The organism is Atlanticothrix silvestris CENA357, from assembly GCF_016056295.1.
GTDB lineage: Bacteria > Cyanobacteriota > Cyanobacteriia > Cyanobacteriales > Nostocaceae > Atlanticothrix > Atlanticothrix silvestris.
Map to the genome: position 1 here is coordinate 115,343 of NZ_JAECZB010000005.1, position 40,997 is coordinate 156,339.

Annotated in this window: 36 protein-coding genes and 1 pseudogene (1 of these 37 cut by a window edge); 14 read left to right on the top strand and 23 right to left on the bottom strand. The window is 39.9% G+C overall.

The window, feature by feature from the left end; translation table 11 throughout:
- Both I8751_RS04375 and I8751_RS04380 read right to left on the bottom strand, forming a co-directional pair.
- Window positions 1-251: the beginning of a TRAP transporter large permease gene (locus tag I8751_RS04375; protein ID WP_214437950.1), read on the bottom strand. Its footprint begins 1,087 nt before the window's first position; only the first 251 of its 1,338 coding nucleotides appear in the window; its start codon is at window positions 249-251; the stop codon falls past the left edge of the window.
- Window positions 235-810, bottom strand: a complete 576-nt coding sequence (locus tag I8751_RS04380; protein ID WP_214437951.1) for a TRAP transporter small permease subunit — start codon at window positions 808-810, stop codon at window positions 235-237. The genes I8751_RS04375 and I8751_RS04380 overlap by 17 nt, the downstream gene beginning before the upstream one ends.
- A 463-nt stretch (window positions 811-1,273) precedes the next feature.
- Between I8751_RS04380 and I8751_RS04385 the strand changes: the two genes are divergently transcribed.
- A complete protein-coding gene (locus I8751_RS04385) occupies window positions 1,274-2,089 on the top strand; it encodes a class I SAM-dependent methyltransferase (RefSeq protein WP_214437952.1) in 816 nt (271 codons plus the stop codon).
- A gap of 150 nt (window positions 2,090-2,239) precedes the next feature.
- On the opposite strand, the gene I8751_RS04390 is transcribed toward I8751_RS04385, so the two are convergent.
- Both I8751_RS04390 and I8751_RS04395 read right to left on the bottom strand, forming a co-directional pair.
- Complete coding sequence (locus I8751_RS04390; protein WP_214437953.1) at window positions 2,240-3,457, bottom strand: M20 family metallopeptidase; 1,218 nt, start codon at window positions 3,455-3,457, stop codon at window positions 2,240-2,242.
- 156 nt (window positions 3,458-3,613) lie between these two features.
- On the bottom strand, window positions 3,614-3,991 hold the full coding sequence (locus I8751_RS04395; protein ID WP_214437954.1) for a nuclear transport factor 2 family protein: 378 nt from the start codon (window positions 3,989-3,991) through the stop codon (window positions 3,614-3,616).
- Between the two features lie 229 nt (window positions 3,992-4,220).
- On the opposite strand from I8751_RS04395, the gene I8751_RS04400 reads away from it, so the two are divergent.
- The 3 genes from I8751_RS04400 to I8751_RS04410 all read left to right on the top strand — a co-directional run bounded on the left by I8751_RS04400 (window position 4,221) and on the right by I8751_RS04410 (window position 8,068).
- The gene (locus I8751_RS04400) at window positions 4,221-4,799 is read left to right on the top strand and encodes a PEP-CTERM sorting domain-containing protein (RefSeq protein ID WP_214437955.1); all 579 of its coding nucleotides are present in this window, start codon (window positions 4,221-4,223) and stop codon (window positions 4,797-4,799) included.
- Between the two features lie 615 nt (window positions 4,800-5,414).
- On the top strand, window positions 5,415-6,581 hold the full coding sequence (locus I8751_RS04405) for a hybrid sensor histidine kinase/response regulator (protein WP_214437956.1): 1,167 nt from the start codon (window positions 5,415-5,417) through the stop codon (window positions 6,579-6,581).
- Window positions 6,582-6,685: 104 nt separating this feature from the next.
- Complete coding sequence (locus tag I8751_RS04410) at window positions 6,686-8,068, top strand: aldehyde dehydrogenase (protein WP_214437957.1); 1,383 nt, start codon at window positions 6,686-6,688, stop codon at window positions 8,066-8,068.
- Window positions 8,069-8,073: 5 nt separating this feature from the next.
- On the opposite strand, the gene I8751_RS04415 is transcribed toward I8751_RS04410, so the two are convergent.
- The 3 genes from I8751_RS04415 to I8751_RS04425 all read right to left on the bottom strand — a co-directional run bounded on the left by I8751_RS04415 (window position 8,074) and on the right by I8751_RS04425 (window position 9,677).
- Window positions 8,074-8,676 carry a sulfite oxidase-like oxidoreductase gene (locus I8751_RS04415; protein WP_214437958.1) on the bottom strand — a complete coding sequence of 201 codons (603 nt, stop codon included), beginning with the start codon at window positions 8,674-8,676 and terminating at the stop codon, window positions 8,074-8,076.
- A gap of 92 nt (window positions 8,677-8,768) precedes the next feature.
- Window positions 8,769-8,939, bottom strand: coding sequence for a 50S ribosomal protein L32 (gene rpmF, locus I8751_RS04420; protein WP_214437959.1), 171 nt, complete (start codon window positions 8,937-8,939; stop codon window positions 8,769-8,771).
- A gap of 177 nt (window positions 8,940-9,116) precedes the next feature.
- Window positions 9,117-9,677: a hypothetical protein gene (locus tag I8751_RS04425; RefSeq protein WP_214437960.1), complete on the bottom strand. Its 561-nt coding sequence runs from the start codon at window positions 9,675-9,677 to the stop codon at window positions 9,117-9,119.
- 199 nt (window positions 9,678-9,876) lie between these two features.
- Here I8751_RS04425 and I8751_RS04430 point away from each other — a divergent pair, with 199 nt between their 5' ends.
- Window positions 9,877-11,859: a caspase family protein gene (locus I8751_RS04430; RefSeq protein WP_214437961.1), complete on the top strand. Its 1,983-nt coding sequence runs from the start codon at window positions 9,877-9,879 to the stop codon at window positions 11,857-11,859.
- Between the two features lie 105 nt (window positions 11,860-11,964).
- Here the strand turns inward: I8751_RS04430 and I8751_RS04435 are convergent, their stop codons facing one another.
- The 5 genes from I8751_RS04435 to I8751_RS04455 form a co-directional block, all read right to left on the bottom strand.
- Window positions 11,965-12,342, bottom strand: a complete 378-nt coding sequence (locus tag I8751_RS04435) for a Mo-dependent nitrogenase C-terminal domain-containing protein (RefSeq protein ID WP_214437962.1) — start codon at window positions 12,340-12,342, stop codon at window positions 11,965-11,967.
- 859 nt (window positions 12,343-13,201) lie between these two features.
- Window positions 13,202-13,600, bottom strand: coding sequence for a hypothetical protein (locus I8751_RS04440; protein WP_214437963.1), 399 nt, complete (start codon window positions 13,598-13,600; stop codon window positions 13,202-13,204).
- Between the two features lie 62 nt (window positions 13,601-13,662).
- Entirely contained in the window at window positions 13,663-14,535 is an 873-nt protein-coding gene (locus I8751_RS04445; RefSeq protein ID WP_214437964.1) for a zinc metalloprotease HtpX, read from the bottom strand.
- Window positions 14,536-14,795: 260 nt separating this feature from the next.
- Window positions 14,796-15,920, bottom strand: a complete 1,125-nt coding sequence (locus I8751_RS04450) for a site-2 protease family protein (protein ID WP_214437986.1) — start codon at window positions 15,918-15,920, stop codon at window positions 14,796-14,798.
- A 142-nt stretch (window positions 15,921-16,062) separates the two neighbouring features.
- On the bottom strand, window positions 16,063-16,791 hold the full coding sequence (locus I8751_RS04455) for a DUF3891 family protein (protein WP_214437965.1): 729 nt from the start codon (window positions 16,789-16,791) through the stop codon (window positions 16,063-16,065).
- A 607-nt stretch (window positions 16,792-17,398) separates the two neighbouring features.
- Here I8751_RS04455 and I8751_RS04460 point away from each other — a divergent pair.
- Window positions 17,399-18,323, top strand: a pseudogene (locus I8751_RS04460) (RNA-guided endonuclease InsQ/TnpB family protein); the annotation flags it as partial.
- Between the two features lie 6 nt (window positions 18,324-18,329).
- Here I8751_RS04460 and rbfA read toward each other — a convergent pair.
- On the bottom strand, window positions 18,330-18,743 hold the full coding sequence (rbfA, locus tag I8751_RS04465; RefSeq protein WP_214437966.1) for a 30S ribosome-binding factor RbfA: 414 nt from the start codon (window positions 18,741-18,743) through the stop codon (window positions 18,330-18,332).
- Window positions 18,744-18,871: 128 nt separating this feature from the next.
- A complete protein-coding gene (locus I8751_RS04470; RefSeq protein ID WP_214437967.1) occupies window positions 18,872-19,078 on the bottom strand; it encodes a DUF751 family protein in 207 nt (68 codons plus the stop codon).
- A gap of 165 nt (window positions 19,079-19,243) precedes the next feature.
- Here I8751_RS04470 and I8751_RS04475 point away from each other — a divergent pair, with 165 nt between their 5' ends.
- Window positions 19,244-20,071 carry a DNA adenine methylase gene (locus I8751_RS04475; protein WP_214437968.1) on the top strand — a complete coding sequence of 276 codons (828 nt, stop codon included), beginning with the start codon at window positions 19,244-19,246 and terminating at the stop codon, window positions 20,069-20,071.
- Here the strand turns inward: I8751_RS04475 and I8751_RS04480 are convergent.
- On the bottom strand, window positions 20,068-20,550 hold the full coding sequence (locus I8751_RS04480; RefSeq protein WP_214437969.1) for a PD-(D/E)XK nuclease superfamily protein: 483 nt from the start codon (window positions 20,548-20,550) through the stop codon (window positions 20,068-20,070). The two genes, I8751_RS04475 and I8751_RS04480, sit on opposite strands and share 4 nt — an antisense overlap.
- A 433-nt stretch (window positions 20,551-20,983) precedes the next feature.
- Window positions 20,984-22,198: a HetZ-related protein gene (locus I8751_RS04485; RefSeq protein WP_214437970.1), complete on the bottom strand. Its 1,215-nt coding sequence runs from the start codon at window positions 22,196-22,198 to the stop codon at window positions 20,984-20,986.
- Between the two features lie 195 nt (window positions 22,199-22,393).
- Here I8751_RS04485 and I8751_RS04490 point away from each other — a divergent pair, with 195 nt between their 5' ends.
- On the top strand, window positions 22,394-22,564 hold the full coding sequence (locus tag I8751_RS04490) for a hypothetical protein (protein ID WP_214437971.1): 171 nt from the start codon (window positions 22,394-22,396) through the stop codon (window positions 22,562-22,564).
- Window positions 22,565-22,567: 3 nt separating this feature from the next.
- Here I8751_RS04490 and I8751_RS04495 read toward each other — a convergent pair whose 3' ends face one another.
- Window positions 22,568-23,227, bottom strand: coding sequence for an L-threonylcarbamoyladenylate synthase (locus I8751_RS04495; RefSeq protein WP_214437972.1), 660 nt, complete (start codon window positions 23,225-23,227; stop codon window positions 22,568-22,570).
- A 152-nt stretch (window positions 23,228-23,379) separates the two neighbouring features.
- Between I8751_RS04495 and larC the strand changes: the two genes are divergently transcribed.
- Window positions 23,380-24,660 (top strand): nickel pincer cofactor biosynthesis protein LarC, encoded by a 1,281-nt coding sequence (gene larC, locus I8751_RS04500; RefSeq protein ID WP_214437973.1) that lies wholly within the window; start codon window positions 23,380-23,382, stop codon window positions 24,658-24,660.
- Here larC and I8751_RS04505 read toward each other — a convergent pair.
- The 3 genes from I8751_RS04505 to I8751_RS04515 form a co-directional block, all read right to left on the bottom strand.
- Window positions 24,657-24,899: a hypothetical protein gene (locus I8751_RS04505; RefSeq protein ID WP_214437974.1), complete on the bottom strand. Its 243-nt coding sequence runs from the start codon at window positions 24,897-24,899 to the stop codon at window positions 24,657-24,659. The two genes, larC and I8751_RS04505, sit on opposite strands and share 4 nt — an antisense overlap.
- Before the next feature lie 49 nt (window positions 24,900-24,948).
- Window positions 24,949-27,342 (bottom strand): ATP-dependent helicase, encoded by a 2,394-nt coding sequence (locus I8751_RS04510; protein ID WP_214437975.1) that lies wholly within the window; start codon window positions 27,340-27,342, stop codon window positions 24,949-24,951.
- 338 nt (window positions 27,343-27,680) lie between these two features.
- Window positions 27,681-29,609, bottom strand: a complete 1,929-nt coding sequence (locus tag I8751_RS04515) for a transglycosylase domain-containing protein (RefSeq protein WP_214437976.1) — start codon at window positions 29,607-29,609, stop codon at window positions 27,681-27,683.
- A 1,636-nt stretch (window positions 29,610-31,245) separates the two neighbouring features.
- On the opposite strand from I8751_RS04515, the gene I8751_RS04520 reads away from it, so the two are divergent.
- On the top strand, window positions 31,246-31,482 hold the full coding sequence (locus tag I8751_RS04520) for a DUF4327 family protein (protein ID WP_073645476.1): 237 nt from the start codon (window positions 31,246-31,248) through the stop codon (window positions 31,480-31,482).
- Between the two features lie 770 nt (window positions 31,483-32,252).
- Here the strand turns inward: I8751_RS04520 and ruvC are convergent.
- Window positions 32,253-32,744 (bottom strand): crossover junction endodeoxyribonuclease RuvC, encoded by a 492-nt coding sequence (ruvC, locus tag I8751_RS04525; protein WP_214437977.1) that lies wholly within the window; start codon window positions 32,742-32,744, stop codon window positions 32,253-32,255.
- Window positions 32,745-33,096: 352 nt separating this feature from the next.
- On the opposite strand from ruvC, the gene I8751_RS04530 reads away from it, so the two are divergent.
- Window positions 33,097-34,467: a gluconeogenesis factor YvcK family protein gene (locus I8751_RS04530; RefSeq protein ID WP_214437987.1), complete on the top strand. Its 1,371-nt coding sequence runs from the start codon at window positions 33,097-33,099 to the stop codon at window positions 34,465-34,467.
- A gap of 47 nt (window positions 34,468-34,514) precedes the next feature.
- Window positions 34,515-34,970 (top strand): tRNA (adenosine(37)-N6)-threonylcarbamoyltransferase complex ATPase subunit type 1 TsaE, encoded by a 456-nt coding sequence (gene tsaE / locus I8751_RS04535; RefSeq protein ID WP_214437978.1) that lies wholly within the window; start codon window positions 34,515-34,517, stop codon window positions 34,968-34,970.
- Between the two features lie 244 nt (window positions 34,971-35,214).
- Here tsaE and patS read toward each other — a convergent pair whose 3' ends face one another.
- A complete protein-coding gene (patS, locus tag I8751_RS30335) occupies window positions 35,215-35,268 on the bottom strand; it encodes a heterocyst-inhibiting signaling peptide PatS (protein ID WP_404800369.1) in 54 nt (17 codons plus the stop codon).
- Between the two features lie 1,152 nt (window positions 35,269-36,420).
- Window positions 36,421-37,062, bottom strand: a complete 642-nt coding sequence (gene lepB, locus I8751_RS04540) for a signal peptidase I (protein WP_214437979.1) — start codon at window positions 37,060-37,062, stop codon at window positions 36,421-36,423.
- A gap of 227 nt (window positions 37,063-37,289) precedes the next feature.
- Between lepB and I8751_RS04545 the strand changes: the two genes are divergently transcribed.
- Both I8751_RS04545 and I8751_RS04550 read left to right on the top strand, forming a co-directional pair.
- Complete coding sequence (locus I8751_RS04545; protein WP_214437980.1) at window positions 37,290-38,609, top strand: dihydroorotase; 1,320 nt, start codon at window positions 37,290-37,292, stop codon at window positions 38,607-38,609.
- A 355-nt stretch (window positions 38,610-38,964) separates the two neighbouring features.
- A complete protein-coding gene (locus tag I8751_RS04550) occupies window positions 38,965-40,800 on the top strand; it encodes a two-component system response regulator (RefSeq protein ID WP_214437981.1) in 1,836 nt (611 codons plus the stop codon).
- Window positions 40,801-40,997 lie beyond the last annotated feature (197 nt).

Below are 40,997 nucleotides of genomic sequence, written 5' to 3' on the forward strand. Positions count from 1 at the left end.
GATTTCTCCAGCATTGCTCCCATAAAAATGAAGTAAGGGATAGCTAATAAAGTGTAGTTTGCCATGATGCCAAAAATTCGCTGTGGCATAGCAGTCAAAAATACTGGGTCAAATACACCTAAACTAATTCCCAATATTCCAAATAAAATAGCTACGCCACCCAGCGAAAAAGCCACCGGATATCCTAGCGATAGCAACACTAAAGCACCAGCAAACATCACTGGCCCCAGCCACTCATAAGCTAGTGTCATGGTTGTCCTCCTGGGATTCTAGTTTGCTTTCCCTACGAGACGTTACGCCAAAAAGAATAGCCAAGTTTTTAATCGCCTGTGAAACTCCCTGGAAAATTAATAAGACAAAAGCAACAATAATCATGGCTTTAATCGGGTAACGAGGCAATCCACCAGGATCGGATGATGCTTCTTGAATTTGCCATGAAGCCACAACAGCATCCCAAGAAAAAATAATTACCAAAATGCAAAATGGAATCAAGAAAAATACTGTTCCTAACAAGTCTGCAAGTGCTTTGCGCCGAGGCGACCAATTACTATAAAAAATATCAACGCGGACATGTTCATTATGCTGGAGAGTATAAGCTGCTCCCAAGAAGAAAACTAAATCAAAAATATACCATTGAGCTTCTATGTAAGCGTTGGAAGTAAGGTTGTTACCACTAAAGCGTCCTAGATATCGCCCCACCACATTCCACACGCCCAGGATTACCATTACTAGCACCAACCAACTAGTCAATCGACCAATCCGTTCGGTGCAGGTATCAATAATTCTGGATACTTGTAATAATTTTTCCAATGGTTATTTTACCTCTTCAACTGCCGTAAATGTAGTTTACAGTTTGATAGTGAGGATAAATACAGCAGAATTTAGGAGTCAGAGGCAAAACAGGCTTTATATTTAGCTGACAGAAGTAGCGAAAAACGCGATGTTAGTAACAAAAATCACGACGTTAGTAATGAAAATCACGATTTTAGTAATGAAAAGCGCGACGTTAGTAATGAAAATCACAATTTTAGTAATGAAAAGCGTGACGTTAGTGGCAAAAAGGACAATGTTAGCAACTATGTATTACACCGCGATAAGTATGAAATTAAACAAGAGTTAGGACAAGGACGCTTTGCTATTACTTATCTTACTGAGGATTGGAATGGCAAAAATGTAGTACTTAAAACACTGAATCCCGGTTTGATGAACCAAATTAAGTCACGAAGAACGCGATCGCTTAAAATCAGGTTTTGCAGATAAAAAAAACTAGCTTATGCAAGACGTTAGACAAGAAATAAATGCCAGAGCTTCTATGGATTTGGAACAGCGAAGGACTTGGTATTCTCCTGTTGCTGATATTTATTACAATGCAAGACCGCACTATCCAAAGGAACTAATTGATAGATCTGTGGCTTTAGCCCAACTTGACTCAGATGCATCGATTCTTGAGGTTGGTTGTGGCCCAGGAAATGCAACGGTGGCTTTTGCTCAATTTGGTTTTTCAATGACGTGTATTGAGCCAAACCAGGATTTTTGTCATTTGGCGCAACATAACTGTGATCGATATCCAAAAGTTACAATTTGCAATACTTCATTTGAGGAGTGGGAACTAGAAGCAAAACAGTTTAATGCCGTTCTATCTGCCAATGCCTTTCACTGGATACCGCCAGAGATTAAATATACCAAGGCAGCAGCAGCAATGTGCGATGATGGTTCTCTTATCTTGTTATGGAATCTGACCCCAGAACCGAAATACGAAGTTTATCAAGTTCTAGAGGAAGTGTATCAAGCTTATGCGCCCTCATTTGCTCTATATGAAGGTGCCCAGATTCAAGCGGAGATTTTAAGAGGGTTTGGACAAGAGATTTTAGACTCCAATTGTTTTAAAGAGTTGGTTGTCGAGCAAACTGCGTGTGAAGTCACCTATAGCATTGATGACTACCTCAAGCTTTTAAGTACCCATCGGGGACTAGAGCCACAAGCAGAAGAGTTACTATTTGCAGGATTGCGGGAGAAGCTAGAAAAATTTGGAGATAGCGTACAACTCTCGTTTCTTTCTGCTGTTCATGTTGCCCGCAAAGGCAGCTAAACTGTTGAGTTCGGATAATTATAGAAACCTCGGTCGAGTAAAACCAAAGTTTTAGCAGTTAATAAATTGAGTAATGGGGCTTCAAAATTAGTCTCAGATACGGCAGGGTTAGTGTAGAACTAAACTTCAACGAGTAAATGAGTTACCCACTCAAATAAAAAATTTATCCACGCATCTGACAAATATTTCCACACCCATTGCTAAGGCGGTTTCATCAAAATCAAATCGCGGATGATGATGGGGATAAGCCAAATCTTTCTCAGGGTTAGCAGAACCTAAAAAGAAATAGCAACCGGGAACCTCTTCTAAGAAGAATGACATATCTTCACCGCCCATAGTTTGGCACTCTGGGACAATGCCTACAGGGGTTTCTATAACTTGTTCGGCTTGCGATCGCACCAACTCTGCTACATTAGCATCATTAATTACAGGCGGATAAAGTTCCTGGTATTTAAAGTCATAATTAGCACCGTGACTCTGACAAATCCCTGCAATTACTTGCTCAATGCGCTGTTTAAAAAAGCCTTTGTAAGCAGGGTTAAAATACCGGATAGTGCCTTTCATCTCGGCTGTATCAGCAATTACATTGTGGGCTGTACCTGCATGAAGTGCGCCTACAGTCACCACAGCTGAATCAATGGGGTTAATATTACGCGCCACAATCGTTTGTAAAGCATTAACTATTTGTGCTGCAACCACAACAGAATCTACAGTTTGATGGGGTATTGCGCCATGTCCACCTTTGCCCAAAATTTTGCAGTCAAATAACTCTACAGCTGCCATCAACGCTCCACTACGAACACCTACTGTTCCCAAAGGCAAATTATTCCATAAGTGCAAACCAATAATCGCATCTACATCAGGGTTGTTTAGTACCCCGGCTGCAATCATCGGTTTTGCGCCTCCGGGCCCTTCCTCCGCAGGCTGAAAGATAATTTTGATAGTGCCAGCAAAATTTTCACGATGCTGTTGTAAATAGTAAGCTGTACCTAAAGCGATCGCTGTATGTCCATCATGTCCACAAGCGTGCATCACACCATCATGTTGTGAACAATAGGGTACTTCGTTGAGTTCTTGAATTGGCAAAGCATCCATATCTGCCCGAATTGCCAAGACTTTTTCACTGTTTCCTTTATCACCTTTGATATTAGCAATAATACCAGTTTGGGCAATGCCAGTTTGATGCTCAATTCCCCATTCTTGTAACTTTTGGGAGATAAATTCAGCGGTGAGTTTTTCTTTAAAACCCAACTCTGGTCTTTGATGCAGTCGTCGCCGCCATTCTACCAGCTGCGGTTGCAATGAACGAATTGCCAGCCGAACACGAGATAAATCTACAGCAGAGGGGTTGGGAAAGGTAGAAACCATTGTGAAGACGAGCTAACTTTGGTTATTTTCCCAGTTTAATCGTTATTAATCAAATAGACCTGTCCGAAATATAAATGCGAGCATAAATACATCATCAGGAATGGTAGATCAAACTTTCATTGATCAATTTGCGATCGCAAGAAAACTTCCCAATATTTAAGCCACCATACCTATATGGGCAGCGACGATATGCCAAGTTCCGCTAGGAGAGATAGCCCAAACGCGCGTATAACGAAAGTCACCATTTGCAGGGCTACCATTATAGCTACCAGACAACTGCATTCTGACTGAAACGATCGCCACTTCTCCATGAAGCTGAATATGCTGCTGTGAAGGATTCAACTCATGTATTTTAATCACACCAGATTCATGGGCGGCTAGATCATCTTGTTTTCCTACTAATTCTCCCAGATGACTTGTGATGATACTTTCGGGGGCTATTAGTTCATTCAAAACGCTGACATCAGAAGCAAGCATTGCCTGCCTAAGCCGTTCTTCGACGTTGATAATCTGAGTTTCAACTGTTTTATTCATAGTATTTATTTCCTGAATACCAACTCCACAAAGTACTATGTCGGCGATGCGATCGCACTGGAGGTTGGAGCATTCAAATAATTATGCGACTAATTGGTCGCATGTCAAGCAATTAGTAAAGATGTTGCAATGTTTACCTTTGATTAAATTCTGCTTAAACTTTGGATTTTAAATTTAGCTGGCTGCAAGTATTGAGGAAACTTAACTTTGCAGCTAAGAGCAATGGGCCATGCCCCACAAGAAGCGATCGCAGAAATTTATCTTGAGGAAAATTCACATGAAACTAGTTCAAAAATTAACACTAGTTATTACTAGTTTGTCTTTGAGTTTTACTGTTGTTAGTCAACAAGCAGCTGATGCTGCAATTATTAATTATGGTTTCACTGTCAATAGTTCTTTGCTGAGTGGTAGCGGTTCTTTTAGCTTTGATGATTTAACTTTTAATAATGAAGCTATTCCCACAGCACCAGTTCAGTTACTAAATTTTGCATTCAACAATGAACCTCAAACTGTTTATACAGAAACAGATGATATTGACTATCCAATTTCACTAGGGCCTGTTGTATTTCCAAATGTAGTAGGTAATTCATCCATTGGATTATCGTATTTATTTAACAACAAATCTGATTCTTCAATAAGTTACGAAATTGCCGGGTATGATTTTATTGCTGATGATCAAGTCTTCAGTGGTGTAGTTTCTTATACTTCTGTCCCTGAACCTGCAACCTTAATTGGTACTTTCAGTGTTTGTAGTATTGCCTGGCTAATGTCAAAAAAAGTTAAATCAGCAAAAAATAATCAAGCTTAACCTTTACCAAGAAACGCACAAAATTTTTACTAGATCCCATTAATCAGGATCTTTTTTTTAAACTATTCTCATGCAGTCGCAAACGAGGCTGCAATATCCTAAATAGATCGGTATCTTAGAGAAACGGCAGCTTGTTCAGTTATCGTGAAGCTATTTTTAAGAGTTAGCGATCGCTCTTAGCACTCATATTTATCAGTGCTAGCATAGGCGCATATACCGAAATATTTATATCGAACCTCAATTATCGGATTCTACGCCTTAACCCATTAACGATTTGCTTACCCCCATCTTTTTGTTGGGGGTATTTTTATTACGGCTCAATGTAGCCAATTATTGACATTGCTTCCTGCTCAAAAACTAATGTGTGGGATGCTTACGAGGAGCTATTCTAAGACTACAGGAAAACCCACTCTATTCTTAAAAAGCTCAAAGGTATTTTTGCTATCAAGCGATCGCCTACGTAATTACATCTCCAGTCACCCAGACAATCCGATACAATCATCTGCTATATTCAAATCGCAAATTTAACTAGTCATCACTTAACTTAGGCAAAGTTCTTGTGGTGAACTACTTGTGTGACAAAAATTTCCTGTTACCCTATAACCTCACAGCTACATGAGTTCACAATCTCCTCGCTCTGACAAAATTCTGGTTGTCGATGACTCTCCTGATAATGTGTTTTTAATCAAAACTATTTTGGAGGAAGAAGGCTACACAATTAGCACGGCAGAAAATGGCATTTCAGCATTGGCACAACTTCAAACCTCGCCTTGCGATTTAGTATTGCTGGATCTAATGATGCCGGGAATGGATGGGTACGAAGTTACCAAGCGTATTCGCGGTGATATGAATATGCAGCAGTATATCCCAATACTACTAATTACTGCCCATGATGCTCCTAATGTGGCACATGGATTAGACTTAGGTGCTGATGATTTTATTCGCAAACCTGTGACAGTAGACGAATTGCTAGCACGGGTGCGATCGCTCTTGCGGTTGAAACATAGTATTGATGAACGTGATGAAATTACCCGTCAGCGAGAAGATTTTGTCTCCCGTCTTACCCACGATTTACGCACTCCCCTAGTAGCAGCCGATCGCATGTTGATGCTGCTCCAGCAAGGTGCTTTGGGTAATTTATCACCGCAAATGCAAGAGGTGATTACCATTATGGCTCGCAGCAATATTAACCTGCTGAGTATGGTCAATACCTTATTGGAAGTTTATCGCTTTGAAGCAGGTCGCAAAACGTTGGCTTTTCAAGCGGTGGATCTGAGTAAATTGTTAGAAGAGATAGTTGGAGAACTAACACCTTTAGCCCAAGATAAAACCCTGGCCATCAATCTGGATTTTGCTGAAGCTGTAAATGCAAATACAGTCATGGGCGATCGCTTAGAATTGCATCGTCTGTTCACTAACCTAATAGGAAATGCGATTAAATTTACTGAATCCGGCTCAATAACTATCGGCCTTACTCCTGTAATTTTGAGTAGTAAAATTAACAAGACGTTTTCTTTGCCTTCTACAATTAGTGACTACATTACTATTGAAGTAGCAGATACAGGCCCTGGTATTCCTCCTGAAGAACAAGCCATTTTATTTGAGAGATTTCGTCAAGGAAGTCACAAGAGTTCTGGTAGTGGCTTAGGGTTGTACCTTTCTCGGCGAATTGTCGAAGCGCATCAAGGAACTATTCTAATCAATTCTAAATTAGGTGAAGGTAGTACATTTATTGTTAGTTTGCCGATGAAACAATCCATGAAAGAGAACAGGGAAAACTAGGTGTCTCGTAAGCAACTAGCTGCCGTGGGGATCTCCACAAGACAGTGGCTCTGCTTGAGAAAACTGGCATTAGGGTTTGCAATAAAATTATCAACAGGATAAAAATGATTAATACCGACTTACAAAATGTTGCAGAAATTATTCATAAGCAGCGAGTCTTTTTTCAAACAGATCAAACTAAAGATATTGCTTTTCGTATTGAAAGACTAAAAACTCTCAAGCAATTAATAGTCGAGAATAAACAAGCAATAATTCAAGCATTGCAAGCTGATTTACATAAACCTGAATTTGAAGCCTATGCTACGGAAATCAGTATCGTTCAAGAAATTGATTACGCTATCAAACATATCAAAACTTGGACTAAACCTAAAAAAGCAGCAGTTCCTAGGGAATTTTTCTCATACTCAGCCCGAATTTATCCAGAACCGCTGGGTGTTGTATTAATTATTGGCGCTTGGAATTATCCCTTTAATTTAGTTATCTCTCCGTTAGTAGGTGCGATCGCAGCTGGAAATTGTGCAATTCTTAAACCTTCAGAACTTGCCCCTCACACTTCTAATTTATTAGCTAAAATTATCGGCAAATATTTTGAACCAGAGTATATTGCAGTTTTAGAAGGAGGTGTAGAAACAAGTCAAAAAATACTAGCAGAGAAATTTGATCATATCTTCTTTACTGGTAGTACAGCCGTGGGCAAAATTATCATGGCAGCGGCAGCAGAACATCTCACACCAGTTACTTTAGAACTGGGTGGTAAAAGTCCTTGTATTGTAGATACTGATATTAATCTTGAACATACTGTCAGACGCATTACTTGGGGCAAATTTATTAATGCCGGACAAACTTGTATTGCGCCTGACTATATATTAGTTGATCAAAAAATTAAACAAAATTTGGTAGATGGGTTGAAGAAATGCCTCAAAGAATTTTACGGAGATCATCCCGAAAAAAATCCTGATTACGCCAGAATTGTGAGCCAAAAACATTTTGAAAGGTTGGCTAACTTGCTCAAAAGTGGTGAAATTATTATTGGTGGAGAAACTGACCCATCAGAACGTTATATCGCCCCTACATTGCTTGATAACGTTTCTTTGGTAGATCCTGTGATGCAAGAGGAAATTTTTGGCCCGATTCTGCCTGTAATTGAATATGCCGATATTACAGAAGCGATCGCCTTGATTAACTCTAAACCAAAACCTTTAGCTTTATATTTATTTTCACAAAGTAAACAACTGCAAAAGCGAGTTTTACAAGAAACTTCATCTGGTGGAGTTTGTTTAAACGACACAATTATGCAGTTTGGTGTTTCATCTTTACCATTTGGCGGCGTTGGTGATAGCGGTATTGGTACTTATCACGGTAAAGCTAGTTTTGACACCTTTTCACACTACAAAAGTGTATTACGAAACTCATTCTGGCTAGATTTAAATTGGCGATACGCTCCTTACAAAGGCAAGTTATCTATATTAAAGCGACTTATTGGGTGAACTAACTAACCAATAGCACTGCTGTAACGCTCCTCCGCCCAAGGTTCACCACGGCGGTGGTAGCCATTACGTTCCCAAAAACCAAGTTCCTCTTGATTGAGAAACTCCAAACCATTAATCCATTTAGCACTTTTCCAGGCGTAGAGGTGGGGTACAACTAGCCGCATTGGGCCGCCGTGTTCAGCTGGTAATGGTTCATTAAATAATTCAAAAGCAAAGAAATTTTCTTCTCGTACAAAGTCTTCCATTGAGATATTAGTAGTGTAGCCACCGTAGCAGTGTTCCATAACATGAACTGCTTGGGGTTCTACCTCAATCAGACTCATAAAGTCCGTTACTTTAATACCAGTCCACTTGACATCTAGTTTTGACCAACGTGTAACGCAATGAAAGTCATCTGTAAATTCATGGCGAGGCATTTCCATAAAATCTGACCAATTTAGCACGACAGATTTTGCTGAACCCCAAACCCGAAATTCCCATTCTTCTATTTTGACTTGGGGTGTTGCACCGTAGGTTAATACGGGGAATCCTTTAGCTAGATGTTGTCCAGGGGGGACACGTTCGCTTTCTTGTTGATTTGGTTTTTGAAAAAATTTACCTAGCATATTTTCACAAAAATCAGTCTTATCAAGCTACTTAAGTAAATAGAATTATTGACGGTGCGTTAGCCTTCGGCATAACACACCCTACGAAACATTTATTCTTCTTCTTCTTCCTCAGCAGTTGGATAAACAAATTTAGAACGTCCAGTCAAAATCGATTTGCCTAGGGATAGAGCTTTTTCAGCTTCCACAACAGCTTTGTGTCTCCAGGTAGCTCGACGTTTATCTCGTTTGGATTTAGATGTTTTCTTCTTAGGAACAGCCATACTAGCGGATATCGCAATTCTTGACAACCTTTCCATTCTAAGCGATCAAATCGATCAACCCAAAATTAAATGGGGCATTGGGCATGGGTAAGAAGGGCAAAGGGGAATGGGTAAAGGGGAAAGGGTTTATTTCTTCATCCTTTAACCTTTTCCCCTGCCCCCTGCCCCTACTACCTCTTACTTCTGTGGCTCCTTGGCAGGCTGTTCTGGTGCTTTTGCATCGGGTGTTGCGGTTGGTGGGGGAGCAGTGGGAATAGTCAGAGCTGCTTGACCTGGGCTGGAAGTTTGCTGATTTGTGTCAAAAAACAATAGCGATCGCGCCGTTTTGAAGTAAGTCGCCCAACGTTGAGCATCTGGACGTGTACGCCATTGCTGGCGACTGACATCTAACACCAAAATTGGTGCGATCGCTCCATAACTTTGTACGGATACAATGATTGAAGCATCTGTAGCTAAAATATCTTGGTCAAAACTACGTTGAGCAGCAGCCCTAGCAGTTGTTTCTGCTCTTCGTAGTATGGTTTCGTAGTTTTCATCTGGTAAGCGGTCGATAATCAAATCAACTCTAGCAGTATAAGCTCGCACCACCTGGGGTGCGAGTATTTCTGACACAACCCATACTGGGACTGTAGAAAAAAGCAAAACTATTAATGGAAGTATCCGGATCTTCTTGGCAATTTGGCTAATAACTGGAAAGGGGATGAACGATGATAGTTGGTGAACAACTTTTTTGCTCATGACTTCATAACTCCTAGATGATGACCTGTATTTTGAATGTGGTACAAGTATTTTTCGGTAATTAAGATGTAATTTAAAATACTTAAAATCTAAAAGCTCGATGAGAAACTCCTAGACTATAAGACATAGGTTAGCTTTGTTTTTTCAGCAAAGCCAACCGCAATTTTAGGCAAACAAACAACAATTTACCAAGAGCGGGATGGCAAATTACTGGGCGATCGCTATTGGCATCAATCAATATCAGTTATTTCAACCTTTACGTTGTGCCCAAGCAGATGCCGAGGCGCTAAATAACTTTTTAATTCAAGAAGCAGGTTTTGCACCCCAACGCTGCCTGTTAATGACAGATACTTCACCGCCGATTGGAGATAGATCCACTTATCCCACCAAAGAAAATATTCTTTTATTGCTTGAGGATTTGAACGCGGCGTGTTGGCAACCACAAGACCATCTGTGGTTATTTTTCAGCGGTTATGGGGTGAACTACGACGGCAAAGATTATTTAATGCCAGTCCAAGGAGATCCCGAATTTGTGCAGGATACTGGCATAGAAGTGCGATCGCTAATGCAAAGTCTGCAACTAGCTGACTTAAATGTAGTGTTAGTGCTTGATATAAATCGTGCTTTTGGTACTCAAGCAGATGCTGCTGTTGGGCAAGAAACACAAGAACTAGCCCAGGAACTCCAACTTGCCACGATTCTTTCTTGCCAGCCAGACCAGTTTTCCCATGAAAGTAGCGAACTAGGTCACGGATTTTTTACAGCAGCGTTGTTAGAAGCTTTGCGTTCTGGTAATGGTAGTAGCTTAACGGATCTAGAAAGCTACCTCAGCATTCTCACCCCAGAATTATGTCAAAATTACTGGCGGCCTACACAAGACCCTTTAATAGTCATTCCATCTAAGCAGCAAGCCATCTTGCCACCATTGGAGATCCAAAATAATAGTCAAGTAGTCGCTAGCACATTAGAACCCAATGAAGTAGAACCAATTATTTTTCCAGAAGAATCTTTTGCTGTTGCACTTGCAGCTCCCTCCCTCGAAGAAAAATCCCCAAAAATTTTAACTAAAGTACAAAAATCAAGTACTTGGGAAGAAGTCCAAAGGGGAGAAACTAGTCTTAGTGCTAGCTCACAGCAAATGCAGTTGCCAAACTTCACATCAGGGGTCAAAAGATTTGAAGAACAAAAATTCCCCAATTCAGCTAATAACGTAGTTACTAAAGAGCAGTATTTTAACCAGCCTTCTTTAGCAGTTGCAACATCAAAAGAAGCAGGTGGAGGCAGGTTCATCCCTAATGTTCCCCAGCCTTACGTATCCCGCTTACCTCAACATAAAACCTACACTCCTTTATGGAAACAGTTTGTATTGTGGGGTGGAGGCACTATGGTCGTAGTGGCTTTAATTGCAGTAGTGATTCTTCGCAATCAAGCAAGATTTTTAAGAGAAAAACAGATATCACCAGCATTACCCAATACTACTGCTAGGGATTCCCAAATTCCTCAGACACCTCCAATAACTCCACCGAAAAACCAATCAAACGCCCAAATAACTTCTAATTCTGAGTCAAAAAAGCGGAATCAGGCGGTTTTAGACTTGGCGAAAATGTCTCTTAGACAAACTCAAGCTAGTGATCTTCGTTTAGCGATTGTTACTGCTCGGAAAATTAAACCTGGTGAACCACTTTATGAACAGGCTCAGGAGAATATTAAGATTTGGAGCCGCATGATTTTAGATTTGGCAGAAGGACGTGCCAAACAAAGACAATACGCAACTGCCATTGCCGCAGCGCAATTAATCACTAACAATGAAGCTCTTTATCCCAAAGCCCAAGCAGCAATTAACCAGTGGCGCTTAGAAGCTAAACAGTATCTGGGCAACAAAACTGTTTTAGATGCAGCTAATGCCTTAATTGAGCCAGGACAGGCATCTACCTATAATCGTGCCATTGAAGTTGCTAAAAGAGTCCCACCTAACCAGCCAGGCTTCGATATGGCACAGAAATCGATTAATAAATGGAGTCAAAAAATTCTGGATCTAGCCAAGAGCCGTGCTGATCAAGGAAATTTCACAGCAGCTATTGAAACCGCTACTTTAGTGCCAGAGTTGACAGTTGTTTATGAAGATGCTCAAGAAGCGATCCAAAAATGGCAGGCAAGGAAGGGAAAAGGGGCTAGGAACTAGGGGCTAGAGTAGTGTATTCCTGCCTCCTGCCATACTCCAAAAACAAGAGTCCAGAGTCAAAAGAAACTGTATTGACCCTGGACTATTTTGACTATTGACTTTGTTTTAACAGTACTGTGATACATCCTCGCCGCATTCATCGGCTAGATAGCACAGCGCTCGAAAACGTAAACCAACCACTTCTTCATATAAGGGATTGAGTTTGCACATGGGTGGAATGTGAAACAGGGTTTTCCCAAACAATTTGATATCGCGTTCAAAGGGACATTGAGCAGGAATCAGCTTGCACAAGCGATGGGCAAGTTGGCGATCGCCAATTTTAATGCTGTCTAAACGCCGCCGCACGGGTCGGAGAATATCATAGTAAGTCTGAGAAACTGAACTTTGCCGCTGGGTTACATGACTATTGCTAGCTTCGGCTGGATTTATGGAGACCCAACTGGCAAGAAAAATCTTTTTTGTGGTATTATCGAATACCTTCATGGTTAATCCTCTGTGTTATTGAGGGGTATTCACCTTTTTGATGAATATATACAACGTGGCAACTACCTTTACCGGAAAAATATTGTCCTGACTGAGATACAATCTAAATGTTTGAGCAGCCACTTAAGTCAGAACCTATTTATTACTACGTCAAGTTAATCGCAATTTCCTCGGAATCGGTAGTGTAAAAATCCGATCTTGTTCATAACTTGATGTAGTTTAAATTTTAATAAAGAAATCTACCTTGGGTTAGATTTTGGTGTAATGTTCACAAACCTTAATATAACAGATTTTCCGAATAATTTTAGTAAGTATAAATACCAAAACATCAGTAGTTTTGCTGAAAAATAACTGAAACGCTAGTAATTCACCGCAATCATGAATAATCGAATGAGACTTTCAGCCAAAGTGCCAACAAATGCGAATTTTTTCCCTATTTCACTAATCTTTTAAACACCTTGTGACTTTTTTGCCGATTCTCAATTTATATCGTAGCGTAGCCACAAAGCGGTGAAGCAGCGCGGTCTTGGGGGTTTCCCCCATGAGCGACTGCTGAACCCAGAGGGCTTGTCGTAGACATCACTTGGAATTGCCCAATTGAGCAAATTCATATCTAGCAAGCTTTTTGCCTTTTTTTTAACCAAAAGTATTTATACCAATATGAAAAAAGAATGCGACAGATTGTAGGGGCAAGGCATTGCCTTGCCCTCTAGAATATATTGATCTGTCGCAAACATTATTTAATTTGGTATTAGCTATGAAAACTACAAAAAATATTAGCCCGAAATAACTTCCGGGCTGTTTTGGCGGTAGATGCAATACTTATTTGAATTCACAAAACATTGTTAGGGCGCAAGACTTAATTTTGAGAGGGAGGAGCATTAAAGGCTTCCCAAGCAGCTTTCGCAGCCTTTTGCAAGCGATCGCTAAAATCTGCAACTTCTTTCATTAGCAGATGCCAATTTCTCTCGGCTTCATCTTGCATGACAGCCCAAGAATGTTCTATGCGATCGCGCTCAATGAGTTTTTCTCTTTCAATTGCTTCTCTAGCTTGGCGCACAGCATTTAAATAGGTTTCACGAGTTAGAGTACCAGCTGACTCCGCCTCAGCTTGGGCGCGTCTTTTTAGCGCTTCAATTAGCGCTTTGGTTTCGCGCTTGACTTCATCGGTTTCGCCAGCCATTTCGGTTTCTACCATTTCATGGGTTTGAGAACTAATTTCTACTACTACTGTGGATTCAATGTTGTTAGCACTCATAATTGAGACATCCTTAAATTACAAGACTTTTTACTGGATCTGCACCTCATGATTAAGTAGCCTTAATAGGCTATTGTCGGCAATTGTTGCTCTAGCTTTAGTAATTCTTCAATTCTGACTTCGGTAGGAGGGTGACTAGAGAACAAGTTACCCATAAATTGCCCAGAGATGGGATGGATAATTAATAATGGCTCAAAAGCTGGATTAGCATTTAAAGGCATTTGTCGCGCTGTAGCTTCTAATCTTTGCAAAGCCCTAGCTAAAGCGCGAGGATTACCAGTTAATTTAGCAGCGCCAGCATCAGCAGAAAATTCTCGTGTGCGCGAAATTGCTAACTGAATAATTGTGGCAGCTATCGGTGCAAGAATTACTGTCACCAAAACACCTAAAGGATTTCCACCTCTATTGTTATCTCGCGATCCTGCACCACCAAACCAAAGGCTGTAACTAAGCATTTGTGCCAGAAATGAAACAGCACCAGCAACTGTGGCAGCAACGGCTTGTGTTAAGGTGTCACGATTAATAATGTGGGTCAGTTCATGAGCAATAACACCTTCTAGTTCATCCTCTGGCAAGATATTTAAAATGCCTTCGGTGACAGCTACAGCCGCATGTTCTGGATCGCGTCCTGTCGCAAAAGCGTTAGCATTTTGGCTGGGAACGATGTAAATTTTCGGCATCGGAATCTTAGCGCGATCGCTTAACCTCTGCACCATACGATAAAGTCCCGGCGCTTCTGCTTGACTTAAAGGTTGAGCGCGGTAAACTCCAAGGGCAATCTTATCTGATTGATACCAAGAAAATAGATTGGTTACTGCTGCTAAACCTATTCCTATAACTAAGCCACCAGTACCGCCTATTACCCAGTAACTAATGGCAATTAAAAGACCACTCAGCGCAGCTAACAAAGCAGCTGTTTTCAATTGATTTGTCATGTTTTTGCTCTCCTGCTAATGCTGTTTCTATTTTTTAAATAACAGCATCACTTAAGCCGCACTTCAATTGTATCTAGCTCAACTAAGACGCATGGTGCAGAAAACATGTAATCCAAGTACGGTTTTCCCACTCATCTGTAAAAATACAATTGGTTTTAGTTTTAGGATACTTTTGAGGTTTAAGGGTTTTTTATCCAAAAAAAACTCCCTCAGCGATTCTGAAGGAGATTGAAAAAGGAATTTTTTTGAATTCAGATAAATTATGCAGGGTTAGGTTGATATCTGTTTTGCAGTAGTTGGATCACCGCAGCTTTTTCTAAAATTCCAACTAGAACACCATTGTCACGAATTACAGGTAAGGCAGATAACTTTTGTTGTTCGAGTAGTTGCACTACTTCCAACAAGGGTTGATCTGATTTGACTGTAGTAGATTGGGCAATCGGTCGCATGACTTGTCTGACTGGAGTTTCTGACCACATTGTTGTCGAAACACTCCGCAAGTCATCAATGGCGATCGCACCTACTAATTGCCCATCATTATCTGTGACTAAGAATTGCCGCCAGTCTTGTCCACTCATAATTCGCCCATCAGCAAATTCTCTCAGGCTAAGATCCGCAGATACAATTGGACTGTTTAGTGTTACTGCATCTGCTGCTGTCAAACCTGTGAGTTGTTCTTGTACTCTGGCATATTGAGCTGCATTCCCAGCATTTTGCAACAGAAAGAAACCAATTAACAAGTTCCAAAAATTAGCGAAGCTGCCAAAGAATAGTAGCGGTAGTAAACCAGAAGCGATCGCTACCCAACCAAATACTTGTCCAACTCGACTAGCAAAAGTCACACCTTTATAAGGATTGCCTGTAATTTTCCAAACGATCGCTTTTAAGATATTACCGCCGTCTAAAGGCAAGCCAGGAATCAAATTAAATAGTGCTAACACCAAGTTAACAGTAGCTAGAACCCCAAGGATTGCAGCTAAGGGGCCTGATGCGGCACTAGCAACAGCAATTCCTGTAATTATTCCACTGAGTAACAAACTAACTAAAGGCCCGGCGATCGCTACCCAAAAAGCTTCTGCTGGGGTTTTCGATTCTTTTTCTAAGCTTGCTAAACCGCCAAATATGAATAATGTGATCGATTTCACATCGATTCCTTGGCGAATCGCTACGAAGCTATGTCCTAATTCATGGGCGACGACAGAGGCAAACAATAACAACGCTGTCATCAATCCCAGTAGCAAGGCTATTCCCCCAGTTAATTGAGGAAATTGCGCCGCCAGTCCACTGCTATAACTCCAAGCTACTAAGCCCAGAACTAAAAACCACGACGGATGGATATAGAAGGGAATCCCGAAGAGATTACCAACGCGAATTGTGCCATTCATGTCGTACACCTTTGATTTCATTTGCGAGAGTTTTGCGTTTACCTCTCTTATGTCCTAATTGTAACGGAGTGTTAAGGAATTTTAATCTTGCTAATGGTCGTAGTCTCCGTCCGTTAAGGTGCGGTTATTAGGAATACAAGGTCTAGCTTTTAACAAATGTCCATTCCAGCACCTTGATGGGGGCTTGTTGCAGTGCTTGAATCAGTTCGGCGTTACTGTCAAACTTGAGTTGTTCTAGGTTACAGGCTTCGACGTTAACGGTAAACTGATGATCTTGAAAAGGCCAGGGTTGGACAGTAACTAAGCGATCGCTACGTTGCATAATTTCATAGCGTTGCTTGTCAGGGCCAATACTAATTTCTAGAAATCGTTCATCAGCAGGTAGTTCATGTTGACAAAGGATCAAAGAAAGGCGATCGCACCATTGCATAAATGCATAAGCTGTATCTACTTCTTCCTTTTCAATACCTAGTTCTTTACGCAAATGTTGCTGATTTTGGAGTTGTTCATCAAGAAATTTATCCATTTCTGAAGATTTACCCCGTTTTGACTCATTCAAACGGCTAATATGCATAGAAGTTAATAAAGTAACCCACCGTCCTCGGTAGCGGGAACTATTTACCATATCTGCTAATTGCTTAACAGAGGTTTTTTGGTTCAGGGTGAAATCCATTGGCGCACCCCCTTCGGTTAGATTGTCTTCCTCCCATTCTTTTTCTAGGTCATCGTGATGGGAAATTGCAGCCAGCGTCTCATATAATCGTGCTGGAGCATTTTGGCGTTTCCACTGTCCTGCTAATTGAGCTGCGAGTAAAGCATGGGCACGGTGATAAATGATTTCCCAACCTTTTTGCGTAGCCTTGACAATCACAAATTAATCTCCTGACTTGAAGTGGTGATTATTAATTTCATTTATGGATAAGGAAGGTACAGGTGTACGGACTTTTTTAAAAAATCAAATAAAAGTCATGTACAAAAAATTTAGACATGGATAAAACAATCAAATTCTTGAACATAAAATATAAGATTGTTCTGAATATTTTGATAAAAATATCCTAAAAAGAATAAACGTTTTTATCCTCTTTCTAAGGTCTTGTTAATTTAATTTTCAGCCTATCAAAAGACTGACCTTCATGAAACAAGAAGACTTGGGTAAAATTTACTTGACCCACAACCAAATCAATCCGCAGGATTGACAGGGCAAGGGGGTCGATGATAGCGGAGCGTTAGCGAGTCATCGAGCGTCGGAATCACCATTTTCTTTGCTTGGTAGTCGGTCAATCCAATCTTCTATTACTTGGGTTACAGTCTTATCTTTGCTTGTTGCGTACAGCCTAAGCTTGTTCAATCTGCGTGTTGACATTCTGACGCTTAATCTAGAATCTTTCATAAAGGATAAACATTGTGTACCCATTTATGATAAAATATATCTGGTGTCGAAAATTAAGAAATGAGGATTGCATACCAGTACAAACTACAAGCCAAGGTTTAAATCTAGAAGTAGATATAAAACCTTCACTTATCCTCAGATGAAAGAAGAATGTTTGCAGCGAAAAGTTTGTGGAGAAGGTTTTATATCACAAAACTTTTCAAGACAAGGTGACTTGATTAATTTCCCCAAATTGGGATTAATAAAAGTTATTTTGCATCGTCAACTCCCTACTGGTTTCAAAATTAAAACTGCTTCTGTCACCAAAAAAGCAGATGGATACTACATCACTTTAAACCTAGAAGACCCTACAGTTCCTAATGTTAAGCCTGATATCAACCCCGAATCAATTACGGGCATGACTTGGGATTGAAGGAGTTTTTAACAACCTCTGAAGGTGATGTTGTGGCTATTCCAAAACATTACAGGAAAGCACAAAAACGCCTAAGAGTTATTCAGAAACGAGTATCTAGGCGTACAAAAGGTAGTAAAGGAAGACAAAAAGCAGTTAAGCAGCTAGGTAAGCAACATAAAAAAGTTGCTGATAAGCGTCGTGATTTTCACTTCAAGACTGCTAATTATCTACTCAAAAAGTATGATGTCGTAGTCCATGAAGATTTAAATATCAAAGGACTATCAAAATCCAGACTAGCAAAGTCAGTTCATGATGCTGGGTGGTCAAGCTTCTTATCAATTCTTGCAAATAAAGCCGAAAATGCTGGTTTGCTTGTGATAGCTGTTAACCCAAAAACACATCACAAGATTGTTCTATTTGTGGTGCTAAAGTCCCTAAAAAGTTGCATGAACGCTGGCATAATTGCCCTCATTGTTCATGTAACTTGGATAGGGATCATAACGCTGCAATCAATATAAAAAATAGGGCGGATGGGCATACCGTTCTTAAAGCCAAGAGCCTCCTAAGCAATAGCCGGATTGTCTTGGAGGCCTACACTTACTGCGAAGCAGAAGTGTAGGAGGTGTCACGATTCCTCATCATATTCATCTGTAGTATCTTCAGCCGCTGCTAGAGTTTCTGGCGATCGCTGATACTGGAGTTGGTTTAAAAGCGATAATACCTTAGTGCCCCGTTCTATGGAAGGGTCTTCGATAAAAATTACTTCTGGCGTGCGACGTAATCGTACCCGCGCGCCAAGTTCGCTGCGAACGAAACCTGTGGCCGATTTCAAGCCTGCCATTGTTTCTGCCTTGGCTTCATCTGTACCATAGATACTGACGTAGATTTTAGCGTGTTGTAGATCGCCAGAAACATCTACATCGGTAACACTAACCATACCCGTACCCACCCGATCATCTTTAATACCATTGAGTAGCATTTGGCTAACTTCCCGTTTTATCAGTTCTGCAACGCGGGAAATGCGGCGATTTGTAGCCATAAAATTTACGCCTCCTTACAGAGGTTGTACAACATAATTGTAAAAGCAATTTAGAAAGGACAGTCTTTAACACTGGCAATGCCACCAATAACAACTGTCTGTGGGGAAAATCCCTAGATAACCCCAGCCTAGATGGTAGTCAAGCCCAGCATTGCACGTAGGGTGAGAGAAACAAAGACCAAGCTACCCACAAACAAACCCAAAAGGGCAATTAAGGTAACTGGACGTTTCAAAAGTGGCATTAATGGCTCAAACGTGTTCAGAAACACGCCTAAGAGAACAGTAACGAAATAACGGGGGTAGCGAGAAATGTTATCCCAAAATCCATCAAACATCTGAATATAAACTACCTTGCTATAGACTTACGTTTGTTTTGATGTGCTTTATCCCTACTAATTGTAATCTATACAGGTGAAAAATTTCCCACTTAATATAAAATATGGTTCTTCAGTTAATTTTTGTTATATTTATTAGCCTAGTTTTAGTTAAATTTTGACGAAATGGTAACTCAAATCCCTAAAGAAGCTTGCCCGCGTCCATTTTTAAAGTGGGCAGGCGGTAAAAGTAGGTTAATTCAACAATATATTCCCTATTTTCCAAAACATTATAAAACTTACTACGAGCCATTTTTAGGTGGTGGTGCTGTTTTTTTCTATCTCCAACCTCCAAAAGCAGTTTTGACTGATATTAATGCTGAATTAATTACTACTTATCGTTGTGTTAGGGATAATGTAGAGGAATTAATTTATTTATTGAAAGAACATAAATATAAACATACAAAAGACTATTACTATAATGTCAGAGCAAATGATGAAGGCACTACTTTAGAAAAAGCTGCCCGTCTAATTTATCTGAATAAAACTTGTTTTAATGGTCTATACCGAGTCAATTCTCAAGGACAATTTAACGTACCGTTAGGCAGGTACGAAAATCCTAATATTTGTCCTGAAGATTTACTCAGACTAGCTTCCAAAACACTTTCGACATCTGGGCTTCAACAAGCAGATTTTATAGATGTGCTGAATCAAGCAAATAGCAGTGATGATTTTGTATATTTTGATCCGCCATATTATCCAGTGAGTCAAACCAGCAACTTTACGGCTTATAGTAGCTATTGTTTTGCTGAGGAGCAACAAATTAAACTTAAGGACGTATTTGTAAAACTAGCTGACCGGGGAGTAAAAATTATGTTGTCTAATTCAGATTGTGATTTTATTCGTAATTTATATAGTTGTTTTAATATATATACTATATCAGCAACTAGATCAATTAATTCTAATAGCAAAAAGCGGGGAAATATTACTGAAGTATTAGTTACTTCTTATTAAAGATGATTATTAGACCATACAAGAAATGAACTTAAGTTATAAACTGCTAACAAATTTTGATTTTCAGCAACTTGTGCAGATAACCATGATATGGCTTTTGCTTTCATTCCTCCACCGTCAATTAATACGAGCGCTTGTGTAGGATAGCATTTTTGAATATTCAAGTTAAGGTAAGGTAGTTTTTCATCAACTGAACCACTAGTCTGCTGCCATTTACACTCAATAATCAACCCAGAGGATATAGATGCAGAACCAATAATATAAAAATCTACATATATATCACTACCATAAATTCCTTCTCCAATATAAACCTGCTTTGCATATCGTTTTGGTATGCTTTTAGAGTTTATAAGCCATTCAAATCTTTGTTTTTTTGGTAAATCAAACCCGACTTCAACATATTGATGTCCCAGCAAAGCGCCTTCTACGGTTCTTTCTAAGACATTGCCAGAGATAACTGCTCTTGCGCCTTGAGTCATATTTATCCTGATTATTTTCACAAGGTTTCCTAATTTTAGGATTCCTTGAAAGCAGGACAAGTGGTCAATTACTTAATATGAATTTTCATTTTGGATATGTGAGGCTGTATTAATAAGTAACAGAAAAACAAGTTGGTACTGGTGTACTAAAAAGATACAAATGTATTAATAATCTAGATATGGCTCTGAGACAAATTCAATAAACATCTTGTATAAATACTTTGGTATTGCTGCAAATATCTTTAAAAGCTCGCGCAAAGACGCAAAGGAGAACGCTAAATCAAGTTCTACATTTCAGTGTTTAAATATTCGTGCAAGAGGTCTAATAATCATACCTTGAGCAGCTAATTATAAAGATACAAGTCTAATTCATTCAAGCCCTCGGATTTATTTGTAGGATTCTTAATTTTTAATTCCTCTACGGGGGTTGATTTTAGCCTGCTTGAGCTTCATTATTACCGTTACGAATATCCCAGGCTAATTCTAATAACTGAGTCCAGCGCTTTTGTAGTTGTTTAGGAGTGCATTTAATTATTTTAGCGATCGCCTGATCACTTTGCTGGGCAATTTTTAACTGTAAGATTTGCTGTTGCTGTGGAGATAACGTACCCAAAAAGGTTTCCCATTGTTGAGCAGACAATCCCAACTTATGTTCTAACCCTGCACCTAACCATTGATGTACTAACTGCCATTGATGTTGCTTAGCAAACTTTTCCGCATGGTATTTAAAACGTTGTTGCAGATAGTCGCGTTGACGGCTAGTTAAACCCAAAATTTCGTCGATTTCTGGTGCTGAGAGGTCTTGGAGTTTGAGAGTTAAGTAATCTACGCAGTCCGATTGACCTTGAGATTCCAAGTATTTTACCAATTCTGAGATGACGCGATCGCGCTCTGATGCTTCAGATGGGTCGAAGCTAGCTTGAGCAATCATTTTCGACCGAATTTGTTGCGCTGCGGAGCTACGCTGGTAAGATTCTGCTTCTTCGCTTTTAGCAGATTCTACTGCCATTTCGATATCTACAGTGGTTTCTTGGGGTTGACGACGAGCAAAACCTTGGGCACGTAAAATGATTAATTGCTGATTATTTCCACCGGGTAAATTGATGCGGCGCTTGGCATACTGCTCTGTAAAAGCGATGTATTCTGCTAATTGCAGCTGAGTTCGTGGGGTGTAATCTTCTGGTAATTCGTTTTCTCGGCGGAAAGCTTTAACAGCTTCAATATAAAAGGCTTGTAAAAAATCTTCAATCAGACTGTAGCGAGCATCAAACCCTAATTCTGAGCCGGAAACTGTCACATGACGGTAAACCATAGCACCCAAAGTACTATGTAATTCCACACGTCCTTTTCTGGAACCAAGGCGATAGTAATGCAGGCACTTTTGCAAACGATGTCTAGACAAAGTAAGCTGCCAAGATTGGATTTCTCCCGATGTTTGAATGCGGTAGCTCTTGTCGCAAATTCGTTTGACTTCTTTAGCTATACGTTGGGCTAAAGCTTGTATACACTCAGGCGCTGCTTTGACTTGAGGTTGCATTTCTTGATATAGCAGTTGCATTAAAGTATTGGTAACTGGTACTTCTTCAATGGCAACGCAGGACTCAAAAGTGGATGTAGAGGTTGGTAGATTGGCAAGGTTAGCTTTCATGACTTTTCCTGAGTGTGGTATCGCACCTTAACTACAACGCAGAGACAGTATCTGAGGCATCTTGGTTGAATTATCATTTGGTATTCATCCATCAAGATTTTCTGCAAGCACTGCTCATATATAAGACTGTAGGAAATCTCAAAAAGTTACAGTGATAGTAGTGTGTCGCTTTTTTCACAAGCAACTAAATTGAGGGTGACACAAGTATATTTATCAGACATTAAAAGTAGCCAAAACGCTTGCTATGTCGAACCTTTCCTTCATCCAGTTCTCTCAGTTTCCAATTTGTGTAAGTATGACAATCCCGAAACTGGAGTATTTTTAATACATTATTCCGAAATCGGCGAAGCAGCTCGTGAAGTGTAATTTTTATACCCACGCTGTCACTGCTTCCCAACCTAAGCCCCGTCTTGTAATCATTGGTTCGTCTCCCGTCAAGTCCAAAATTGTAGACACTTGGTATGTTGGTTCCTCACCAGTGTCTACAATGACATCCACTAAGTTATCCAAGCGGTCAAATAGCTCTACACGTGACATTCTCAGTTCTGAATTTAGCCCCACTGTGCCATCATCTGCCTCGTCTGGCGGTAAATGTGCCGAAGTCGAAATAATCGGATTTCCTAACGCTGCTAGTAATGCTAAACATGCGGTATGATTTGGTACGCGAATGCCAGTAGTTTTTCGCTTGGGGCTTTGCACCAGCCGTGGTACTAACTTAGTGGCGGGTAACAAAAAGGTGTAAGGGCCTGGTATCAGGTGTTTCATAATCCGATAAGCTGTATCACTGACAAAAGCATAAGTTGCCACATTCGATAGTGAAGGACATAAAAATGTCAGTGGTTTATCGTTTGCTAGCTGCTTAATTTGCCGCACTCGTTCCACCGCTGACTTGGCATTTAAATCACAACCAATGGCATAGACTGTATCAGTAGGGTAAAGCATAACTGCGCCACTAGAGAGCGCTGATTTTATTTCCTCTATTCGGCGGATTTGAGGATTATCAGGATGGACTGCAAAAATTTTTGCCATAAAGAGTTGGAATGAGAGATTTGGGGTTGTATATGAAAAGGAAAATTATAGAATTAAGCGTTGCAGATGTATTTAGAGGCAGAAGATCGCCTCCTCAAAAGACGCAAAGTTTTACATCACAATACTAAAATTCAGCTAACTAATTTATCTATATGATTAAACTTGCTTATCTTCAATGTCCGACGGGGATTTCCGGTGATATGTGCCTAGGAGCCTTAGTTAGTCTGGGTGTCCCCGTGGAGTATTTAGTAGAAAAACTCAATGGTTTGGGAATTGCCCAGGAGTACCAATTAAGGGCAGAACTTGTTCAGCGCAATGGTCAGCAGGCGACAAAAGTTCATGTAGATTTAGTAGACCATGATCACCAGCACGACCACAAGCACAGTCACCGTCACGGACGGCACTTGCCAGAAATAGAGCTGATGATTAGCAAAGCGGGGTTGCCATCACGGGCAGAAGCTTGGAGTTTAGCAGTATTTCGGCAGTTAGCAGTAGCAGAAGGGGCAGTACATGGCATTGCGCCAGAGAAAGTACATTTCCATGAGGTGGGTGCCGTAGATGCGATCGTGGATATCGTTGGCACTTGTTTGGGGTTGGATTGGTTGGGGATTGAAAGTAATCATGAAGGATTGCCCCTACTATATTGTTCAGCGTTCCCGACGGGAGGGGGAACAGTGCGGGCGGCACATGGTCAAATGGCAGTACCAGTCCCAGCCGTATTAAAGCTATGGGAAATGCGGGGTTGTCCAGTTTATAGCAATGGTATTGATCGGGAACTAGTGACACCTACAGGAGCTGCGATCGCCACTACTCTCGTTAAAGATTTTGGTGCGCCACCACCAATGACCATCAAGCAAGTAGGACTGGGAGCAGGTTCCATAGGTTTACCCATTCCCAATATATTACGTCTGTGGTTGGGCGAAAGTACTAATTTACAGGCAAATTTTACCAATTCTAACGATATTAGTTCTACCCTGGAGACAATATCAGTATTGGAAACCCAAATTGATGATTTAAATCCGCAGGCGATCGGCTATGTATTTGAGGCTTTGTTTGCCGTGGGTGCGGTGGATGTCTTTACTCAATCCATAGGAATGAAAAAGTCACGTCCGGGAATTTTACTAACTGTGATCTGCCATCCGGAAAATTTACTGAATTGTGAAGCAGTTTTATTCCGCGAAACAACTACTTTAGGAATTCGCCGGACTACCCAACAACGCACCATCCTTCAAAGAGAAATTCAACCAGTGGCAACTGAATACGGACAAGTACGCGTTAAGGTAGCATGGCAGGGAAAATTACCAGAGAAACTCATAGCTAACGTGCAGCCGGAATACGAAGATTGTGCAGAATTAGCTCGAAAACACAATATTCCCTGGCGTGAAATTCAGCGATTGGCACTACAAAGTTGGTATTTGGCACACAAAAACTAGAACATTAATTTAGTAATTTTCTGTTTTTCTCTGTCTAGAGTGATCAAATAAAAAAGGCGTTGCATAATTGCGGGATGATTTATCTCACGCAGAGGCAAGGCAGCGCGTTGGTGAGGCAGTCCGGTCTTGGGGGTTTCCCCCATGAGGAACTGCCGAAAGGGTTCCCCGACTTGTAGCGACTGCCGCGCAGAGGCGCAGAGAGAATAAGGAGTTAAAAAGTTCAATACATCAAAATTCATCCCTTGATTCAGCAATGCCAGAAAAAATGCAAAACTCTGCTCTATAGCTTCAATTCAGCTGTTGGGATATCATCGAGTTAACTACATATTCAGGAAACTGCCGCTTTAATGCCCCAAATACAGGACAAGGTGCTTGCTCTTGTAAATTTTCCGGTTTACTCCAGGTAAAAGGTGCTTTCTGCGCCGCAGACATCCACAATAATTGTTTCGCCCTTGTCATAGCAACATAGAGTAAACGATATTCCTCAGCAGTTTTCAAATGTTTTGATTGTTCCCAAGCTTGGCTAACATCTGGTATTTCTGATTCTCCGTGGAGAGCAGCCCGAATTTGAGCGCGAGCCACTTCTGATAAAGTAAAGTCGCCTAAAAACTGACTTTGGGGAGGAACCCAAAACCGACCAGGAATCAAGTTTTCATGCAGAAAGGGAATGAAAACATAGTCCCAATCTAGCCCTTTGGCTTTGTGCATGGTAATAATGGTCAGTTGACCAGTACGGGTATAACGCGCTTCTGAGTCTGCTGTTTCCACGGGTTCAAATCGCTCAGAACTAACAATTTCACTTAAAACCGACAATATCGCCCCCATCGAACTGTTACCAGCTATTTGTTGATTGACTCGTTCTGCCAGTTTGTCAGCGGTTGCGAGTTCTGCTTGGTCGTAATTTAACACCAAAGCTAGAAAGGAAATTAGTTGATAAAGAGGTAATTCTAACCGAGCGCGCAGTAAACTCCGACACAAGTGAGAGGCTTTTTGTACTGCTTCTGACTGGGGCGGAGCCAAAGGGCCAGGATACAAAAAATCTTCTGGGAGACTAGCCAAGGCGTTGAGGTCTTGGGTAGGAATCAATTGACGCTGTACCAACGCTTCTAAAGCAGCTTTGAGGTAATCAGGAGAATGGGGGCGATCGCAAAATTGCAGTAATGCCAAAATTTCTTGGGGAACATGGGAACGGCGATCGCGTTCTCCGACATCGTAAAGTGTAATATTATGCTCTTTACATATAGGAGTCAAAGCCTCTGCTAACCAACGACCTTGACGATTTTCTCTAACTAAAATCGCTCCACTAATTTTTGCTGGGTCTTCGGCAAATAACTCAATCACCCTTTGAGAAATCAATTCAACTGTGTGATGAATATCACGAGGGTTATAAATTTCTAATCCCCTTCCTACAGGCGCGGGGTTAGCATTGGGTTGAGGATCACCTGTACCAACAGGATGGATTGTCTGAGGACGAAAGGGAAGAGGAGAAATTTTTACTTTTCCTTGACTTCCATAAAAACTATTTACCCATTGCAGAGCAAAGTTAGCAGCTTCGAGAATAATTCTAGTACTACGACCAGCTTGATCCATTGTTGCTAATTTTTCTAGGCGATCGCACTCTTCACAAAATTGCCGAAAATAAATCGGATCAGCTGGGGTAAAAGTTGAGTTAATTGCTTGGTTGGGGTCGCCCACTCGTACTAAATTGAGTGCTGAATTAAGAGGAGAATTTTTTTGATTTTCCCCTGTTAAGTCACTCGCCAAAATCTCTAACAGTTGCGTCTGTAGGGGACTAGAATCTTGGGCTTCATCTTCAAAGACAGCGAAAACTTGGTTTTGCTCGATGTGTCTAGCACTGTCGTTTTCGAGAACGCGCAGCGCTGCTAAAATCATATCGTCGTAGTCGATAAAATCACGCGATCGCATGAGATTTTGATATTGCTCATACAACCCCGCCGCTACTTTCAAAATTGCATATTCTTCTGTAGTTTGTTGACTCCATTCCCGTAGCTTTTCTGGCAGGATACCAGAACTTTTAGCTTCATGAATGACTGTGGTAGCTAAATCTGGTAAAACTTCTGTTCGCAATACCGACTGACGGCGTAATCTTTCTGTTTCTTCCCCATCAAATTGATGACCTTCTAACAAGCGTAAATAATGCCTTGGATTGTTATTAATCCATTGTTCTACAGCTGTGCGAATGAAGCGATGGCTCTGGCTGGGTGTGATTAATGTGACATTTTCTAACTGTAAACCCGATAAATCAGGGTGGCGACTAGCAATATTTAATGCCAGACCATGCAAAGTATAGACAGCAAAGCCAGTCTGGGGTAATGCTAAATCATCTTTTAAATATTTGCGGATTTTTGCTTTAATATTGGCAGCAGCAGAGCGAGTAAAAGTCACAACTACAATTTGACGGCGAGAAGAAGAACGTGATGTAGCGGAATTTTCATATTGACGAGCGATCGCGATCGCCGCCGCCGCCGCCATTCCCGTAGATTTACCAGCCCCAGGAACCGCAGAAACAGCCAGTGGCCCAGATTGCCAGTCAGCCATTTGCTGTTGTCCTTGACGTAGACTATTGCGAATTCTTAAACTCTTCTCTCGCAGAGAATTGGCAAGCGATGATGAGTCAAGAGATTCTTGAGCCACAGTAGCGATAAAATTATCATCTGACATATAAAATTTGAGGTTTTAAATGTAATCACCAAACAGCAAATATAGCAATCCTAAATCATTCATAAAAATCTTTCTTGATTTCCTCTGAGTTCTCTGTGCCTCTGCGGTTGGTTAAAAATATTTAATTACAAATAACTGGCAGTTAGACTCCCAGAGCATATAAACTACGTTCCTCACAGAATGCGCTAACTTCATCACAAAATTGATTTATTAGACATCTCCAAAATAGTATATTTTGTGATAAAAAATATCAAAATAAGTTTTTTTTACACAAAAATATGAGTGAGATACTGAAATACATTGAAGAAATCGACTCTCTATTATGTGCAAGCTCAACGTTAATTGATATTAGGACGAGAAAACTTAGAAGCTGGTTTGAAGTTTTCTACTGGTACATCTTCAAGCGCCTTCTCCATAAAATCACGCCAGATAGGAGCAACCATACCTCCACCTGTTGCACGGTAAGCTAATTGTTTGTTGTCATCTCTTCCTACCCAAATGGCAGTTGTCATCTGGGGTACTGTACCAATAAACCAAATATCATTTTCTGAAGAAGTTGTACCAGTTTTTCCAGCGACTGGGCGTTTCATCGCAGCAGCTCTACCGGTTCCTTCTTTAACTGCCGATTGCATCACGTCTATAATGCTGGCTGATGCCCAAGGATTAAGAACTAGCTGAGGCTTTGGAGTATTGTCTAGTAACACATCGCCACTACTATTAGTCACACGAGCAATAAGTGTTGGAGGCGATCGCCAGCCATAATTAGCAAAAGTTGCATAAGCACTAGCCATTTCTAGTGGTGTCACACCTATTGCACCTAATGGCAAAGAAGTTACAGGTTCCATCGGACTCATGATTCCTAAAATACGGCAAATTTCTATAACTTTATTAATTCCTACCGCTTTGCCAATCTTCACCGCAGGTACATTACGAGACTGTGCCAAAGCAGTACGAATTGGCATTGCACCCTTAAAGCTATTATCGTAGTTGCGTGGAGAGTATGAGCCATCCATAACATCAGGATAGCTGACTGGAGAATCAAGCACCGTTGTACTTGGTGTAAACTTACCACTAGCAAAGGCAGTATAGTAAACAAACGGCTTAAAAGCAGAGCCAGGCTGACGCAGAGCTTGAGTTGCACGGTTAAATTCACTGACTTTTGAATCTACACCACCCACCAGTGCTTTGACAAATTGGGTACGTGGGTCAATTGCTACTAAAGCCATTTGATTCTTTTTTAACCCTTGACCTTCAAGAGTTTTATGCCATTTTTTGATAGTTTCTTCTGCCGTCATTTGCAAGTCGCTGTCTATTGTGGTTTGCACTCGCATTCCACCTTTAAGCATTGCATCATGGCCAAACTTTTTAATTAGTTCCTGTGCCACAGCATTAGTGACATAAGGAAAGATACTAGCTTCAAATGACTTAATTTTACCAAGTTTAATTTCTTGCTGGAGGGCATTATTATATTCTTGCTTGGTAATCCATTTCAATTTCAGCATTTGTCCTAGCACTTGCCTTTGTTTTTGTATAGCCAAATTCTTGTTTACAAAAGGGCTAAATTCTTCTGGAGCCTGAATTAAACCCGCCATCATTGCTGATTCGCCCAAAGTCAAATTCTTTGCCGATTTATTAAAGTAAGTCTGTGCTGCTGTTTCCACACCATAGTTATTATGACCCCAATAAACTTGATTGAGGTACATTTCTAAAATCCGGTCTTTACTAAGAATTTGCTCTAAACGAATTGCTAATACAGCTTCTGCTACTTTGCGGCTAAAAGCACGTTTGCGAGATAAAAAGAGATTTTTCGCCAACTGCATGGTGATAGTAGAACCACCCTCTTGCACAGAACCTGCTGACCAGTTAACTAACGCAGCACGTCCAATACTTCCTGGATCAATACCGCGGTGGTTGTAGAAATAATTATCTTCACTCGCTAAGATTGCCCGTTTTAAATTTGGGGAAATTTTATTTAGGGATACATTTATTCTGTTGGCTTCTCCATGCAGACCTACTAAAAGCTTGCCTTTGATGTCATATATATAAGTTGTTTCTGCCGGTGAGAAGTTCTGTATTTGTCTAATCTGTGGCAAATTATGGAAACTAATGGCTAAACCAACCAATCCTCCGGCAACAACAGAAGTTGCCAACATATTGATTGATAACAGAGTACCACCAGTGACGAGACCTACTTGTCTCCAAAATTCGAAACTAGGTGAAGTCTGAATTTCTGCTTGTTGCTGTTCAAAAGTTTCTGACGATGACACGGCAATTTTATTTCCTTAGTTGTAAATACAATGACAATTTATTTAACTAAATGCGTCAAGCAATTGTTTTGTAAAGATAATAATTGATGATTACAAGAGTGAACAAATTGCAACCAATACTACATATTTAATTTTAATTAGAGCTTAGGAGATTTCTAAATCAGAAATAGTATTGATATTACCTACACACCTTTATCAAAATCTCAATAAAAAAAGAAAAGCTCACGAAATAATAGACAAGGCCTTGTTCGTAAAGTATTGAATCAACAATCCTTTTAAGTACGACTTGGCGTGTATCCTCACCAATTAACGTTTATATTATAATTTTTAGCTAATAAGATGCTTAAAATGCTTTTTTGCAATAATTTTTATTTTATAGATGCAGCTTGAGATTTTTTGATAACTCTGCAACACAAGTGTTTCCAAGAATTAGTTCGAGTGTAATAAATACTAAATTAGTATATTATCTCCTCATAATAAAATATAACTACTTATTATAATTGCTCTTAAAACATAACCCTCTAACAAAAGTTATAAAAGATCAAGTCAAAAGTTAGGGATTATGCAAAACATGAGTAGATAAGTCTTTTAGATCAAGCAATATTAATTTGTTAACCTAGCTTAATTAGAGTTAATTGCCTCATTTGGACAAAAATTAGTATTTATTGACGAAGATTTATATCCTGGGCTTAGTGAAAAGCTTTCAACCAACTTCTATCTAAAGATAGTAATAAAAACTAGAAAAATAATGCAACATTAAAACCTAATTTTGAAATCAAAATAATAGCTAAACCATGAAAAATCAAGCTTAAAAAATAAAAACAACAAATGAGTTGGACAAATCATCAAATACAGTGGAAATTTGCTGTCAGTGCAAATGATGAGTTCAATAAAACTTTACAGAGTACTACCGCCAAGAATTTACATAGTCAGACTGTAACAGGTGAAAACTTGGCTCAGTGATGGTTTTCGCCTTCGTGCGCTAGTTATGGTTACAATAGGCGATTTGGCGATCGCTTTGCCTAAGTTGCTGCTACTCTAAAGGCACATCATCCTACTATTTCACAGGTGCTAATCCAAAGCAGCCTGTTTGTTTACTATGCAGCAACTAAGCAAAAAACTACAGATGTTTTTAAGAAATGATTAACAGATGGTGCGTTACAAGTTTTTTTGGTGTAGGGTAGCCCTGATGTTTGGCAACACTTTATACCATTGCTTTCAACAAAAATCCCCGTGTTGTTCAACGATGCATAAATACCAACGTCTGTAGGTTTGGCTCTACAGTGATTATTCAGCACATTAACAATCCACCTTGCAAAATATTTTCACCTACCCAATCATGCTTGAAAGTAGTAGCAGCAAAACTTTGAGACTTTTTAAATCCAAGCTGAGCAACTTTTTTTGCGGGTTAAGTTAACTACCGTCATAGGACAAGATGAAACACATTTAGGCTGTATGTCAGGAAACGTTGACTTTTGTAATATTTCTTAGGATAATTTTAGGATGTGTAGCGTCAAAATGGAAATAGTTCCGTATAGCAAACTACAAAACCCTAGCCACAAGTCTCATCCTTGTCATGTTTGTTCCCAGTAATTCTTGGGAACACTATCTACGTGTAAATTTGTGAGTAAAAACCATGAGTGTGAATACGGTGCCTTCTATCAACTACTATTCTCTGGACATCATCCAAGACGAAGCTCGTCGACTGGTGCAGAAGGGAATGGTCAGCAGACAACAGCCAATATATACGCTCTGCCAATACATCCCAGCGAGAGAGTGGGTTTGCGTTGAATGTGAGTTAGAGAAATGCGACTTCTTGCTACGCGATCGCATCGGTGATTTAATTGGTCGTGAACAATGGGACAATGACTAATTCACTGGATGATTTTGGATTGGGAGTTTCTTTTAGAAATTTAGATTTGACAAGAAATCCAGTCAAGACCTAGTTTGAGGTGAAATCTCTAGTTGTGATCAATATCCCCCCATCCAGAATCTTCTATTTTCTATATAATGCCAAAGCATTAGAATAGGATTGATGCAACTTTTCAAGCTAGCCTGAACATTGAAAAAGTTTGTTGTGTAGATCTAATGTTATTAGTTGAATATCCTATGTAGATTTACTGGCCAGAGCAGCTCTTTATATTGAACTGCTCCGGTAATTTTTCAGAAACTATTTTTTAGCCCTATTTTATACGTAAAGAGTACTTGTTCGCATCCCAATAATATTCGGTTAAGCGTTTTTAGCATTGCATAAACGCGGGATGAATTATTGAATTACAGATATTTATTTATACTTTGAATAACGAATTAACAACCAAATTTAATGCTTAAGCATATCTACTTATCTGGATTGGGTATAGTTGTGCTAGGTAATGACGTAAACGCATTAATGACCACAATTTAAACAAATGTGATCAGCGCTTACCATTTTTCTGTCACAACTACGGACAATGCACGATAGAAGATCTCAATTCATCTCTGTATTACCCAACACCCAGATAAATTATAGATAAATGTGTACTGCAAGCAACCGAAAACGGTTATGTTTGCCCATCTTCATACCTCAGTACGACTTAGCTTTTGATATAACTTTTTTACGCTCATTTGGTTAGTTTCTAACTTTATTCTCGTTTTACAAATAAATTAAAGCTGGAACCATGCCGTCAAAGCCACCGCTAAAGCATCAGCAGCATCATCTGGCTTAGGAATTTCTTCTAAATTTAACTCTCGTGCGACTGCATCTTGAACTTCTGATTTATCTGCATTGCCGTAGCCTGTTAAAGCTTGTTTGATTTGGGCAGGAGTAAATTCTATGTATGGTAAATTATGTTGCGCTAAAGCCAACATAACTACACCTCGTGCTTGTGCCACAAGGATTGTACTTGACATACGATAGAAGAACAATTTCTCGATTGCAACCAAATCTGGTTGTAGTTCTTGAATCAGGGTGTGCAAATCTTCAAACACAGTACATAGGCGCTGTCCCATTTCTACATCTGCCGACGTTCGTATTACCCCAAAATCCAGCATATTTACTGCTGTGTCTCGTCCTTGAGTAGGAATTTGTGTGCAGGTAATTGCCCCAAATCCTAAAATTGCTAGTCCCGGATCTAATCCTAAAATTCGTTTTTCCATTAAATGCACTTTTATCAAGCCAGATTACTGTTTTATGGAGAACACTGGCAACTTTAACCCTGTTCTGTCACTCTCGGAAAACAATAATCGAAGCAATATCCTGAAACTTTGATTGAGCCAAGCTTTGAGGCTTTATTTTCTAACAGTAACTAAAATTTATAGCCAAAACTTAGAAATTAAAGCCTCGAAAGGCTTTCAGCGATTGGGTTCTCCCAAAGTGATAAAAGAGGGTTAACGACTTACTCTTAATTTAGTGGCATTGAAAAATTTAATAATGCCCCGCTTGGTGTTAAAACCAGGTAGTGTACATTTTCTGTTAATTATTAGTTTGTCCCATTGCTCCCAATTAGGTATGTCAATCGGTTTTCTCAGACAAGCCCTCAACACTCTGCAAAAACAGTCGCGCAGTCGAACTTCCCATCGGGTCAACCAGTGGTTCAAGTGGTTATCCCCTGGACTATCTGTCAAACGTTGGTTGTTAATCAGTGTTGGAGGCGTACTGCTGGCTAGTTTGGGGTTAGCTATTTGGATTAAGCTAACCCCAATTTTTTGGATGATTGAGTTGGTTAGGGGTTTTCTAGGAGTTATCGCCAATCTTTTACCCAACTATATTAGTGGGCCTTTAGTGTTGCTTGGCGGCTTACTGTTGCTGCTTTGGGGGCAAACTCGCACTGTCAGCTCAATTACTAAGGTGTTAAGACCGGAAGGTGAAGAAGAACTTATAGATGTTCTGCTAGCCTATCGGCGATTATACCGAGGCCCGAAAATTGTAGTCATTGGTGGTGGTACTGGGCTTTCTACCTTGTTAAGGGGACTCAAAACTTACAGTGCTAATATTACTGCTATTGTCACTGTAGCTGATGATGGTGGGTCTTCTGGACGCTTGCGCCAAGAATTCGGAGTCTTACCACCAGGGGATATTCGTAATTGTTTGGCAGCCCTAGCAGATGAAGAAAAGTTATTAACAGAATTATTTCAATATCGCTTTCGGGCTGGGGATGGGTTAACAGGACACAGTTTTGGTAATTTGTTTTTAACGGCGATGAGCGATATTACTGGCGATTTAGAACGAGCTGTTGCAGCCAGTTCTAAAGTGCTGGCCGTACGAGGACAAGTTTTGCCAGCAACTCTTAGTGATGTTCGCCTTTGGGCAGAATTAGCCGATGGTCGTCGGATTGAGGGCGAGTCCAGTATTCCTAAAGCTGGGGGAAAAGTTGTAAAAATCGGCTGCATTCCTGCTAATCCCCCAGCAGTACCAGCAGCTATTAAGGCAATTAAAGAAGCTGATTACATTATTATTGGCCCAGGTAGTCTCTATACAAGCTTAATTCCTAATTTACTTGTACCAGAAATTGCCGATGCGATCGCTGCAACACAAGCCCCACGTATCTATGTCTGCAATATCATGACCCAACCGGGAGAAACTCAGGGATACACAGTTGCTGATCACATTAGAGCAATTGATACTGCTTGCGACCATAGACAGCTTTTTGATGCTGTCTTAGTACATAAAAAATCTCCCTCTGAACAATCACTTATCCGCTACGCCCAACAAAATTCTCATCCTGTCTTCTTAGATAGAGAAGCTGTATACCAACTAGGGCGACGGATTGTCCCAGCGAATATTTTGTATGAAGATGAAACAGGTTGTGTGCGTCACAATCCCCAAAAATTAGCACGAGTTTTGTTACGTTGGTACAGTGGGACTCATCATGTGAAATGAGGAAGCAAGGGGACAAGAACAAAACTATTGACCACTGACTCTTGACTATGAAAATATTTCTTGCAGATGCAGAGGCGACACTACGTTTGGGTATTACTCTTGGTCAGACTCTTAGTGCCGGCAGTGTCATCTTACTAGAGGGGGATTTAGGTGCTGGCAAAACTACGCTAGTACAAGGGATTGGACAGGGTTTAGGCATTACTGAACCAATTGTTAGCCCTACTTTTACTCTCATTAATGAATATACGGAAGGACGCTTACCGCTTTACCATTTAGATTTATATCGCTTAGAACCACAAGAGGTTTTAGCCTTGAACCTAGAAACTTACTGGGAAGGTTTTGAGGTAATACCAGGTATTGTAGCGATTGAGTGGGCTGAACGAATGCCCTACAAGCCTTATGTTTATCTCAAGGTACATTTGACTTATAGAAATGAGGGCGATCGTCAAGCCGAAATTATACCTTTCAATTGTGCCATCAGCGAATTTATTGCTACCATCTAAGTATTTTTTCCCAACCTCAGAAAAATACTGTCTGATATTTAAACTAGCAGCTGATGATTATGAATGCCTGAATTTGGATGCAATGGGTTATTGAATTTATGAGGGTGAATAGACAAATTTCTCCACACCGCATCATTATTTACACTAACTGACTAATGCTATCAGTGTCATACCCAAGGATCATAACTTGATTACAGCACTCTAAAATTTCCACTGATAGTCGAGGGAGAATTTCACACTCGTCCTATCTGCCGCTACCACGCTCATCCAAAAAATTCACTAACATTGTTGTCCTCATTATTCAAAAGTCAATGAAATACGGTTTAATTGAAGATTAGGTCACGATTGGCATCTACTAGCTTTCTGGTTGAGGTTGGCTATGATGGGTGAAGACTTGGCTCAAAGCGTCTCAACAGAACAATGCTTTTGCAGGTTATATCTCTTATCTAGCAAACCGCCAAATTCTTGTAAAACCTACGTTCAGGGAAAATCAAATTTACATGAGAATTGACATAAACTTGTCCTCTAGTGGGTCATCTTGACTGTTAAAGCTCATAGATGAATTTCAGTTACCTAGCAAGTACTGGTAATTTTTTTTCGTCTACTTGCACTATGGTTGTGCCTATTAACTCCTTGTTTTGATCTCTCGGTAAATCCGTTCTCGATTCTATTTGAGCAGATGCTTATTTATAGATTTTTGATCCGTTTTACCCAGTAAACATAAGCTCTCTAGCAACATCACTTCCAGTCACATAAAGTAATCGGAAGTTTAAAAAAACTGTTTTAAGAGCCTAATAATTAAGTGCATATAACATTTTTATATGTATAAAACAGAGTTTTCATAGAAAGTCGCCCGTTTACTTAACCCTACTAATTCTCTACAGTTTTTAGAGGAAAAATCCGGATAGTTAAGCACCAAAAGCTAACCAAAAAAAGTTAAACAGTTACCTATTTTCGTATTTGTCGTTTAACTTCTGGTCATGTTTAGTATTCCCATATCAGCTTGCGGATACACACACAAATGCATGAATCGCAAATTCATGAGATAAATTAATTTATTCTTTTTTAATTAAAAGATATTCTTATATTTATTGATGGAGCTATTAAAGAAGTAAAATATCGGATTTCTAAAATGAAAGTTGCGTTGAAAATATGTCGCTATTTATACTTACAATTAATAATATGCTACCCAGAAATCAAAAGTTTTAAATAAAATAGCAGTCCCACCTACAGTATGAAAAACTGATGATGGGACTGCTATTTTCGGCGTTGGATAATTGCGGGATGATTTACCTCGCGCAGAGGCGCTAAGACGCAGAGAGAATAAGGAGTTTGAGATTCTAATCAATCTAATTTCATTCCGTGATTCAGCAACGCCCTATTTTCAAATCTCAAATTTCTGCTTCTGCGAGACTGAATTTCTACCCAAAATAGATGATATTATCTCCCGCTAGGGATAAAGCGGCGACCTATCAATTTCTCCAACCTGACCGAGAGGCCAGAAACGCAATACAGCGCGACCTATAATATTTTGGCGAGGGACAACACCCCAGCAGCGGCTATCGTAGCTACTATTACGGTTATCACCTAGCACTAAGTATGAATTAGGGGGTATAGTCTCAGTTTTTGCTAAATAAGGCGGCTGCTGTCCTGACGTACAAACATCGATTACTGTGCGTTGCTGCGAACTCAAGTACTTGTCTTCTTCAAGGGGTTTTTTATTAATATATACTTTGCCATTCCTGAGTTCTACTGTTTCTCCAGGCAAGGCAATTATGCGCTTAATAAAAGCATCTTGGTATTGCTCTTTTTGTAGCTCTTCTGTAGGCGAAAAAACTACAATGTCTCCCCTTTGCGGTTCTGAAAACTTATACTTCAACTTATCAACAATAATTTTGTCTGCTTCCCACTGATTTGGGGTTCCGTGCAATGTTGGTTCCATAGAACCAGAAGGAATCCAGCGAGCTTCAGCAACAAAAGTACGAATGCCTAAGGCTAGAACGATACTTAATACAACTGTTCTACCTAGCTCTGCGATCCAGGAATTATCGGGTTGTTGACTAGAATTTTTATCAGACACTTGGTTTTGCATTAAATTACTGAAGTAAGGGAAAGTGTGGGTAATTCACTCACCTAAAGAGACTTTATATGTTGATCTTAGCGGTAGATATGGCGGCTTTTTGGTAGCCTGACTCATAAGTTAAAAGTAAATTTTTTTTACCATTATGCAAAAAGTTGTTACCAAGAGTGAAATTAAGTTTAACTTAAAAGCATAGTTTTCTGTAACACAGAGCCTCTTGTCGGAACATTGTTAACTCCATGCCATCTCCAGAAAGTTTACTGATTCGCCACGCTCACATTATTCTACCTAATGGAGAATTGATGTTAGGAGATGTGCTGACGCGCGATCGCCGTATCGTTGAAGTTGCACCAGAAATTTCCACTACAACACCAACCACAGCAATTGACGCAACAGGGTTAACTTTGTTGCCAGGAGTCATTGATCCGCAGGTGCATTTCCGAGAACCAGGGCTAGAACACAAAGAAGACTTATTTACAGCCAGTTGTGCCTGTGCCAAAGGTGGAGTTACCTCCTTTTTGGAAATGCCCAACACTCGTCCTTTGACAACTACCCAGGAAGCTTTAGACGACAAGCTCCAACGTGCCTCTTCTAAGTGTTTGGTTAATTATGGGTTTTTTATTGGAGCAACCACAGAGAATCTACCAGATTTGCTTTTAGCAAAACCGACACCAGGAATCAAGATTTTTATGGGGTCGATGCATGGTCAGTTATTAGTTGATCAAGATGCGGCCTTAGAGGCGATTTTTGCTCAAGGTAATCGTTTAATTGCTGTTCATGCCGAAGATCAGGCCAGAATAAACCAACGTCGCCAAGAATTTGCTGGTATTCACGATCCCGCAGTTCACTCCCAGATTCAAGATAATCAAGCGGCGCTTTTAGCAACAAAACTGGCATTAAAACTTTCTCAAAAATATCAGCGTCGTCTGCACATCCTGCACATGTCAACAGCCGAAGAAGCAGAGCTGCTGCGTCAGGAAAAACCGAGTTGGGTAACAGCAGAAGTAACACCACAGCATTTGTTGTTAAATACCAGTGCTTATGAAAAAATTGGTACATTGGCACAAATGAATCCACCCTTGCGATCGCCCCACGATAATGAAGTTCTCTGGCAAGCTTTGCAAGATGGCGTAATTGATTTCATCGCTACAGATCATGCGCCTCACACTTTGGTAGAAAAAGCTCAAGAATATCCCAACAGTCCATCTGGGATGCCTGGGGTAGAAACTTCTTTAGCTTTAATGTTAACTGCTGCTACGCAGGGGCGATGTACAGTTGCCCAAGTTGCTAATTGGATGTCAACATCTGTAGCTAAAGCATACAAGATTCCCAATAAAGGAGCGATCGCTCCTGGTTACGATGCTGATTTAGTACTTGTAGATTTGAACACATTCCACCCAGTCCGGCGTGAAGAACTATTAACCAAATGTCGCTGGAGTCCTTTTGAAGGCTGGAACCTCACAGGATGGGCTGTAACAACCATTGTTGGTGGTCAGATTGTTTATGACAAAGGTCAATTAAATACAAAAGTACGAGGTCAAGCACTAACCTTTTTGTAGTAAAAGTGATGATTTTAGATTTACACAATATAAAAGTGTGAACCATTATTCCTGAAAGGCTCACACAGTAAATTTGACTAGAAATTTGAGTCAATATCTCAGTGTAAAATATATCAGCTAAGTATAAACTTCACGCCAGAAATATAGATATTACCTAGTGAAGCTAAGATTTTGTGACATTTGTCACCGATGTCTTTCTTCTGATTGGGCAATGTACTTATCAGCAGTAAGTTGTAGCAAAAAAGTTACTTCAGCATCTTCTGCCAGATAAGGAGCAAATTTTCTGATTTTTCAGAGATTTAGCGAACAACTCTCGGCTTAAAAAAATCATGGAATTGACTAGAACAAACGCAGAATGAGTTACCAGCGGTTAGACCCTGATAAAAAAGATATTTTAATCATTGATGATATGGCAGACAACCTGCGAGTGTTGTCTTCGCTACTTACCAAGTCAGGATATAACGTTCGTAAAGCTTTGAACTGGCAAATGGCCTTGACTGCTTGTCAAACAGTATTACCGGATCTAATTTTACTTGACATTATGATGCCGGAAGTGGACGGTTATGAGGTTTGTCAGCGTTTAAAAGCCTGGGATTTGACTGCGGATATTCCGGTGATTTTTATTAGTGCTTTAGATGATGTTTTTGACAAGGTAAAAGCTTTTAGAATAGGAGGCGTAGATTATATTACCAAACCTTTTGAGTTTGAAGAAGTTCTAGTGCGTGTGCAAAACCAGATGGCATTGAGGGCAGCGCAATTAGAAGTATTAAGTCTCAATTTTGAATTAGAACAAAGGGTAAAAAAGCGTACATGGGAGTTAGAAAAAGCTCTACAAAAACTCCAAGCAGAAATTACTTCCCGCCAACAATTACAAAGTAAATTGCTAAATATAGCGCTGCATGATTCTCTAACTGGTTTACCAAACCGAGTTTTGTTTATGAAGCGGCTAGAAAAAGCTCTAAATTTTGCTAAACAAGAACCCAGTTATCAGTTTGCTGTATTATTTTTAGACTGCGATCGCTTTAAAGTTATTAATGATTCTCTGGGACATTTAGTGGGAGACGAATTACTCATATCCATCGCCCAACGCCTGCAAACGTGTCTATCACCATTTGACACTTTAGCAAGATTAGGTGGCGATGAATTTGGCTTTATCCTAGAGAATCTCGCAGATATAAATTCAGCAATTCAAGTTGCTAAAAAAATTTTGCAACAACTATTGCTTAATTTTAAATTGTCCAGATATGAAGTATTTATGAGTGCCAGTATTGGCATTAATTGGGGTAACAAAAGTTACGAACAACCAGAGTGTTTACTGCGTGATGCTGACACAGCAATGTATCGTGCTAAAGCTTTAGGAAGAGCTAGATATCATATTTTTGACCCAGCCATGTATCAGGAAGCAATCCAACTTCTAGAGATAGAAAATGACCTGCGTAGAGCTATCGAACGTCAAGAATTCCTCATTTACTATCAGCCGATTATTTCTCTGACTACAGGTATGATTGCAGGATTTGAAGCACTTGTACGCTGGCAACATCCAATTCGGGGTCTAATTTATCCTGTAGAATTTATTCCTGCGGCAGAAGAAACAGGTTTAATTAATGCTATTAACATTTGGGTATTACAGTCAGCTTGCCAACAACTATATATATGGCAAAATCATCTAGTCACACCAAAAAATCTCACAATTAGCGTTAACTTCAGTGCGCGACTGTTCTCACAGCCTAATTTAATAGCACAGATTGATCAAATTATTTATGAAACTAAAATAAATTTTGCTAATTTACAACTAGAAATTACAGAAAGTGTAATTATGGAAAATACCAAGACAATAAAAGTAATCCTAAAACAAATGAGAGAGCGAAAAATTAAGTTAATTATGGATGATTTTGGTACAGGATACTCATCTTTGAGCTATCTGCATAATCTTCCTTTAAATGCACTCAAAATTGATAAATCATTCGTCAAACGTATGCAAGATAATCAAGAAAATATGGGGTTAGTACCAGCAATGATTGGTATTGCTAAATCAATGGGTATGGCTGCGATCGCAGAAGGAGTTGAAAGCAAAGAACAATTAGATAAATTGAAAAATCTAAATTGTGATTTTGTTCAAGGTTATCTATTTTCTAAACCTATACAACAACAATTAATCCTTGACCTGCTTACCGCAAAACCTCATTGGTAAGTATAAGTATCCATAAGTGGTAAAATAGATTGATCAACGCCCGGCTTTAATTAAGACAATATAATAATTGTGTGGAATCAATATATAAAAAATACGATTTGATTTCTGAATTATTTGCTTAGGTAGTGGAAAGAGAACCAAGAATAAGAGAGATAAAATCTCCTGACTTTTTTTAAAATTAAATACTAGTTCTATAT

Bases quoted from the DNA above. Each gene is read 5' to 3' on its own strand.
- I8751_RS04385 (WP_214437952.1), top strand. From the start codon at position 1,274: ATGCAAGACGTTAGACAAGAAATAAATGCCAGAGCTTCTATGGATTTG.
- I8751_RS04390 (WP_214437953.1), bottom strand. From the start codon at position 3,457: ATGGTTTCTACCTTTCCCAACCCCTCTGCTGTAGATTTATCTCGTGTT.
- I8751_RS04395 (WP_214437954.1), bottom strand. From the start codon at position 3,991: ATGAATAAAACAGTTGAAACTCAGATTATCAACGTCGAAGAACGGCTT.
- I8751_RS04400 (WP_214437955.1), top strand. From the start codon at position 4,221: ATGCCCCACAAGAAGCGATCGCAGAAATTTATCTTGAGGAAAATTCAC.
- I8751_RS04405 (WP_214437956.1), top strand. From the start codon at position 5,415: ATGAGTTCACAATCTCCTCGCTCTGACAAAATTCTGGTTGTCGATGAC.
- I8751_RS04410 (WP_214437957.1), top strand. From the start codon at position 6,686: ATGATTAATACCGACTTACAAAATGTTGCAGAAATTATTCATAAGCAG.
- I8751_RS04415 (WP_214437958.1), bottom strand. From the start codon at position 8,676: ATGCTAGGTAAATTTTTTCAAAAACCAAATCAACAAGAAAGCGAACGT.
- rpmF (WP_214437959.1), bottom strand. From the start codon at position 8,939: ATGGCTGTTCCTAAGAAGAAAACATCTAAATCCAAACGAGATAAACGT.
- I8751_RS04425 (WP_214437960.1), bottom strand. From the start codon at position 9,677: ATGAGCAAAAAAGTTGTTCACCAACTATCATCGTTCATCCCCTTTCCA.
- I8751_RS04430 (WP_214437961.1), top strand. From the start codon at position 9,877: ATGGCAAATTACTGGGCGATCGCTATTGGCATCAATCAATATCAGTTA.
- I8751_RS04435 (WP_214437962.1), bottom strand. From the start codon at position 12,342: ATGAAGGTATTCGATAATACCACAAAAAAGATTTTTCTTGCCAGTTGG.
- I8751_RS04440 (WP_214437963.1), bottom strand. From the start codon at position 13,600: ATGAGTGCTAACAACATTGAATCCACAGTAGTAGTAGAAATTAGTTCT.
- I8751_RS04445 (WP_214437964.1), bottom strand. From the start codon at position 14,535: ATGACAAATCAATTGAAAACAGCTGCTTTGTTAGCTGCGCTGAGTGGT.
- I8751_RS04450 (WP_214437986.1), bottom strand. From the start codon at position 15,920: ATGAATGGCACAATTCGCGTTGGTAATCTCTTCGGGATTCCCTTCTAT.
- rbfA (WP_214437966.1), bottom strand. From the start codon at position 18,743: ATGGCTACAAATCGCCGCATTTCCCGCGTTGCAGAACTGATAAAACGG.
- I8751_RS04470 (WP_214437967.1), bottom strand. From the start codon at position 19,078: ATGTTTGATGGATTTTGGGATAACATTTCTCGCTACCCCCGTTATTTC.
- I8751_RS04475 (WP_214437968.1), top strand. From the start codon at position 19,244: ATGGTAACTCAAATCCCTAAAGAAGCTTGCCCGCGTCCATTTTTAAAG.
- I8751_RS04480 (WP_214437969.1), bottom strand. From the start codon at position 20,550: ATGACTCAAGGCGCAAGAGCAGTTATCTCTGGCAATGTCTTAGAAAGA.
- I8751_RS04485 (WP_214437970.1), bottom strand. From the start codon at position 22,198: ATGAAAGCTAACCTTGCCAATCTACCAACCTCTACATCCACTTTTGAG.
- I8751_RS04495 (WP_214437972.1), bottom strand. From the start codon at position 23,227: ATGGCAAAAATTTTTGCAGTCCATCCTGATAATCCTCAAATCCGCCGA.
- larC (WP_214437973.1), top strand. From the start codon at position 23,380: ATGATTAAACTTGCTTATCTTCAATGTCCGACGGGGATTTCCGGTGAT.
- I8751_RS04505 (WP_214437974.1), bottom strand. From the start codon at position 24,899: ATGAATTTTGATGTATTGAACTTTTTAACTCCTTATTCTCTCTGCGCC.
- I8751_RS04510 (WP_214437975.1), bottom strand. From the start codon at position 27,342: ATGTCAGATGATAATTTTATCGCTACTGTGGCTCAAGAATCTCTTGAC.
- I8751_RS04520 (WP_073645476.1), top strand. From the start codon at position 31,246: ATGAGTGTGAATACGGTGCCTTCTATCAACTACTATTCTCTGGACATC.
- ruvC (WP_214437977.1), bottom strand. From the start codon at position 32,744: ATGGAAAAACGAATTTTAGGATTAGATCCGGGACTAGCAATTTTAGGA.
- I8751_RS04530 (WP_214437987.1), top strand. From the start codon at position 33,097: ATGTCAATCGGTTTTCTCAGACAAGCCCTCAACACTCTGCAAAAACAG.
- tsaE (WP_214437978.1), top strand. From the start codon at position 34,515: ATGAAAATATTTCTTGCAGATGCAGAGGCGACACTACGTTTGGGTATT.
- lepB (WP_214437979.1), bottom strand. From the start codon at position 37,062: ATGCAAAACCAAGTGTCTGATAAAAATTCTAGTCAACAACCCGATAAT.
- I8751_RS04545 (WP_214437980.1), top strand. From the start codon at position 37,290: ATGCCATCTCCAGAAAGTTTACTGATTCGCCACGCTCACATTATTCTA.
- I8751_RS04550 (WP_214437981.1), top strand. From the start codon at position 38,965: ATGAGTTACCAGCGGTTAGACCCTGATAAAAAAGATATTTTAATCATT.